Annotated in this window: 59 protein-coding genes and 4 tRNA genes (2 of these 63 only partly in view); 25 read left to right on the forward strand and 38 right to left on the reverse strand. The window is 72.7% G+C overall.

The genetic code is table 11. From position 1 onward, the window contains the following. Together BLT76_RS20045 and BLT76_RS25450 are read left to right on the forward strand one after the other, a co-directional pair. Positions 1-313: the 3' portion of a hypothetical protein gene (locus BLT76_RS20045; protein ID WP_090860082.1), read on the forward strand. 224 nt of this gene lie to the left of the window's left edge; 313 of the gene's 537 nt are visible here — the last part of the coding sequence; the start codon falls outside the window, past its left edge; the stop codon is at positions 311-313. Between the two features lie 266 nt (positions 314-579). Continuing rightward, the gene (locus BLT76_RS25450) at positions 580-1083 is read left to right on the forward strand and encodes a hypothetical protein (protein WP_139175714.1); all 504 of its coding nucleotides are present in this window, start codon (positions 580-582) and stop codon (positions 1081-1083) included. Positions 1084-1089: 6 nt separating this feature from the next. On the opposite strand, the gene BLT76_RS20050 is transcribed toward BLT76_RS25450, so the two are convergent. The 5 genes from BLT76_RS20050 to BLT76_RS20070 form a co-directional block, all read right to left on the reverse strand. After that, a complete protein-coding gene (locus BLT76_RS20050) occupies positions 1090-1920 on the reverse strand; it encodes a hypothetical protein (RefSeq protein ID WP_090860083.1) in 831 nt (276 codons plus the stop codon). A 152-nt stretch (positions 1921-2072) separates the two neighbouring features. After that, complete coding sequence (locus tag BLT76_RS20055) at positions 2073-2864, reverse strand: tyrosine-type recombinase/integrase (protein WP_090860084.1); 792 nt, start codon at positions 2862-2864, stop codon at positions 2073-2075. After that, entirely contained in the window at positions 2861-3223 is a 363-nt protein-coding gene (locus BLT76_RS20060; RefSeq protein ID WP_090860085.1) for a hypothetical protein, read from the reverse strand. Before BLT76_RS20060 ends, BLT76_RS20055 begins: the two co-directional genes overlap by 4 nt. A gap of 32 nt (positions 3224-3255) precedes the next feature. After that, entirely contained in the window at positions 3256-3606 is a 351-nt protein-coding gene (locus tag BLT76_RS20065; RefSeq protein ID WP_090860086.1) for a hypothetical protein, read from the reverse strand. 178 nt (positions 3607-3784) lie between these two features. After that, positions 3785-3859: transfer RNA gene (locus BLT76_RS20070), tRNA-Val, on the reverse strand. A gap of 107 nt (positions 3860-3966) precedes the next feature. Between BLT76_RS20070 and BLT76_RS20075 the strand changes: the two genes are divergently transcribed. Beyond that, positions 3967-4356, forward strand: coding sequence for an SsgA family sporulation/cell division regulator (locus tag BLT76_RS20075; RefSeq protein WP_170867168.1), 390 nt, complete (start codon positions 3967-3969; stop codon positions 4354-4356). On the opposite strand, the gene BLT76_RS20080 is transcribed toward BLT76_RS20075, so the two are convergent. Further along, positions 4342-5067: an aminotransferase class IV gene (locus tag BLT76_RS20080; RefSeq protein ID WP_244509502.1), complete on the reverse strand. Its 726-nt coding sequence runs from the start codon at positions 5065-5067 to the stop codon at positions 4342-4344. The two genes, BLT76_RS20075 and BLT76_RS20080, sit on opposite strands and share 15 nt — an antisense overlap. Positions 5068-5195: 128 nt before the next feature. Here BLT76_RS20080 and BLT76_RS20085 point away from each other — a divergent pair. From BLT76_RS20085 to BLT76_RS20095, 3 genes are all read left to right on the forward strand, one after another. After that, positions 5196-5268: transfer RNA gene (locus BLT76_RS20085), tRNA-Gly, on the forward strand. A gap of 34 nt (positions 5269-5302) precedes the next feature. Beyond that, a tRNA-Cys gene (locus BLT76_RS20090) sits at positions 5303-5373 on the forward strand. A gap of 1 nt (position 5374) precedes the next feature. Continuing rightward, positions 5375-5449: transfer RNA gene (locus BLT76_RS20095), tRNA-Val, on the forward strand. 649 nt (positions 5450-6098) lie between these two features. Here BLT76_RS20095 and BLT76_RS20105 read toward each other — a convergent pair. Together BLT76_RS20105 and BLT76_RS20110 are read right to left on the reverse strand one after the other, a co-directional pair. Continuing rightward, a complete protein-coding gene (locus BLT76_RS20105) occupies positions 6099-6965 on the reverse strand; it encodes a hypothetical protein (RefSeq protein ID WP_090860089.1) in 867 nt (288 codons plus the stop codon). Positions 6966-6985: 20 nt separating this feature from the next. Further along, positions 6986-9043, reverse strand: coding sequence for a hypothetical protein (locus BLT76_RS20110; protein ID WP_090860090.1), 2058 nt, complete (start codon positions 9041-9043; stop codon positions 6986-6988). 194 nt (positions 9044-9237) lie between these two features. Between BLT76_RS20110 and BLT76_RS20115 the strand changes: the two genes are divergently transcribed. Continuing rightward, entirely contained in the window at positions 9238-9654 is a 417-nt protein-coding gene (locus tag BLT76_RS20115) for a BLUF domain-containing protein (protein WP_170867169.1), read from the forward strand. A 232-nt stretch (positions 9655-9886) separates the two neighbouring features. Here the strand turns inward: BLT76_RS20115 and BLT76_RS20120 are convergent, their stop codons facing one another. The 4 genes from BLT76_RS20120 to BLT76_RS20135 form a co-directional block, all read right to left on the reverse strand. Then, on the reverse strand, positions 9887-10282 hold the full coding sequence (locus BLT76_RS20120; protein ID WP_211753101.1) for a pyridoxamine 5'-phosphate oxidase family protein: 396 nt from the start codon (positions 10280-10282) through the stop codon (positions 9887-9889). Next, entirely contained in the window at positions 10279-11241 is a 963-nt protein-coding gene (locus tag BLT76_RS20125) for a universal stress protein (RefSeq protein ID WP_170867170.1), read from the reverse strand. The genes BLT76_RS20120 and BLT76_RS20125 overlap by 4 nt, the downstream gene beginning before the upstream one ends. Positions 11242-11289: 48 nt before the next feature. Beyond that, complete coding sequence (locus tag BLT76_RS20130) at positions 11290-12138, reverse strand: universal stress protein (RefSeq protein WP_090860093.1); 849 nt, start codon at positions 12136-12138, stop codon at positions 11290-11292. A gap of 106 nt (positions 12139-12244) precedes the next feature. Further along, positions 12245-12808 carry a pyridoxamine 5'-phosphate oxidase family protein gene (locus BLT76_RS20135; protein WP_090860208.1) on the reverse strand — a complete coding sequence of 188 codons (564 nt, stop codon included), beginning with the start codon at positions 12806-12808 and terminating at the stop codon, positions 12245-12247. Between BLT76_RS20135 and BLT76_RS20140 the strand changes: the two genes are divergently transcribed. From BLT76_RS20140 to BLT76_RS20150, 3 genes are read left to right on the forward strand one after another with little or no spacing between them, the layout of a single operon-like run. Further along, positions 12799-13350, forward strand: a complete 552-nt coding sequence (locus BLT76_RS20140; protein ID WP_090860094.1) for a flavodoxin family protein — start codon at positions 12799-12801, stop codon at positions 13348-13350. The two genes, BLT76_RS20135 and BLT76_RS20140, sit on opposite strands and share 10 nt — an antisense overlap. Positions 13351-13360: 10 nt before the next feature. Next, the gene (locus BLT76_RS25890; protein ID WP_090860095.1) at positions 13361-14194 is read left to right on the forward strand and encodes a universal stress protein; all 834 of its coding nucleotides are present in this window, start codon (positions 13361-13363) and stop codon (positions 14192-14194) included. 34 nt (positions 14195-14228) lie between these two features. Beyond that, positions 14229-14816, forward strand: a complete 588-nt coding sequence (locus BLT76_RS20150; RefSeq protein WP_090860096.1) for a CBS domain-containing protein — start codon at positions 14229-14231, stop codon at positions 14814-14816. A gap of 175 nt (positions 14817-14991) precedes the next feature. On the opposite strand, the gene BLT76_RS20155 is transcribed toward BLT76_RS20150, so the two are convergent. Beyond that, a complete protein-coding gene (locus BLT76_RS20155) occupies positions 14992-15456 on the reverse strand; it encodes a hypothetical protein (protein ID WP_090860097.1) in 465 nt (154 codons plus the stop codon). 117 nt (positions 15457-15573) lie between these two features. On the opposite strand from BLT76_RS20155, the gene BLT76_RS25895 reads away from it, so the two are divergent. Together BLT76_RS25895 and BLT76_RS25900 are read left to right on the forward strand one after the other, a co-directional pair. Then, positions 15574-15798: a hypothetical protein gene (locus BLT76_RS25895; RefSeq protein WP_170867171.1), complete on the forward strand. Its 225-nt coding sequence runs from the start codon at positions 15574-15576 to the stop codon at positions 15796-15798. A 92-nt stretch (positions 15799-15890) separates the two neighbouring features. Continuing rightward, positions 15891-16226: an STAS domain-containing protein gene (locus BLT76_RS25900; RefSeq protein WP_170867172.1), complete on the forward strand. Its 336-nt coding sequence runs from the start codon at positions 15891-15893 to the stop codon at positions 16224-16226. A 3-nt stretch (positions 16227-16229) separates the two neighbouring features. Here the strand turns inward: BLT76_RS25900 and BLT76_RS20165 are convergent, their stop codons facing one another. Genes BLT76_RS20165 through BLT76_RS20175 form a run of 3 tightly spaced genes read right to left on the reverse strand, consistent with a single transcriptional unit; the run spans position 16230 to position 20295 of the window. Next, on the reverse strand, positions 16230-18176 hold the full coding sequence (locus tag BLT76_RS20165; protein WP_090860099.1) for an ATP-binding protein: 1947 nt from the start codon (positions 18174-18176) through the stop codon (positions 16230-16232). 57 nt (positions 18177-18233) lie between these two features. Next, entirely contained in the window at positions 18234-19325 is a 1092-nt protein-coding gene (locus BLT76_RS20170) for a potassium channel family protein (RefSeq protein WP_090860100.1), read from the reverse strand. A 10-nt stretch (positions 19326-19335) separates the two neighbouring features. Further along, positions 19336-20295, reverse strand: a complete 960-nt coding sequence (locus tag BLT76_RS20175; protein ID WP_090860101.1) for a YihY/virulence factor BrkB family protein — start codon at positions 20293-20295, stop codon at positions 19336-19338. An 18-nt stretch (positions 20296-20313) separates the two neighbouring features. Between BLT76_RS20175 and BLT76_RS20180 the strand changes: the two genes are divergently transcribed. Both BLT76_RS20180 and BLT76_RS20185 read left to right on the forward strand, forming a co-directional pair. Next, positions 20314-21978: an acyl-CoA dehydrogenase family protein gene (locus BLT76_RS20180; RefSeq protein WP_090860102.1), complete on the forward strand. Its 1665-nt coding sequence runs from the start codon at positions 20314-20316 to the stop codon at positions 21976-21978. Between the two features lie 153 nt (positions 21979-22131). Beyond that, the gene (locus tag BLT76_RS20185) at positions 22132-22863 is read left to right on the forward strand and encodes a class I SAM-dependent DNA methyltransferase (RefSeq protein WP_090860103.1); all 732 of its coding nucleotides are present in this window, start codon (positions 22132-22134) and stop codon (positions 22861-22863) included. A gap of 60 nt (positions 22864-22923) precedes the next feature. On the opposite strand, the gene BLT76_RS20190 is transcribed toward BLT76_RS20185, so the two are convergent. Further along, entirely contained in the window at positions 22924-24297 is a 1374-nt protein-coding gene (locus tag BLT76_RS20190) for a cation:dicarboxylate symporter family transporter (RefSeq protein ID WP_090860104.1), read from the reverse strand. A 130-nt stretch (positions 24298-24427) separates the two neighbouring features. Between BLT76_RS20190 and BLT76_RS20195 the strand changes: the two genes are divergently transcribed. The 3 genes from BLT76_RS20195 (at position 24428) to BLT76_RS20205 (ending at position 27030) form a co-directional block, all read left to right on the forward strand. Continuing rightward, positions 24428-26002 carry a sensor histidine kinase gene (locus BLT76_RS20195; protein WP_090860105.1) on the forward strand — a complete coding sequence of 525 codons (1575 nt, stop codon included), beginning with the start codon at positions 24428-24430 and terminating at the stop codon, positions 26000-26002. Next, positions 25999-26676, forward strand: coding sequence for a response regulator (locus BLT76_RS20200; RefSeq protein WP_090860106.1), 678 nt, complete (start codon positions 25999-26001; stop codon positions 26674-26676). The genes BLT76_RS20195 and BLT76_RS20200 overlap by 4 nt, the downstream gene beginning before the upstream one ends. A 123-nt stretch (positions 26677-26799) precedes the next feature. After that, positions 26800-27030 (forward strand): hypothetical protein, encoded by a 231-nt coding sequence (locus BLT76_RS20205; RefSeq protein ID WP_090860107.1) that lies wholly within the window; start codon positions 26800-26802, stop codon positions 27028-27030. A gap of 12 nt (positions 27031-27042) precedes the next feature. Here the strand turns inward: BLT76_RS20205 and BLT76_RS20210 are convergent, their stop codons facing one another. Next, a complete protein-coding gene (locus tag BLT76_RS20210) occupies positions 27043-28485 on the reverse strand; it encodes a glycine hydroxymethyltransferase (protein WP_090860108.1) in 1443 nt (480 codons plus the stop codon). A 349-nt stretch (positions 28486-28834) separates the two neighbouring features. On the opposite strand from BLT76_RS20210, the gene BLT76_RS20215 reads away from it, so the two are divergent. From BLT76_RS20215 to BLT76_RS20230, 3 genes are all read left to right on the forward strand, one after another. Then, complete coding sequence (locus tag BLT76_RS20215; protein WP_090860109.1) at positions 28835-30556, forward strand: nitrite/sulfite reductase; 1722 nt, start codon at positions 28835-28837, stop codon at positions 30554-30556. 236 nt (positions 30557-30792) lie between these two features. Continuing rightward, the gene (locus BLT76_RS20225) at positions 30793-31539 is read left to right on the forward strand and encodes a phosphoadenylyl-sulfate reductase (protein ID WP_090860111.1); all 747 of its coding nucleotides are present in this window, start codon (positions 30793-30795) and stop codon (positions 31537-31539) included. Between the two features lie 73 nt (positions 31540-31612). Continuing rightward, positions 31613-32356: a sirohydrochlorin chelatase gene (locus BLT76_RS20230; protein WP_090860112.1), complete on the forward strand. Its 744-nt coding sequence runs from the start codon at positions 31613-31615 to the stop codon at positions 32354-32356. Between the two features lie 66 nt (positions 32357-32422). Here BLT76_RS20230 and BLT76_RS20235 read toward each other — a convergent pair whose 3' ends face one another. Together BLT76_RS20235 and BLT76_RS20240 are read right to left on the reverse strand one after the other, a co-directional pair. Beyond that, positions 32423-32803, reverse strand: coding sequence for a DUF3037 domain-containing protein (locus BLT76_RS20235; protein WP_090860113.1), 381 nt, complete (start codon positions 32801-32803; stop codon positions 32423-32425). Continuing rightward, positions 32800-33576, reverse strand: a complete 777-nt coding sequence (locus BLT76_RS20240) for a HipA family kinase (RefSeq protein ID WP_090860114.1) — start codon at positions 33574-33576, stop codon at positions 32800-32802. The genes BLT76_RS20235 and BLT76_RS20240 overlap by 4 nt, the downstream gene beginning before the upstream one ends. A 151-nt stretch (positions 33577-33727) precedes the next feature. Here BLT76_RS20240 and BLT76_RS20245 point away from each other — a divergent pair, with 151 nt between their 5' ends. Beyond that, the gene (locus BLT76_RS20245) at positions 33728-34393 is read left to right on the forward strand and encodes a hypothetical protein (RefSeq protein WP_090860115.1); all 666 of its coding nucleotides are present in this window, start codon (positions 33728-33730) and stop codon (positions 34391-34393) included. Between the two features lie 29 nt (positions 34394-34422). On the opposite strand, the gene BLT76_RS20250 is transcribed toward BLT76_RS20245, so the two are convergent. The 7 genes from BLT76_RS20250 to BLT76_RS20280 all read right to left on the reverse strand — a co-directional run bounded on the left by BLT76_RS20250 (position 34423) and on the right by BLT76_RS20280 (position 39655). Beyond that, on the reverse strand, positions 34423-35280 hold the full coding sequence (locus BLT76_RS20250) for a polyphosphate kinase 2 family protein (protein WP_090860116.1): 858 nt from the start codon (positions 35278-35280) through the stop codon (positions 34423-34425). After that, on the reverse strand, positions 35280-35777 hold the full coding sequence (locus BLT76_RS20255; RefSeq protein ID WP_090860117.1) for a phosphoribosyltransferase: 498 nt from the start codon (positions 35775-35777) through the stop codon (positions 35280-35282). Before BLT76_RS20255 ends, BLT76_RS20250 begins: the two co-directional genes overlap by 1 nt. A gap of 26 nt (positions 35778-35803) precedes the next feature. After that, positions 35804-36421 (reverse strand): regulatory protein RecX, encoded by a 618-nt coding sequence (locus BLT76_RS20260; protein ID WP_090860118.1) that lies wholly within the window; start codon positions 36419-36421, stop codon positions 35804-35806. 207 nt (positions 36422-36628) lie between these two features. After that, on the reverse strand, positions 36629-37678 hold the full coding sequence (gene recA, locus BLT76_RS20265) for a recombinase RecA (protein WP_090860119.1): 1050 nt from the start codon (positions 37676-37678) through the stop codon (positions 36629-36631). 186 nt (positions 37679-37864) lie between these two features. Beyond that, positions 37865-38059 carry a DUF3046 domain-containing protein gene (locus BLT76_RS20270; RefSeq protein ID WP_090860120.1) on the reverse strand — a complete coding sequence of 65 codons (195 nt, stop codon included), beginning with the start codon at positions 38057-38059 and terminating at the stop codon, positions 37865-37867. Between the two features lie 29 nt (positions 38060-38088). After that, on the reverse strand, positions 38089-39225 hold the full coding sequence (locus tag BLT76_RS20275) for a DinB family protein (RefSeq protein WP_090860209.1): 1137 nt from the start codon (positions 39223-39225) through the stop codon (positions 38089-38091). Between the two features lie 73 nt (positions 39226-39298). Then, on the reverse strand, positions 39299-39655 hold the full coding sequence (locus BLT76_RS20280) for a hypothetical protein (RefSeq protein WP_139175716.1): 357 nt from the start codon (positions 39653-39655) through the stop codon (positions 39299-39301). Between the two features lie 59 nt (positions 39656-39714). On the opposite strand from BLT76_RS20280, the gene BLT76_RS20285 reads away from it, so the two are divergent. The 3 genes from BLT76_RS20285 (at position 39715) to BLT76_RS20295 (ending at position 41313) form a co-directional block, all read left to right on the forward strand. Next, entirely contained in the window at positions 39715-40203 is a 489-nt protein-coding gene (locus BLT76_RS20285; protein ID WP_090860122.1) for a GNAT family N-acetyltransferase, read from the forward strand. A gap of 10 nt (positions 40204-40213) precedes the next feature. Then, the gene (locus BLT76_RS20290; RefSeq protein WP_090860123.1) at positions 40214-40963 is read left to right on the forward strand and encodes a hypothetical protein; all 750 of its coding nucleotides are present in this window, start codon (positions 40214-40216) and stop codon (positions 40961-40963) included. A gap of 74 nt (positions 40964-41037) precedes the next feature. Then, positions 41038-41313 (forward strand): hypothetical protein, encoded by a 276-nt coding sequence (locus tag BLT76_RS20295; protein ID WP_139175718.1) that lies wholly within the window; start codon positions 41038-41040, stop codon positions 41311-41313. On the opposite strand, the gene BLT76_RS20300 is transcribed toward BLT76_RS20295, so the two are convergent. The 11 genes from BLT76_RS20300 to BLT76_RS20350 form a co-directional block, all read right to left on the reverse strand. Then, on the reverse strand, positions 41241-42026 hold the full coding sequence (locus BLT76_RS20300) for an ABC transporter permease (RefSeq protein WP_244509503.1): 786 nt from the start codon (positions 42024-42026) through the stop codon (positions 41241-41243). The genes BLT76_RS20295 and BLT76_RS20300 overlap by 73 nt on opposite strands. Then, positions 42023-42814 carry an ABC transporter permease gene (locus BLT76_RS20305; RefSeq protein ID WP_090860125.1) on the reverse strand — a complete coding sequence of 264 codons (792 nt, stop codon included), beginning with the start codon at positions 42812-42814 and terminating at the stop codon, positions 42023-42025. Before BLT76_RS20305 ends, BLT76_RS20300 begins: the two co-directional genes overlap by 4 nt. A 5-nt stretch (positions 42815-42819) precedes the next feature. Beyond that, positions 42820-43788 carry an ABC transporter ATP-binding protein gene (locus BLT76_RS20310; protein WP_425287100.1) on the reverse strand — a complete coding sequence of 323 codons (969 nt, stop codon included), beginning with the start codon at positions 43786-43788 and terminating at the stop codon, positions 42820-42822. A gap of 103 nt (positions 43789-43891) precedes the next feature. Beyond that, a complete protein-coding gene (locus BLT76_RS20315) occupies positions 43892-44467 on the reverse strand; it encodes a hypothetical protein (RefSeq protein ID WP_090860126.1) in 576 nt (191 codons plus the stop codon). 12 nt (positions 44468-44479) lie between these two features. After that, positions 44480-45478, reverse strand: coding sequence for an LLM class flavin-dependent oxidoreductase (locus BLT76_RS20320; RefSeq protein WP_090860127.1), 999 nt, complete (start codon positions 45476-45478; stop codon positions 44480-44482). Between the two features lie 63 nt (positions 45479-45541). Beyond that, the gene (gene mnhG, locus BLT76_RS20325) at positions 45542-45910 is read right to left on the reverse strand and encodes a monovalent cation/H(+) antiporter subunit G (RefSeq protein ID WP_090860128.1); all 369 of its coding nucleotides are present in this window, start codon (positions 45908-45910) and stop codon (positions 45542-45544) included. Continuing rightward, positions 45907-46209 carry an MrpF/PhaF family protein gene (locus tag BLT76_RS20330; protein ID WP_090860129.1) on the reverse strand — a complete coding sequence of 101 codons (303 nt, stop codon included), beginning with the start codon at positions 46207-46209 and terminating at the stop codon, positions 45907-45909. Before BLT76_RS20330 ends, mnhG begins: the two co-directional genes overlap by 4 nt. Further along, a complete protein-coding gene (locus BLT76_RS20335) occupies positions 46206-46772 on the reverse strand; it encodes a Na+/H+ antiporter subunit E (protein WP_139175720.1) in 567 nt (188 codons plus the stop codon). Before BLT76_RS20335 ends, BLT76_RS20330 begins: the two co-directional genes overlap by 4 nt. Further along, a complete protein-coding gene (locus BLT76_RS20340; RefSeq protein ID WP_170867180.1) occupies positions 46769-48454 on the reverse strand; it encodes a Na+/H+ antiporter subunit D in 1686 nt (561 codons plus the stop codon). The genes BLT76_RS20335 and BLT76_RS20340 overlap by 4 nt, the downstream gene beginning before the upstream one ends. Positions 48455-48456: 2 nt before the next feature. Continuing rightward, positions 48457-48999 carry a Na(+)/H(+) antiporter subunit C gene (locus BLT76_RS20345; RefSeq protein WP_090860132.1) on the reverse strand — a complete coding sequence of 181 codons (543 nt, stop codon included), beginning with the start codon at positions 48997-48999 and terminating at the stop codon, positions 48457-48459. Beyond that, complete coding sequence (locus BLT76_RS20350) at positions 48996-51875, reverse strand: Na+/H+ antiporter subunit A (protein ID WP_211753103.1); 2880 nt, start codon at positions 51873-51875, stop codon at positions 48996-48998. Before BLT76_RS20350 ends, BLT76_RS20345 begins: the two co-directional genes overlap by 4 nt. Positions 51876-52016: 141 nt before the next feature. Here BLT76_RS20350 and BLT76_RS20355 point away from each other — a divergent pair, with 141 nt between their 5' ends. Next, positions 52017-55689 carry the 5' portion of an ATP-dependent helicase gene (locus BLT76_RS20355; RefSeq protein ID WP_090860134.1) on the forward strand. The gene runs 863 nt beyond the window's last position, so only the first 3673 of its 4536 coding nucleotides appear in the window; it begins with the start codon at positions 52017-52019; its stop codon lies off the right edge, out of view.

Raw genomic sequence — 55689 nt, forward strand, 5'->3', positions numbered from 1 at the left:
GCGCATCCGCCCTCCCGAGCCCGAAGGCTGGATCCAAGCAACCGAAGCTGCCGAACGGCTCGGGTACGCGCACTCGGACCACGTCGTCTACCTCGCGCGGCAGGGCCGACTGGAGGCCCGCCAGGCGTCGCTCTCCCGGGCGTCGGTCGAGCGGTTTGGGCGGACCTTCGCCGCGCGACGCCGGTCTGGTACGGCCAGGAATGTCGGCGGGCTAGTGCACAGTTATGCCATCATCCCGATCGAGGAGGAGGTGTCCAAGAATGACGACGTGGCAACAGCCCATGGGTGGCGCGCAGAAGATGACCGCCGATGACGCCAAGGTAGCGCTCACGCGAGCAGTCTCCGGCTCCGGCTTCAGCTTGCAGGAGTTGCGACAGCAGGCGCGGAGCGGCCAGTTCGAGACGTTGCGCGCGCGACTGGCATGGATCGCCGTTAGGGCAATTGAGGGCAAATGAGGTACTCGGGGAGGCTCGCGGCTTCGCGGACATTCTCACGAGCGTTCTGAACTCCACAATCGCGACTGGCGTCCGGCTGTCTACGGTCGAAACAAGCCGCGGGGAGGTCCTGATTGGCTGTGGTGTGACCAAGCAGGACGTCACAGCTCGAGCCTTCCGCCTGAACCGCGGTGCGGACGGGCAAACGATCTGGATGCTTGTCTCCTATCGTCTTGCGCCAGACGAGGAACATGAATACCTCCAGGTCAACTCGTCGGTCATCGCGCTAACGGCGGATGAAGGCGGAGCCAGTGAGCTTCTGCACTTCGACTACGAGCGTGACAAGGCAGATAACTATCCCGAGGCACATCTCCAAGTCGTTGCGACGAGTCCCGCGTGGGAGGCCGTCTCTCCAAACCGCTCGCTTGGGCGCCTGCACTTGCCGGTGGGGGGCCGCCGCTTCCGGTTCACGCTGGAGGATGTCGCTGAGTTTCTCCTCCGAGAGGAGTTCGTGACCCCATCCTCGGGAGCATCAAGTGTCATTGACCAACATCGCGCTGAGTTCGAGCGGAACCAACTTTGTGCAGCTATCAGGAGGGATCCTGAGACTGCACGGGAGTTCCTCAACTCCCTCGAGTCTGGTGGCTAGGAGTCGTCATTTGGGCAGCGGGAAGTTCTCGTTAGTCAGCCCGCCGGCCGGCAGCTGCAGTTTCGCCCGCGCCTGCCCGGACCTGTGCGCGTTCCAGGCTCGGATGGTAAGCGCTAGCCCGACGGTCTCGTTGATCCGCCCGCCGCGCACGCGCAGACGGGTGATCCGGTCGCGCAGGTGCTTGATCGGGTCCTGAGCCCCGAGGTTCTCGCCGTCAGAGACGCGGGTGAGGAACCAGGTGGCCTGCTCGGCGTCGAGCTTCGCCATGAGGAAGTGGCAGAGCCCGTAGACCGACGCCGGCAGGGACTCACGTGACGCGAGACGGGCGGCGAGTTCAGCCGACGTCCTGACCTCGGGATGCCGCTCGATGAAGTCGGACATCTCCGTCGGGGTCGGCTTGATCGCGCCGGTGTTCGTCCGCATCCCGCGCTCCCACATCACAGCCCGACGGCACACGGCGGCCAGGGTCGAGGTGTTGTCCTCGCCGGCCAGCTTCAGCGCGTCCGAGTAGGACCGCTTCGCGCCAGCGTCGACCGTCGGCATCACGTCCGAGGACATGCCGCGCACGACGATCATCGGGACCGTGGCGTCTGCCTGGATGACCGCGGAGAGGCGGTGCTGGCCGTCGAGGAGCCGGCCATGGACGTCGAGCTTGATCGTCTCCCCGTTCAAGGCCCAATTGCCGCTCTCCATGTCTCGGGCGTAAGAGTCGACCACCGGCCGGCGGAGGTTCCGGTTGTTCGGGTTCTTCTGCAGCCAGGACTCGGCGAGGGCGGGCGAGACCTCGACGATCTCGACGGTCGGAGGAGTTGTTACATGTTGTTCACGGGCGGCCACGAGGGGCTCCTGTCGGGTGCGGGTAGCGGGGTGGGTAGACGCCCGCGCCGGGGTTGCTGCGTATCGCGGCGCGGGTGTCGGAACGTGGGGCCAGCCCGCCACGATGGGCGGGCTGCACGGTGGGGAGCGGCCAGGCGGGTAGATGACGTTCATCAGGCAGCCCCACCGAGCAGGTGGATCGCTGAGGTCTTCTCGTCCTCGTCGACTCCGAGGTAGTTCGCGGTCGTGGCGAGGTCCGCGTGCCGCATGAGCTCCTGCACGACGCGGAGGTTGACGCCCTGGCGCAGCAGCGAGGTGCCGAAGTAGTGCCGGGTGCGGTGGATCGACCCGGTCTCGATGCCGATCTCGCGGAAGTGACGGCGCACGGTGTTGCCGATCATGCTGGCCGAGACGTACTCGCGTCGCTGGAAAGGCGAGGGGAACCAGTAGTCACGTCGGGGGTAGGTCTCCGCGAGCTCCCACAGCAGGGGGTGCGTCGGGATGCTTGCCTGCACCCCACCCTTGCCGAGCACGCTGATCGAGGTACGGGTGACGTGCTCCCCGCGGATCTTCGCGATCTCGTGACACCTCAGCCCTGCGTAGGCGCCTAGCAGGAGCCATGCGCGCACGGTCGGGGTCGCCGACTCGATCGCCAGGTCCAGCTCGTCCGGTGTGAGCGGAGACGGCTTGGCGCGCGGTTGCGGTGCTCGGCGGATCCGTGTCATCGGGTTCTCGTCGACCGCCCCGATCTCGCTCAGCCAGGCATAGAGCGACCGCAGGTGGTTCTGGTACGTCTTGCGGCTCCAGCCCGTGTAGCCGGCCAGGAACTCCGCGACCACGTGACCCGGCACGACCCAGGTCCCCCAGAGGAGCAGGACTCGGGCGGCCAGGCACGTGCGGTCTCGGATGGTCTTCGCCGACTGGCCCTGCCCGAGGAGCCACAGGCGGTAGTCGTCGAGAGTCATCGCAGATCCTCGCGGTCTGCGAGGTGGATGAGCTGTGCGGCCAAGGACCGCGCCTCATCGGTCGTGAGGTCCAACCTGACCGAGTTGTGCTTGCGCTTCCCGGCGGGGATGTTCTTCCCGCGGGTGATCGTGCGGAGCTCGAGGACCAAGGTGGTCATGAGGGGGCCGGCCTCCAGCCAAACTCTCCAGCCGCCCTGCCCCGGACGGAACAGCCTGCCCGTGAGGTAGTTGCGGATGTCGTCGACCTGTCCGCCCAGGTCAACGCTGAGGTGCGTGCGTGCCTGGTCCGGCTCGCAGCCCTCGCGGAGCGCCTGCCGGTGGCCCTTGATGCCGCTCTCGCACCAGGGCGGGCAGTGCACGTCGACTCCAGCGACCTCGCCGCGTCGCTTCGTCATCGCGTGCCCAGGCGGAGGGTGGCCGACTCGGCGATGCCGGCGACCCACGTCGTGGCCGACGACACGTCCCGGGCGAGCTCCTGCAGCTGCGCGACCGTGGTCATCGCCTTGACCTCGTCCTCGTCGACGTAGAAGCGGACCTCGTACTCGCCGACGCGGCCGACCCGCTCGACGAGCGAGACGCAGACCGCGTTACCGAAGGTCCGCTCGTGCTGAACCTCGATCTCGCGGGTCTGAGGGTTGAGAAAAATCTCGTGCTCGATCGGCGCGGCGGCGTGCGTGCACCCCGTCGGGCACAGGGGCAGGGTGATGCCGGGGATGGTCTCGATCTGGGATGCTGTGGTCATGGCGTTCGGTGCCTCCTGAGCACTGGATGTCTAGGCCTCGGGCCAGCGCTGCGAACGCTGGATCGGGGCCGTTTCTGGTTCCAGGAGGACTTCGAGCCGTTGGACACATATTGGACACGCGGCCAAATGCAAGAAGGCTCCTGATCTGCGTTTCCGCAGGTCAGGAGCCTGTTGTTGCTGGTGGGCGATACTGGGTTCGAACCAGTGACCTCTTCGGTGTGAACGAAGCGCGCTACCACTGCGCCAATCGCCCCTGTGGTGCGGCGGGAACTCTAGCCCATCCCGACCCGGCGCTCCCAAACGGGGGCGAACCGATCGGCGCTCCCGTGCGTCACAGGGATCATGACTTCCGCTGTCTCTGTGAGCCACGACGTGCTGCTGCGCTGCGCGACCCCGTCCGGCCGTCGTACGACGCTCGCCGCCACGCTGGCCTACGCCGAGCTCGACCCTTACGCCGTGCGGGTCGTCTTCCACAGTCCCCACGACGACGTCGCCTGGCTGGTCGACCGCGAGCTGCTCATCGCGGGACTGGAGGTGGTGGCCGGGGACGGCGACGTCCGGGCGCGGCCCGTGGCGGCGGGGATGATCGAGCTCCGGTTCCGCTCCCCCGCGGGCAGCCTGGTGGCCCTGCTCCCCCGGACCGACCTGGACGTCTTCCTGGCCCGGACCCTCGACCTGGTCCCGCTCGGCGAGGAGCGGATCGACGCAGACGAGCTGCTGGTGGCGCTGCTCGCCTCAGAAGCCGAGTAGCTCCGGCTCCCGCGACGCCCAGACCTGCCTCACCTCGCGGGTGACCGGGCCGGGCGCGGGCAGCTCGCGGTCGTCCCAGCGGCTCACGCCCTGGACGTCGCGGACCGTGCCGGCGAGGAAGACCTCGCTGGCCCGCTCGCGCACGTGGTCGAGCGGCTCGTCGAGCTCGCGGGCGCCGTACCACTCGAGGACCAGGGCCCGGGTCACGCCCGGGAGGCAGCCGGTGGCGAGGGTCGGGGTGCGGAGCTCGCCGTCGACGACGTAGAAGACGTTGGCGGTGGTGCCCTCGCAGAGGTGGCCGGCCAGGTCGGCCAGCACCGCCTCCCCCGCGCCGCGCTCGCGGGCGTGGGCGAGCGCGAGGACGTTGTCGGCGTACGCCGTGGCCTTGAGCCCGGCCAGCGGGCTCCGCTGGTTGCGCGGCCACGGCGCGGTCACCACCGTCGTCGTGGCGGCCTGCTCCCCCATCGCTGCCGCGGTCACCGCCGTCTCGCCGGCCCCGGTGCAGGTGATCCGCAGCCGACCACGTTCCAGGTGCTCGGCGGCGAGGGCCGCGGCGACCTGGCGTCGTACGGCGTTCGCGTCGAGCGGGAGACCCACCGCGGCCGCCCCGCGGGCCAGCCGCTGCAGGTGGAGGTCGAGCGCGAACGGCCGTCCCCCGACGACCTTGACCGCCTCGAAGACCCCGTCGCCCGCCGCGACCTGCCTGTTCACACCCGTCACTCTAGGAGTCAGGACGCCCTCCCTTCGGCCTGTGGCAACACACCCGTAACCCGGATTTGGCACGCCCCAGAGCGTGGGCTACTGTTCTCACGCACTCAGGGCCACGGCCCAGGGGGCAAGCGGACATAGCTCAGTTGGTAGAGCGCAACCTTGCCAAGGTTGAGGTCGCGAGTTCGAGTCTCGTTGTCCGCTCGGAGAGGTCTCTCTCTTGGTTTGACCTCCTAACGGTGGAGTGGCCGAGAGGCGAGGCAACGGACTGCAAATCCGTCTACACGGGTTCAAATCCCGTCTCCACCTCGGGCGATTGGCGCAGTGGTAGCGCGCTTCCTTGACACGGAAGAGGTCACTGGTTCAAACCCAGTATCGCCCACCAGAGATCGAAGGCTCCTGAGCTGCGGAGACGCAGATCAGGAGCCTTGCGGTCCGAGTCATCGTCACCACTCGGTCGTCCCCGCGTCGGTACTCATGAGTCGTGCTCGTCGCGGTCCCTCGTCTGATCGATACCCGCACCGATGGCCACTCTGATCGCGACGCCTGCCCCCATAAACACGAGAGCGCCCGCGTCGGCCTCCCCTGCCGAAGCGGGCGCGCTCTCGCATTCCGGGTCAGAAGCGATCCGTGAGTGGCGCGCGATGCAGGCGGCGATCAGTGTCGCGGTCGTCGGACCGGGGTATACGAGCGCGGGTGACGCATAGCACTCTGGGAAGCGACCGGCTCGTTCTCCGCACTCCGCACAGCGAAGGCCTTCTCCTGCGGCACCTGCTGACGCGAGACGGGTTCGCGATCGAGGGCCCATCGCCGTCGCCCGCCAATCGCCTCTCCGTGCTTCACGTGGCGGTCGAGAGCGAGGGCCGGGCCGCCCGCGTGCGAGAGCTCGTCAGCCGTTGGGCCCCTGGGACCACCTACGTCGTCGAGGGCGTCGCTACGGGCGCCGCCTGACGGACGACCGACGCGTCCGGGTGGGCGGGGAGTCCGCCCCGCCCAGCTCGGACCGGGCCGAGGCGCCGCCGGCCCGAAGGACGCTAGGTCAGATCCTTGCGCAGGTGCACGTCCCGGACGCCCGCTCCTTCATCGAGGAAGGTACGACGGGCGCCGGCATCGTGGCCGTACACCCGCAGGTGCACGTCGCGGACCCCCAGCTCGTGCACGTGTCGCCGCAGCGCTCCGAGGAACGACGGCGTCAGCCGCTGGCCGCGGTGCTCGGGGAACAGGTCGAGGGTGTTGCCGTAGAAGTCCAACGCGCCGTCGCGCTCGACCAGCGTCGCCCAGGCCCGTCCCACGGCGACCCCGTCGACGGTGCCGGTGATCAGCAGCTCGCCCGGGGGCGGCGGCACGTCGCTCAACCGGACCAGGCGGGCCTCCATCTCGCCCAGGCGCGAGCTCTCTCGATCGACGACACCGGCGCGCGCCATCCCGGCCCGCAGCTGCTCGGCCACGTCCGCGACGAACACCGCCCGCTCGTCGTCGTCCATCGGGCGTACGGCGACCCGGCGGTCCTCCTGCAGCTCGACCGCGGAGGCGGGGTCGAGCCGCTTGCCCACGGTCGTCATCGTCGCCCGGAAGCCCGCGGCGCCGAACACGCTCGCCAGCTCGGGCGCGACCGCGGTCGTCAGCGTGGTGACGCCCCGGGCGCGCACGTGCGCCTCGAGGGCGGCGATCGCCGCCGCCCACGGTCCAGGGGCGTCGCGGAGAAGGGTCGTCTGCAGGACCCGGACCGCGCAGCGACGCCGACCTGCCTCGTCGGCGTACTCGAGCAGGGCACCGCCGACGGCGACCTCGTCGACCGTCAGCGTGACGGCCTCGAGCTCGGTCGGCCCGGACGGCTCCGGCAGGGGTGTGCCGGACGCCGCCCGGGACGCGCGCCACTCGTCCAGCTCGGTCCCGGGCATCGGATCAACCCGGGCGGTGCTCACCGGAGCCGGCGCGCGTTCGACTTCGAGGCCGTCACGCGCAGGCTGGAGAGCAGCTTCACGTAGTAGCGGGTCACCTGGCTGCCGTTGCGGTCGCGGACGCTCAGCGAGGTGTCGCCGTCGTCGTTGAGCCGGAGGGTCTTGACCGGGCGCCAGCTCCCGCCGCTGGACCGGGCGAAGACCCGGACCCGCTCGCCCGCCACCGACGGCGGGCCGCTGATGCGCAGCCGGTCGGCCCGGGCGCCGTTGCCCGACCCGGCGAGCCGGAGCTTTGCGGTGCCCTTGCCCGAGCCGAAGTCGGCGGTCGCGTCGACCCTGTCCGCGAGGCCACGAGCGGCGACGCGCAGCTGGCCGCCGGTCTCGGTGGGCCGGCCGCGCTCCGCGAGGTCGTCGACGGTCACGGCGAAGGTGCCGTCGGTGTCGGTCGTCACCGCACCGGAGAGCCTGCGCGCGCCGTCGAGGAGCAGCGCGGCGTCGGCCTGCGCGCCGGGGACGAGCTCGGTCCCGCGTGTATAGCCGAGGTCGACCGTGCGGCCGGCCAGCGGCTCGCCCTCGACGGACAGGGTGCCGGCGTACCTGATCTCGGTGCCGGAGGCGGCCCGGCCCTTCACGGGCGTGAGGCCGAGCACGGCGTCACCGGCCACGAAGGTCACCGGCTCGACGGGCTGGCCGCCCGCGCTGGCCGGGGTGGTGAAGGCGAGGGTGTACTCACCGTCGGTGCCGCTCGGGTCGAACGGTACGACGAGCCTGCCGTTCGCGTCCGTGCTGCCCTGGGCAAGGGCCGGCGGCTCCTGACCGGTCCGGAACAGGCGGTACTCCAACTCCTCGGCGGCCGCCATCGGGCTGCCCTCCTGGTCGAGGACCTGGAGCGCGATGTCCCCGGCGGCGTACTCCCGGTCGTCGAAGACGGGACCGTCGGCGAGCACCGCCCGCGTGCTGGTCGCGACCGGCTCGTACGCCGGGGTCTCGACCGGCGCCGAGACGACGTCGACCCCCTCCTCGAAGGCGTCGACGTCGGTGCTGTTGGCGTAGTAGGTGGCCGCCGAGCTGTTCGGCTGGGTGACGGTGACCTCGCCGGCGGCATCGGTGTAGCCGACCAGCGAGCCGTCGGAGCTGCGGCGCACCTCGGCGCCGGCGATCCGGTCCTCGTCCTGGTCGCCGACCGCCAGGGTGAACGTCGTGGCCTGCGAGGAGGTCGAGAACCCCGACGCGAGGAAGACCTGGCTGATGGTCTGCGCCCTCAGGACGACGGGCTTGACGTCGTCGCTGTCACGCTCGGCCCGCACGGCCAGCGTGTCGCCGGCCTCGGCGTCGAACGCGGTGATGTCGAGGACGCCGTCGAACTCGCCGCCCGGGAAGATCTGGTTGCCGGTCTCGGGGATCTTGACCGGGGTGGCCTCGACGGCGGCCGCGATCTGACCGCGGAAGGCGCCGTCCGCCGAGTGCCACACCGACAGCTCGACCGCTCCGTCGTTCGCCGACGTGGTGCCGTCAATGCGCAGCGTCGTCGGGAGCGGCGTCGACGTGGTGTACGGCGGCGCGAAGAAGTTCGCGTCGGTCGTGCTGCTGGAGCCGGTCTGGAGGCCGACGCTGTTGACCCCGGATCCGGGGCCGCTGAGCTCCACGGAGTTGCGGGTCGAGTACGTCACCGTCGGGCCGCCCGCGGTCTCCGTCGTCGCCACGGCGCGCAGCGCGATGACCTTGTCCACCTGCTCGGGAGCCGGGGCCCACAGCAGCGTCTCGTAGCCTGACTCGCTCGTCGCCGTGCCGGTGACCTGGACCCACCCGGGGTCGAGGTCGCCGGCCGCGGGGTCGGCGTTGTACTCGAACGTCACCGCGGCCTGCTGGTCGACCTTCTCGGCCGTGAGCGCGATGGTGCCGTCGGCGGCCCCGTCGGACCGGGTGGACGCGACCGCGTCGTACTGGCTGAGCAGCCGCACCCCGGGTCCGTCAGCGGCGAGGGCCGGCGGGGCCGTCACCGCGAGTCCCGTGATCGCGAGTGCGCTGACCGCGCTGATCGCCAGTCCCTGACCGAGCTTGCTGAGCTGCATCGTCACCCTCTGGTGCTCCGTGCCCGTGTCTCCGGTGACCGGGCAGCCCGGCCGACCCTAGGCGTCCGTCGACGGGCGCGCGGACGAATCGAAGAACCCCACCCCTTCGGGGCCGCCGGCCCGACGGGCTCGCGGAGGGTCTCGGTCGTCAGCGGAGCTCCCGACGAATGACCGGTGGGTCTGCCGGGCACCGATGTCGCATGCTCTCCCTCACCTACCTGAGCTCCTCGACCCACCTGATGTCGTCGGCGCAGCTCGTGGAGATGCTCGAGGCGATCCGCCCGCGCAACGTCGAGCGCGGCCTGACCGGAATGCTGCTCTACAGCGGCGGCAACATCATCCAGACCCTCGAGGGTCCGGACGAGACCGTCCTGAGGACGTACGACGCGATCAAGGCCGACCGGCGCCACTCGGGAATCCTCGAGGTGCTCCGCGACACGATCGACGAGCGGGCGTTCCCGGACTGGTCGATGGGCTTCACCGACCTGAGCGGGGTCGACGTGGCCGAGCTGGACGGGTTCAACGACTACCTGCAGCTGCCGACCGACCGGCCCGACGTCGGCGAGCGCCAGGTCGAGACGATGCTGCGGGTGTTCAAGCAGCACAACCGCTTCTGAAGGTCCTGGAGCGGGTGCTGCGGTCCCAACTCGGGCCCCACGGGGAGAGAACCGTCCGGGACCGCAGCTGGCCCCGACCTGGAGCACCGGGAAGTCGCCCGGGCGCGACGCTCCTCCGGGCGCGCGCCCACTCCCCCTGCTCCGGAACCGGTCCGGGCCGACGCTGATCCTAGACAGCGCCTGGGAAGAGCCCCTCGCCGACGCCGGTCGTCCACGCCGCGGGACGACACCGTCAGACCCAGGTGAACCGGCGGCCCTCGACCGCGTCCGGGACCAGCTCGACCACCTCGGAGGCCACCTCCAACACCCACGGCCGCGCCTCGGGTACGTCGGGCGGCCGCTCGGCCGGCTCCAGCCAGCGCAGGTGGCCGCGCGCCACCACCGACCAGGCCTCGTGCTCGCCGCGCCAGTCGATCTCGAGCGCGACGTCGGAGCCCAGGGCCGCGGCCAGCAGCTTGTTCCCGGATTGAGTGCGCACGTGGACGACCCGACCGGACGTCGCGTAGTCGATCGGGACGATGTGCACCTCGTCGACCAGCCGGTAGGCGAGCCGCCCGAACGACTCGTCCTCCAGCAGCGCCCAGCACTCCTCGGCCGTCATCGTCCCGGCCTCGCCCAGGACATTCACGTCCGCACCCCGCCCGCGCCCTCCAGCACCAGCCCCGGGACGACGGCCGACCGACCGGGCGGCACCACCCGGACCGGGCAGGCGGACTCGCGCAGCACGGTGCGAGCCGTCGAGCCCAGGTGCACCGCGGCCGGGAACCCGTGCGCGCGCCGGACCAGGACCAGCTCGTCGACCTCCTGGGACGCGGCCACCAAAGCGTGGGCCGGCTGGTCGTGGACCACCCGCAGCTCGACCACGACGTCCGGGTACGACGTCCGCCACTCGGCGACGGCGACCTCCAGCTCGCGGCGGGCCCGGGCGTCCCACCCGTCGACCGCGGGACGGCCGGCGACGCCGTCGTCGTCGTACTCACTGGGGAGCCGCCAGGCATGCAGCACCAGGAGGCGGCTGCCCCGGGCCTGCGCCACGGAGAACGCCTCGCCGAGCAGGTCGAGCGCCTGCGCGGGCTTCTTGACCGCGGCCAGCACCACCCTGTGCCCGGCGCCGGACCAGCCCTCGGGCACGGAGACGACCGGCGTGGCCGCGGCGGCCGCGACCCCGGTCGAGGTGTTGCCCGTGAGCAGCCGGCCGAGCAGCGGGCGCCGGTCGGCGCCGACGACCAGCAGCCGGGCGCCGCGGGCATCGGCGACCAGGGACGCGACCCGGGTGCCGTGCCGCAGCACGGTCCGCACCGGACCCTCGTCGACCCCTGCCTGCGTCAGCGCCGAGCGGAGCACCGCCCGGCCGCCGTCGGCGATCTCCTGCAGGGGCAGCGGGTACGCCGCGGCCGCGTAGTCCGGCAGCACGTGCACCACCCGCAGCGTGCCCTCCGTGCGCCGGGCCTCGGACCGCGCGTAGCGCAGCGCGTCGATGCTGGCCGCCGAGCCGTCGACGCCGACCACGACGTCCGCGCTCCCGACCTTGGTGTCCGCCTTGCCCGCGATCATGTTCGTGGTCATGTCGACCTCCCGGATCAGCACGAGGAGGGTTCCTCGTATCTCCATCGTCCGGCGCTCGGACCGTCCGGGTCAGGGCCGGACGCCACCGGTCGGCAGGCCCTTGGACCCGGTCCGGCGGGGGCCCGGGACGTGCACCCGGTGGGCGTCGACCGGCGTGCTGAGCAACACCGGGCAGCGGGCGTCGCGTAGCACCGCCCGCGCCACCGGACCGAGGCGCGATCCGCCGGGGAGCAGCGGCTCGTGGCGACCGAGGACCACCAGGTCGGCGTCCGTGGACGCCTCGATCAGGGCCTCCCCCGCGGGCCCGTGCACCACCCGCACGTCCACGGGGACGTCGGGGTGCCATGCGCGCAGGCTGGCCGTGGCGCGCTCGACCTCGGCCGCCACCTCCTCCGGGTCGCGAGCCGGACGCCACCACGACGCCAGCAGGGTCAGGGCCGCGCCCCCCGCCCGGGCCGCGGCGAACGCCTCCACGAGCGCCTCGCCCCCGTTGGCGCCCTCGTCGACCCCGACGACCACCCGAGGCCCGGCGGTACGCCGTACCCAGTCGTCCGGGACGGCCAGCACGGGCGCGGGCACCCGCGCGGCGGCGACACCCGTCAGCGTGCGCACGTAGGGGTGCCCGGCGTACGACGACCGCCCGACGACCAGCAGTGCGGCGTCGACGGCCGGTCCGGTCAGGACCGCGGTCGGGGAGCCCGGCACCGTGCCGGCGGTGACCGGCACCAGGCCGGCGACCGCCGCGTCCGCGTACCGACGGGCGGCGGTGAGGACGTCGTCCGGCGCGGGGTCCGTCGTGGCGTGCAGCAGGTGCAGGCGGCGGTCCCGCCGGACGGCCTCGCCGGCGGCGTGGGCGACGGCGGCCCGCGAGCCGCTGCGGCCGACCGCGACGACGACGGGCGGGGACAGGACGGTCATGGCGTGCTCCGATCTCTCGCGTCACCACGCTCACCTCCCCGCGGCCGACGGGGCCAGGGACGAACGGCCCGGGTCAGCAGGCCGCCGGTCCCGATCACGCCCTCGACTAGTCGACCCTCCGGTACGCCGGCCGCTGTAGCGGGTCCCATCCGGTCCCGAGCCGGCGCCCGGTGAGCTCCCGCCACCCCAGCCGTACGACGACCTCGCGCTCCCCCGGCGCCCACGGCCGGACCGGCCGCCCCTGGTCGGCCGTCGCCGCCGACCCGGCGGCGACGACCTCGAGCGGACCGCAGGCCTGGACGCTCCACCCGACCTGGTCGGCGTGGTCCAGCCCGTCCACCTCGAACGCCGCCGGCTCGCCGGACCGACCGTCGAGCAGCTCCGCGAGCGCCGAACCCACCCGGGTCCGCATCAGGACCGCGTCGCCGACGACCGTGTAGTTCATCGGCTGGATGCGCGGGCCGTCGTACGCCCAGAACGCGAGACGGCCGACTACGCCGCTGGCGAGCAGCGTCCGGCAGTCCTCCGGGTCCAGGACGATCTCGGCTCTCTCGACCCCAGCGTGGCGTCGGCTGCGGCCGGACGGACAGGGCCCTTCGTCCCCCTGCTTGGGGGCGATCGGCCGTGGGCGGGGCCCGGCGACCGGAGAAGGCTGGCCGCATGAGCACACCTGCCGGTCGCGCCCTGGTGGCGCGCGAGTCCCTGTTCGGCAACACCGCCCGCCTGGCCACCGCGGTGGCCTGCGGCCTGACCCGCTCCGGTCTCGAGGTCGACACCGTCGACGTCGGCGCCGAGTCCGAGGGCCGGCCGCCGATGCCGGTGGCGTCGTACGACCTGCTGGTGGTCGGGTCGCCGACCCACGCGTTCACCCTGAGCCGGGCCAGCACCCGGGCGGAGGCCGTCGAGCAGGGCGCCCCCGCCGAGCGGGCCGGGCGCGGGATGCGCGAGTGGCTCGCCGAGCTGCCCGCCGAGGTGAGCGGGCAGCGGGCGGCGGCGTTCGACACGCGGCTGGCCCACCTCCAGCACCTGCCCGGGTCGGCGTCCGCCAAGGCGACCCGGGTGCTGCGCCGACACGGCTACCGGACCGACGAGCCGATCTCGTTCTATGTCACCGACGGGGTCGGGCCGCTGCTCGAGGACGAGCTGGCCCGCGCCGAGACCTGGGGCGCCTACCTCGGCATCCGCCTGCGCTCCGACGCCGTCGCGAGCTGAGGACGGGACCGTGACCACCGCGTCGCTGCACCGGGCCGAGGCCCACCGGGACCCGGGCCGGCCGCACCGGCGGGTCACCGTCGGCGTGCACGACCGCTGCGGCTGCCCGGGAGCGGTCGCCTGGGCCGCCGCCGAGGCGCACCGCACCGCCGCCGACCTGGCGCTGCTGGAGTGCGTGCCGGTGCACGACCCGGCCTGGGACGACCAGCCATTGGCCGTGCAGCGCGCGGTGCTGCGCCGGCTGCTGCTCCACGCGCCCCTCGGCGAGGCGCCGATCCTGGAGCGCGCCGTCGGGCCGGTGGTCGAGGGCCTGCTCACCGCCTCCCGGCGCAGTGAGCTGCTGGTGCTGGGCCGCGGGCGCGACCTCAGTCCGGTCGTGCTCCAGGTCGCGCTGCGGGCGCCCCGGCCGGTGGCCGCGGTCCCCACCACCTGGATGCCGTACGACGTCCCCGCCACCGCTCCGGTCCTGCTCGGCCTCCCGGGGCTGCAGCCGGACGGCCAGGGACTCGCCGCGCGGGCGCTGTCGTACGCCCTGGTGGCTGCGCGGCGTCGCGGCGTCGGCGTGCACCTGGTCGCGGGCTGGGAGCCGTTCGCGACCGGCACCGGCCGGGACCGGGCACTCCGCGTCTTCCGCCGGCGCGAGCAGCTGGTCGCCGACGCGGTCCGGGCGGTGACCCAGGTCTACCCCGAGGTGCCCGTGCGCGTGTCGGTCCCGGTGGGCGACCTGGCCGCGGAGCTGGTCCGGCTCTCGGCGCACGCCCGCGCGGTGGTGCTGCCCCCGGTCGCGCCGCTGGTCGCGACCTGCCTGCCCCGCACGGCCGGCCCGCTGGTGGTCGTGCCGTGACCCGACCCCCGAGCCGATCCCCCAGGAGGACGACATGCTGGTGACCGACGTGATGACGCGCGAGGTGGTGACGGTGCGGCGTGACGCCACCGTCAAGGAGACGCTGGGCCTGCTGGCGTCGTACCGCGTGACGGCGCTGCCGGTCGTCGACGACGACGGGCGGCTGGTCGGGGTGGTGAGCGAGGCCGACCTGATCCGCGAGTCGGTGCCGAGCGACCCGCGCACGCACCTCGGCCCGCTCCCCGCCGCCCCACACCCGCCGCGCCGCGTCGACGAGGTGTTCACCCCGCGCCCCGTCACCGTGCGCCCGTACGACGACCTCGCCGTGGCCGTCGAACTGATGACGACCACCAGCGTGAAGAGCCTGCCGGTGGTCGACGAGCTCGGCCGGGTGGCAGGGGTGGTGGCGCGCAGCGACGTCGTCCGGATGCTCGCCCGCGCCGACGGCGTGATCGAGGCCGAGCTCGACGACACCTACCGCTCGCTGGGTCACCCCGACTGGCTGGTCACCGTCACCGACGGGTCGGTGGAGGTGGTCGGGCCGATGGGCGGCGGCGAGCGGTCGCTGGCCGAGGTGGTCGCCCGCACCGTTCCGGGGGTGGTGGAGGTACGGGTCGGGTGAGGCTCAGGAGATGACGGCGTCGATCGTCTTCTTCAGCGCACTCGGCTGGGCCGGGCTGCGCGGCGCCTTCTCGCGCGCGGCCGCCATCTCCGCCCCGATGCGGCCTCCTGGGTAGACCTGTGGGTACCCGGAGGGGTCGCGCCCCGACGCCACCCCGACGGGTGACGGCGCGCCTCTAACGGGTGAGGACGGCCTCCCGGAGCCGACCCGTGGGGTAGCGCCGCAGCCCGGGCACCTGACGGCGAACCGGGTCGAACGGCAGCGGCTCGGCGTCGCGGGCCCCGTCGAGGCGGAGTACGGCGAAGGCGTGCCAGGAGCCGGCGGGCCGACGCCAGGACAGCACGTGCGTGTTCGGGCCGAGCGGCTCGGCCCCGAGCACGACCGGCCCGGTGTCGGTCTCGTAGGGCACCGGCGTGGCCAGCACCCTCGACCGGCGGGTGGAGACCAGGACCAGGTCGCCGTCGCCCGCGGGGGCGTGCACCCGCACCCCCAGGACCCGACGGAGCAGTCGGCTCCGGAACACCCGCGCGTCGGCGACGTCCTCACCCTCCTCGTCGAGCCACGCCACTCCGGTCGGCTCAGCCGAGCCGCCTCGGATGAGCCGGGCCTTCCGGGTCCGGTCGGTGGTGCGGGGGTCCATGACTGCCTCCTGGGTCGCGAGCGGGGCTGCCGGGGTACCCCGGTCGCGCTGGATCGACCCTCCTCCCTGGGGAGGAACCGGACGACCCAGTTCGAACACATGTTCTATCGTTCGTCCATGCGGGACCGCGTCACGGGCACCAGGGGCTACACCGTGCCCCAGCACGTCTGGGTGTGCGTGACCGGTCGCTGGGCCGAGCGGTCCCCCGGCCTGCTGCTGGAGTGGCGTCGCCGAGGCCACGACTGGGAGGCGCTGGCGGTCTGGGTCAGCGGTGGCGGCGTCCGCGCCTGGGACGTCCGACAGGGCTGGGTCTCCTCCGCCCACGTACGGCGGCGCGAGTGACGATCCCCCCGGGGGGTGATACGTCGGGCCGAGGTCCGGCGTACCGTCGACGACATCGGCGCGTCCAGCGCCGCACGTGGCCGGAGGTCACATTGCTCCTCGTCCAATCCCCCGACGTCCCACCCGTCGCCCACTTCTCCCTCAGCGGTGACCTGGACGTCTTCGGCGCCCTGGCCCTGCGTCGCAGCCTGAACCGGGCCGCCCACCTGACCTGCACCGACCTGCGTGTCGACCTGAGCGGGGTCGAGTTCGTCGACGCCTCCGCCCTGGGGGTCATGGCCCGCACCTGGCACGACCTGGAGTCGGAGCCCGGCACGACCGTCAGCCTGGTCCGCACCAACCGCCAGGTTCGCGAACTGCGGGCCGCGACCGGTCTCGGCGGTCGGCTGCCCGACGTCGCGCGGAGCGCGCTGCCGCAGCACGCCTGAGCCTCACGCCCCAGGCAGGGTCATCTCGAAGACCGTGCCTCGGCCGGCTGGGTTGTCGTAGGCCCGGATGGTGCCGCCGTGCCGGGTGACGATCCGGCGGCAGATGGCCAGGCCGAGCCCACTGCCGTCGTACTCGCGGTGGTGGGCTCGGTGGAACTCGGTGAAGACCAGCTCGTGCTCCCCGGCCGGCAGGCCGATGCCGTTGTCGGCGACCGCGACCCGGACCAGGTCGCCCTCCCGCTCGCCCGACACCTCGATCGCGGGAACGGTGCCGGGGGCGACGTACTTCAGGGCGTTGCCCAGCAGGTTGTCGAGGAGCTGGCGGACCAGGACCGGGTCGACGCACACGCTCGGCACCGCCCCCCGGCAGGAGATCTGCTCGTCGGCGCCACGCGCACGGGCGACCTCGCCGACGACCGCGGCCAGGTCGACCGGGACCACCTTCAGCTCGCGGTCGCGCGACTCGGCATGGGCGAGCAGGTCGTCGATCAGGTCGCGCATCCGCGCCGAGGAGGAGCGCACCCGGGCCACGAACTGCCGGCTCAGGTCGAGCTCGAGCTCGTCGCGCTCGAGGTGCTCGTCGATCAGGTCGGTCCAGCCCTCGATCGCGGCCAGCGGGTTGCGGAGGTCGTGGGCCACGACCCCGGCGAAGGCCAGCAGCTCGACCCGCTGGTCGTGCTCGGTCGTGGCGTCCCGGAACAGCACCAGGACCCGCCCCCGGTCGCGACGGCCGTCGCGCGGCAGCGGCGTCGCGGAGACCTCGAGGATCTGCTCGCCGTCCGTGCCGACCACGAGCTCGAGCCCGCGGACCAGGTCGCCCCCGAGGGCGCGCCGCACCGCGTCGCGCAGCCGCGAGGCGACCTCGCCCTCCGACCCGAGGGCCGGTCCGTCGCCGATCACCGCGGCGGCCGCCTCGTTGCGGAACCGGATCTCGCCCACGTCGTCGACCACCGCGATGCCGGAGTCGATGGTGGCGACCACCGCGTCGAGGAGCCGCGCCTGGTAGACCGCGTCGGCCTCGGCCGTCCGCAGCTCGTCGGTGAGCCGCCGGCTCTCGTCCCGCCCGGTGGCCAGGGCCAGGCCGATCACGATCGTCGAGACGACGTACAGCTGGGCGAGCAGCGCGGGGACACCCGGCTCGTCGACCGCCACGAACGGGCCGATGTCGTCGAGGGTCGCCACCACGACCACGATCCCGGTCAGACCCGTCTGGACCGCGAGGACCAGGGTCGGGAACCGGGTGCCGAACCAGACCGTGGCGGCCACCAGCACGAAGGCCAACGACAGCTCGCCGAAGCCGAAGGTCACGGCGTGCACGACGATCGTGAAGATCGAGGCGACCACCAGCTCGGCCGGACCGCCGGAGCCACCCGCCAGCACGGGCGGGCGCGGCCGCGGGCGGGCCAGCCGCTCGGCCACGAGCAGGCCCGGGGCGGTCACCACCAGCGCTCCGCACAGGTTGCGCCCGAACCACAGCGCCAGCGTCACCGGCTCCGGGTCACGCCCCAGGACGGCCAGGCCGAGCGTCCCCACCCCTGCGCCGGCGGCCATCGCGAGCGCGATCGCCGCGACCAGGAGGGCGAGCATCCGCGGGTTGTCGAGCGGCCGGGTCCCGCCCGCGCCGTACAGGTCGGGGCACCAGCGGCGCAGCAGCGCGGCCGCCAGCAGGGTCTGCCCGACGGTCGTCGCCGTCACGAGCGCCGTCTCGGGTCCGCCCGTGCCGGTGAGCGCGAGCACGGTCGCCGCGGCCACCGCGAGCAGCGGTACGTCGATGCTCCGCACGCGGACCCGGCGGAGCAGGAACCACAGCAGCGGCAGTCCCGCCGCCGGCCAGACCAGCGACAGCGACGTCCCCTCGACGAGGAGAGCCCGGCCGAGGAGCCCGGCGGCGACGTACAGCACCGCGCAGCCGACGGCCACGGCGGACGATCGCACCCGGCCCGACGTCATGCTCCCCCTGAGATCCTCCCGAGACCCCAACGCCGTACGAGCTGCTGCGAGACGACCCTAGCCGTCGTCGGCGGCGAGGTCCTCGCCGTGGGTGCCCGGGCGGGGCGCCCAGGGCAGCTCCTTCGCCGGGCGTACGACGACCAGCCGGTCGCCGCGCGCGAGCAGGGTGACCACCGGGTCGAAGTAGCGGTAGACCTTCTCGTCGCGCACCACGGCGATGACCTGGTCGGGCAGCGACTGCGGCTGCTTGCCGACCTCGGAGACCAGCAGGTCGCGCTCGGCGACCTCGAGCCCCTCGCCGTAGGTCAGCAGGTCCTCCATGACCGACCCCAGGGTCGGCGAGAGCGAGGAGAGGCCGAGCAGCCGGCCGACCGCGTCCGAGGAGGTGATCACCGAGTTGGCGCCGGACTGCTTCATCAGCGGCGCGTTCTCCTGCTCGCGGACCGCGGCCACGATCCAGGCGTCCGGGTTGAGCTGGCGCACGGTCAGCGTGGCGAGCACGTTGGAGGCGTCGCTGTCGGTGGTGATGATCACCTGGTCGGAATCGGCGACGCCGGCGCGGCGCAACACCTCGCGGCGGGTGGCGTCGCCGGTGACCACGGCCAGCCCGTCGGCGTGGGCCTCCTGCAGCGCGACCCCGCTCGGGTCGACGATGACGACCGACTCGCGCTCGAGACCGTTGTTGACCAGCGTCTCGACGGCGCTGCGGCCCTTGGTGCCGTAGCCGATGACGACGACGTGGTGACCCATCTTCTTCCTCCAACGAGCGACGCGGAACATCTCCCGTCCCTGCGAGGCGAGGACCTCCAGGGTGGTCCCGATCAGGAGGACCAGGAAGGCGATGCGGGCAGGGGTGACGATGAACGCGTTGATCAGCCGGGCGCGGTCGCTGACGGGCGCGATGTCGCCGTACCCGGTCGTGCTGAGCGTGACGGTCGTGTAGTAGATCGAGTCGATCAGGTTGACCGAGCCGTCGGCGTTGTCGCCGTACCCGTCGCGGTCGAAGTAGACCAGCAGCACGGTGCCGACCAGGATCGCCAGCGCGGCGAGCAGCCGGCGGCCGAGCTCCCACCACGGCGACCGGGCCCGGTCCGGGAGGGCGACGAGGCCGACGCGCCCGGTCGGGGCTTCGGCGGAGACGGAGGGCACGCTGCGCAACCTACCGGTCGCGCGTCGTCAGGTGACGCAGGCGCTGCACCAGCTCCAGGCGCGCCTTCGTCGTGGAGCTCTGCGGGAAGACCGTGTCGAAGGCGGCGTTGACCGCGGCGCCGATGAGGACGGACAGCGAGACGATGTAGAGCCACAGCAGGACGGCGATCGGTGCGGCCAGCGGGCCGTAGATCGATCGGGAGTCGGCGGCGGTCGCCTGGAGCACCCAGCGCAGCACGTAGGACCCGACCACCCAGGCCACCAGCGAGAAGGTCGCGCCGGGCAGGTTGAACGACCAGTTGGTCCGGACCGGCACGGACACGTGGTAGAGCGTGGCGAGGAAGCAGATGCACAGCACCACCACGACCGGCCAGTAGAAGAACAGCACCGCGTCGGCCCGGTCGGGCACCCAGTGCTCCAGCAGCGAGGGGCCGATGACCATCAGCGGGATGGCCACGATGCCGGTCACCAGGGCCAGGACGTAGAGCACGAACGACAGCGCCCGGGTCCGGATGATCCCGCGCTCGCCACCCAGGCCGTGCATGATCGTGATGGTGTCGACGAAGACGTTGAGCGCCCGCGAGCCCGACCACAGGGCCAGCACGAAGCCCAGCGAGATCACGTCGAAGCGGCCGCCGCGCAGCACGTCGTTGAGCGTCGGCCGGATGACCTCCTGGACGGCCCGCTCGGTCAGCGCCCGGGACGAGAGGTCGAGCACGGCCTGCCGGATGTTCTCGATCTCGGTCGGGCTGAACTGCTGGGTGACGTAGCCGATCGCTCCGGCCAGCGCGAAGACCAGCGGCGGCACCGACAGCACCGCGAAGAACGCCCCCTCGGCCGCCAGCCCGGTCACCCGGTAGCGCAGGCAGGACCCCACCGTCGCCACAACGAGGCGCCACAGGGTCTGCCCGAACCGGTGCCACCAGGTCCTCCCGGTCGCCGGCGGCGCCGTGCTGTCGGGGGTGGCCATGCCGCTTACGGTAGTTCCATGGCTACGTCGAACCTCGGCTCGCGCGCCGCGATCCGCACCGTCACCAACCAGGCCCCGCCGCTGGTCGGGCACAACGTGGTCACCGCCGACCGGGCCCTCACCGAGGCGGTCGTGCGGCACGGGTCGGCCGAGGTGGTCGACGACCTGGTCGGGCTGGGCGCGGAGGCCGGCTCGGCGGAGGCCCGCGAGCACGGTCGGCTGGCCAACGAGCACCACCCGCGGCTGACGCCGTACGACCGGTTCGGGAACCGGATCGACGAGGTCGAGTTCCACCCGTCGTGGCACTGGCTGATGGGCCGGTCGGTGGGTCACGGCCTCGCCGCGGCGCCGTGGGAGGACGACTCGCCGCACGCCCACGTACGACGCGCCGCCGGCTTCATGGCCTGGTCGCACACCGAGCCGGGGCACGGCTGCCCGGTCTCGATGACCTACGCCGCGGTCCCCGCGCTGCGCGCCGACGACGCGATCGCCAAGGAGTGGACCCCGCTGCTGGCGTCGCGCAGCTACGACCCGGGCGTGCGGCCCGTGTCGGAGAAGCTCGGCGCGCTGGCCGGCATGGGGATGACCGAGAAGCAGGGCGGCTCGGACGTGCGGGCCAACATCACGCTCGCCCGGCCCACCTCGACCGACGGCGAGTACACGCTGCACGGGCACAAGTGGTTCACCTCCGCGCCGATGAACGACGTGTTCCTGGTGCTGGCCCAGGCGGCCGGCGGGGTGACCTGCTTCGTCGTCCCGCGGGTGCTGCCCGACGGGACCCGCAACCAGCTCGACGTCGTACGCCTGAAGGACAAGCTGGGCAACCGCTCGAACGCCTCCTCCGAGCTGGAGCTCGACGGCACGGTCGCCGTCCGCCTCGGCGACGAGGGGCGCGGCGTGCGGACGATCATCGAGATGGTGGCCGCCACCCGGCTGGACTGCGTGCTCGGCTCGACGTCGCTGATGCGGCGCGCGGTCTCGGAGGCCTCCTGGCACGCGGCGCACCGCTCGGCCTTCGGGTCGACGCTGGCCGACAAGCCGCTGATGCAGAACGTGCTGGCCGACCTGGCCGTCGAGACCGAGGCGGCCACGGCGCTCGCCGTACGACTGGCGGGCGCGGTCGACCGCCGGAACGACCCGCACGAGGCGGCGCTGCGCCGGATCGCCCTGCCGCTGGCCAAGTTCTGGGTCTGCAAGCGCACGCCCGCGATGGTCGGCGAGGCGCTGGAGTGCCTCGGCGGGAACGGGTACGTCGAGGAGTCGGTCATGCCGCTCCTCTACCGCGAGGCGCCGCTCAACTCGGTCTGGGAGGGCTCCGGCAACGTCAACGCCCTCGACGTGCTGCGCGCGCTCGGTCGCGAGCCCGAGGCCCTCGACGCCTGGATCACCGAGGTCGGCCAGGCCCGCGGCGGCGACGCCCGCCTCGACCGCGCGGTCGACGACACCCTGGCCCTGCTCGGCTCGCTGCTCGGCGACCCGGCCCAGCTGGAGACCCAGGCCCGCCGGCTGGCCGGCCGGATGGCCGCCGTCCTCCAGGCCTCGCTGCTCGTCCGCTTCGCCCCCGCCGAGGTCGCCGACGTCTTCTGCGCCTCGCGGCTCGGCTCGTCGTACGACGGCACCTACGGCGCGCTCGACGGCGGCGATCTGCGCGCGATCGTGGAGCGGACGACGCCGGTCGTCTGAGGGTCGGCGCGCGGCTCCCGAAACAGCGCAATTGCGCCGGTTACGGGCGAGTAGGTGGCCCGCGCTCCCGCGGACAGCGCACGTGCGCCGTTCGTGGGACGCGCCGCTGATAACCGGTCGCGCCCGACCGGCCCGCCCGGGCAGGGTCGACGCATGACCAGCAGCGAGGTGTGGGACGAGGAGTCCGCCCGGACGTACGACGACGACTGCGCGGGGATGTTCGCGCCCGAGGTGCTCGGACCCACGGTGGACCTACTGGCCGAGCTGGCGAGTGGGGGCCGCGCCCTGGAGCTCGCGCCGGGCACCGGGCGGGTCGCCGTACCGCTGAGCGAGCGGGGCGTACCCCTGAGCGGCATCGAGCTGTCCGAGCCGATGGCGGCTCGGCTGCGCGCGAAGACCGACGCCGTACCGGTCGTGGTCGGCGACATGGCGACGACCCGGGTGCCGGGGACCTTCGCGCTCGTCTACCTGGTCTTCAACACCATCTCCAACCTGCGCACCCAGGACGAGCAGGTCACCTGCTTCGAGAACGCGGCGGCGCACCTGGAGCCCGGCGGGCGGTTCGTGGTCGAGCTGGGCGTCCCGCCGCTGCGCCGACTGCCGCCAGGCCAGCTCGCCGCGCCGTTCGACGTGTCCGACGGCCATCTGGGCTTAGACACCTTCGACCTGGTGACCCAGGAGTGCGTGTCGCACCACTACACGCGCGACGGCGACACGGTCCGGTACGGCGCGGGCCGGTTCCGCTACGCCTGGCCGGCCGAGCTCGACCTGATGGCGCGGATCGCCGGCCTCCGCCTGGAGGCGCGGTACGCCGACTGGCGGCGCTCGCCGTACACCTCCGACAGCGAGACGCACGTCTCGGTCTGGCGCAAGCCCGTCGAGTGACGCGAGATGGCTCCTCCCGGGGTCCGGAAGGAGCCATCTGGCGTCTCTCGACGACGGTCGCTAGGCGCGCACCTGCTCCCGCTCGGCCTCCTGGTACGGCGTCTCGTCCGGATCGTCGTCGATCATCGTGGTCTCGTCGAACGGGTCGTCGCCGGCGAGCACCCGGTCGAGCTGGGGCCGGTCGAGGCCCTTCGTGAGGTGACCGATCAGGACGGTGGCGATCGCGTTGCCGGCGAAGTTGGTGACCGCGCGGGCCTCCGACATGAAGCGGTCGATGCCGACGATCAGACCGACGCCGTCCAGCAGCTCCGGACGGTGCGAGGACAGGCCGCCGGCCAGGGTGGCGAGGCCGGCACCGGTGACGCCGGCAGCCCCCTTGGAGGCGATCATCATGAAGACCAGCAGCGAGACCTGCTCGCCGATGGACAGCGGGTCGCCGAGCGCCTCGGCGATGAAGATCGAGGCCATCGTGAGGTAGATGGCGGTGCCGTCGAGGTTGAACGAGTAGCCGGTCGGGACGACGATGCCCACGGTCGGCTTGTCGACGCCGGCGTGCTCCATCTTGGCGATCAGGCGGGGCAGCGCGGACTCGGACGACGAGGTCGAGACGATGAGCAGGAACTCCCGGCCGAGGTACTTCAGCAGCTTGAAGACGTTGACCCCGGTGACGGCCTTCAGCAGCGTGCCGAGGACCAGGAAGACGAACAGGGCGCAGGTGATGTAGAAGCCGAGCATCAGGATGGCCAGGCTCTTCAGCGCCTCCCAGCCGGTCTCGCCGACGACGGCAGCGATGGCGCCGAACGCGCCGATCGGGGCGACCCACATGATCATCGCGAGCACCCGGAAGACCAGCTTCTGCGCCTGCTCGACGACCTTCAGGATCGGCTTGCCGCTCGGGCCCATCGCCTGCAGCGCGAAGCCGATGAGCAGGGCGACCAGCAGCGTCTGCAGCACCTCGCCCGAGGTCAGGCTGGAGAAGAACGAGTCGGGGATGATCCCGAGCAGGAAGTCGGTGGTGCTGCCGTGCCCCTCGGCGGCGGCCTTCTCGGCGGCCGCCGAGCCGGACTCGGAGATGTTGAGCCCGTCGCCCGGGTGCAGCAGGTTGCCGACCACCATGCCGATCGCGAGGGCGAAGGTCGACATGCCGACGAAGTAGGCCAGCGCCAGGCCGCCGACCGCCCCGACCCGGGCCGCGCTGGCCACCGAGCCGACGCCGACCACGATCGTGCAGAAGATGACCGGCTGGATCATCATCTTGATCAGGGCCACGAAGCCCTCGCCGAGCGGCTTGAGGTCCATCGCGAAGCTCGGCCAGATGATGCCGACCGCGATGCCGAGCGCGACGGCCACGATCACCGCGATGTAGAGGTAGTGGCTGCGGTTGGGCGGCGGGGTCGCCGGCTTCACCGGATCCACGGTTGTCGTGCTGCTCATCAGGTTCCTCCGCTACGTGGCCGGGTGGCGCCCGGCGGTCGGGGCTCACTCTGGAACGACCTGTGACGCGGGTCACCGTTCTGGTCGTTGTGTTCGCGAAGTACCCCTCGCGGTGGGGCACAATCCGTCCATGCGCAGGCTGGGCGGGCTCTCGGTCGCCCGTCAGGTGCTGGCGCTGCAGGTGCTCGTGGTCCTGGTGCTGGTCGTCGCCGCACTCGCGATGGCGGCGTACGACGCCCGCCGCGACGCCCGGGCGACCGCGACCGAGCGGGCCGTGGCCGTCGCCCGCACCCTCGCCGACTCCCCCGCGCTGGCCGACGCCGTCGACGACCCCGACCCCAGCCGGACGATCCAGCCGCTGGCCGAGGAGGTCCGCGCCGACGCCGAGGTCGACTTCATCACGGTGATGTCGCTGGACCGGATCCGCTTCAGCCACCCCGATCCCGCCGAGATCGGCAAGCGGTTCGTCGGCGAGGTCGGCGACGCCCCGCAGGGCGGCACCTTCACCCAGCAGTACGCCGGCACCCTCGGCCCGTCGATGCGCGCGGTCGTGCCGGTGCGCGACCCCGACGGCGCGGTGGTCGCGCTGGTGTCGGTCGGCATCACCATCGACCGGATCGACCGCCAGGTGCGCGACGACCTGCTCCCGCTGGCGATCGCCGCGGGCGTCGTGCTCCTGGTCGGGCTGGGCGGGACCGTGCTGGTCGGGCGCCGCCTGCGCCGGCAGACCCACGGGCTGGGCGAGCGGGAGATCACCCGGATGTACGAGTACTACTCCGCCGTCCTGCACGCCGTCCGCGAGGGACTGCTGCTGGTCGACCCCGACGGCCGGGTCCAGCTCGCCAACGACGAGGCCCGGCGCCTGCTCGACCTGCCCGAGGACGTCGTGGGCCGCTCGCTCGGCGACATCGGCCTCGCCCCCGGGCTGGTGGCGGCCGCCCGGGCCGGGACCGCCGCCGACGACGACGTCTACCTCGCCGGCGACCGGGTGCTGGTCGTCAGCTCGGCCCCCGCGGCCTGGGAGGGCCGCGACGTCGGTGCCGTGGTGACCCTGCGCGACCAGTCCGAGCTGCGCGCGGTCACCGGCGAGCTCGACGTCGTCCGCGGGCTCACCGAGTCGCTGCGCGCCCAGAACCACGAAGCCGCCAACCGGCTGCACACCATCGTGTCCCTCATCGAGATGGGCCGCACCGAGGAGGCCGTCGACTTCGCGACCGAGGAGCTCCAGGTCGCCCAGCTGCTGACCGACCGCGTCGTGCACGCCGTCGGAGACCCGATCGTCGCCGCGCTGCTGCTCGGCAAGAGCACCGAGGCCGCCGAGCGCGGCGTCGACCTCCGGATCAGCGGTGAGGTCCCGCCCGGCTCCGCCGTACCGCCTCGGGACCTGGTGACCGTCCTCGGCAACCTGGTCGACAACGCCCTCGACGCCGTCGCGGACGCGCCCGTACGGCGGGTCGCGGTGACCCTCGACGGCGGGGCCGGCCGGCTCCGGGTGGTCGTCGGCGACAGCGGGCCGGGGCTCACCGGGGAAGCGGCCGCGCACGTCCTCGAGCGCGGGTGGACGACCAAGGCCACCGACGGCGGCCGCGGGGTCGGCCTGGCGCTGGTCGGCCAGGTGGCGCGCCGGCACGGCGGCACCGTGACGATCGGCCGCTCCGAGCTGGGCGGCGCGGAGTTCGCGGTGGACCTGGGGGCGGCCCCGTGACGGTCCGGGTGCTCGTCGTGGAGGACGAGGAGGTCGCCGCCGCCGCGCACGCGTCGTACGTCGGCCGCGTCGAGGGGTTCGAGGTCGCCGGGGTCGCCCGCTCGGCCGGGGAGGCGATGCGTCTGCTCGACCGCGACCGCTCCGTCGACCTGCTGCTCCTCGACATGCACCTGCCCGACGGCCACGGCCTCGGCCTGTTGCAGCGGCTCCGCGCCGCCGGCCACCTCTGCGACGTCGTCGCCGTCACCTCGGCCCGCGACCCCGACGTGGTCCGGCACGCGGTCGCCCAGGGCGTGGTGCTCTACCTCCTCAAGCCGTTCACCTTCGCGACCTTCCGCGACAAGCTCGGCCAGTACGCCGCCTACCGCGAGCGGCTGGCCGCCGCGCCCGCCGAGGTCGTGCAGGACGAGGTCGACCGGCTCTTCGGCACCCTGCGCCCCGCCGGTCCCGCGGCCCTGCCGAAGGGCATGAGCCCCGAGACCCTGCGCGACGTCACCGCCGCCCTGCGCGACGCCGGTGCCGGCCTGTCCGCCACCGAGGTCGCCGCCCTCGTCGGCGCGTCCCGCGTCACCGTGCGCCGCTACCTCGAGCACCTCGCCGACAGCGGCCTCGCCGAGCGGCACCCGCGATACGGCGGGTCCGGGCGCCCCGAGGTCGAGTACCGCTGGCGCTGACGACGCCCCCGGTCACCCCTGCGGGTATTGACCGCCGACGAACGGGCGCGCACAGTCAGCAGACCGGGATGTGATCTCGACACCTACGTGCGCCGAGCTCCGCGTCCCTGCATGGGGGGCCACATGTCACAGCCATTCGATCGCCAGCAGATCCTGGGCGACATCACGCAGCGCGCCGCGCACCTGCTGATCCTGCTCGAGACCTACCGTCGTTCGGGAGACCCCCGGCTGCGGGAGGCGTACGACGACGCGCACGACCTGATCTCCGACCTGGCCGGGCTGGCCGCGGTGGTCCTGCTGGAGCGCCCGGCCACCGAGGACGACCCCGGCCCGCCGCTGACCGCCGCCTGCTGACGTCGGGGGCGGTCAGGCGAGGTCGAGACCCGGGTAGAGCGGGTGCTTGTCGAGCATCTCGGCCGAGGAGTCCTTGACCTTGTCGGCCACCCCGTCGGCGAGGACGTACGACGCCTTCGACGGCGCGCCCGCCTTCGTGGTGCCGGGCTGGGTGTTCTGCAGGACGTGCACGATCAGCTCGGCGACGTTGTCGAACTCGTCGTGTCCGAAGCCGCGAGTGGTCAGCGCGGGGGTCCCGAGCCGGACGCCGGAGGTGTACCAGGCGCCGTTCGGGTCGGAGGGCACCGAGTTGCGGTTGGTGACCACGCCGGCGTCGAGCAGCGCCGACTCGGCCTGGCGGCCGGTGAGGCCGAACGACGACACGTCGAGCAGGACCAGGTGGTTGTCGGTGCCGTCCGTGACCAGCTTGGCGCCGCGGCTCTTGAAGCCCTCGGCCAGCGACTGGGCGTTGTCGGCGACCTGCTGGGCGTAGGTCCGGAACGCCGGCTGCCGGGCCTCGGCGAGCGCGACGGCCTTGGCCGCCATCACGTGCGACAGCGGACCACCGAGCACCATCGGGCAGCCGCGATCGACGCTCGGGGCGTACTCCTCGGTGGCCAGCACCATGCCGCCGCGCGGGCCGCGCAGCGACTTGTGGGTGGTGGTGGTGACGACGTGGGCGTGCGGGACCGGGTCCTCGTCGCCGGTGAAGACCTTGCCGGCGACCAGACCGGCGAAGTGGGCCATGTCGACCATCAGGGTCGCGCCGACCTCGTCGGCGATCTCGCGCATCTTGGCGAAGTTCACGCGGCGCGGGTACGCCGAGTAGCCCGCGACCAGGATCAGCGGCTTGAACTCCTTCGCCTTGGCCCGCACGACGTCGTAGTCGAGCAGCCCGGTCTCGGGGTCGGTGCCGTACTGCTGCTGGTGGAACATCTTCCCGCTGATGTTCGGGCGGAAGCCGTGGGTGAGGTGGCCGCCGGCGTCCAGGCTCATCCCGAGCAGGCGCTGGTTGCCGAGCTCCTTGCGCAGCGACTCCCAGTCGGCGTCGGTGAGCTCGTTGACGTTCTTCTTCTCCGCCTTCTCCAGCCACGGACCCTCGACCCGGTGGGCGAGGATCGACCAGAAGGCGACCAGGTTGGCGTCGATGCCGGAGTGCGGCTGCGCGTAGGCGTACTCGGCGCCGAACAGCTCGCGGGCGTGCTCGGCGGCGAGCGTCTCCACGGTGTCGACGTTCTGGCAGCCCGCGTAGAAACGGTGGCCGACGGTGCCCTCGGCGTACTTGTCGCTGAACCAGGTCCCCATCGTCAGCAGCACGGCCGGCGACGCGTAGTTCTCGCTGGCGATCAGCTTCAGCGAGCCCCGCTGGTCGGCCAGCTCCTTGCGGGTCGCGTCGGCGATCCGGGGCTCCACCGAGGCGATGACCTCGAGAGCTTGGGAGTAGGCGCTGCTGGTGAGGGCGTCGAGGTCACTCATGGCGCTCAGCCTACGGCTCCCGGCGGGGGCGCCCGCATCACGGACGACACCGTCCCGGTGTGACCTGGGCCGCACTGACGCCCGTTTGCAGGCGGGACCGCCGTACGGCGTCTCACATGGTGGAGTCCGGTCTCACATCATGAGAAGTGCGCTTGTGGGCAGGCGGTCCGGGGACTGAGACTCCTTGACATGGTCTCCGCTGCTACCCATGCGTTCCTCGTGGTCCGACGCCACGTGGACCTCGGTCGCACGCGCAGCTCGATGTGTTGGCGCTGAGCCAGGCCCCGTCTCCACGACCCGCCCCGCGCGCCGACCTCGCGCGCCTCCTCAGCGAAGGACGCACTTCTTCATGCCCGACCTCCGGTTCAAGCCCCAGCCGCCGCAGCACACCGAGATCCCCCGCCCCAAGAAGGGCGAGGGCCAGTGGGCGCTCGGCTACACGGAGCCGCTGAACAAGAACGAGCAGTCCAAGAAGGACGACGACCCGCTGAACGTGCAGGCGCGGATCCTGCACATCTACTCCAAGCGCGGCTTCGACTCCATCGACCCGGCCGACCTGCGCGGCCGCTTCCGCTGGATGGGTCTCTACACCCAGCGCGCCCCGGGCTTCGACGGCGGCAAGACCGCGATGCTCGAGGAGGAGGAGCTGGACGACCGCTACTTCATGATGCGGGTCCGCTCCGACGGCAAGCTCCTGGACGCAGCCACCGTGCGGGCCCTCGGCACCATCGGGCGCGACTACGCGCGCGACACCGCCGACGTCACCGACCGCGAGAACATCCAGTACCACTGGATCCGCATCGAGGACGTGCCCGCGATCTGGGAGGTCCTGGAGAGTGCCGGTCTGAGCACCCTCGAGGCCTGCGGCGACTCGCCGCGCCCCTTCCTCGGCTCCCCCGTCGCGGGCGTCGCCAAGGACGAGATCATCGACGGCTCCTCGGCGCTCGACGAGATCTACCGCCGCTTCATCGGCAGCCCCGAGTTCTCGAACTTCCCCCGGAAGTTCAAGACCGCGCTGACCGGCCACCCCGGCCACGACGTGTCGCCGGAGACCAACGACATCTCCTTCGTCGGCACCGTCCACCCCGAGCACGGCCCGGGCTTCGACCTGTGGGTCGGCGGCGGCCTGTCGACCAACCCGATGCTGGCCAAGAAGCTCGGCGTCTGGATCCCGCTGGACGAGGTCGCCGACGCCTGGGAGGGCGTGGCCGGCATCTTCCGCGACTACGGCTACCGCCGGCTGCGCTCGCGCGCCCGGCTGAAGTTCCTGGTCCAGGACTGGGGCGTCGAGAAGTTCCGCGAGGTCCTCGAGAAGGAGTACCTCGGGCGCGAGCTCGTCTCCTGCGAGTCCCCCGCCTCCCCCGTCGGCCACCGCGACCACATCGGCGTCCACGAGCAGCAGGACGGCAAGCGGTACGTCGGCGTCGCGCCGACCGCGGGCCGCGTCTCCGGCACCCTGCTGCTACAGCTCGCCGACCTGATCGAGGAGTACGGCGTCGCCGGCGCGCGACTCACGCCGTACCAGAAGATCGTGCTGATCGGCGTCGACCCCGAGAAGGTCGAGGAGCTGGTCGTCCGGCTCGACGAGATCGGCCTCTCGGCCCGCCCGTCGAACTGGCGCCGCAACACGATGGCCTGCACCGGCATCGAGTTCTGCAAGCTGGCCATCGTCGACACCAAGAATCGCGCCCGCGACCTGGTCGCCGAGCTCGAGCGCCGCTTCCCCGACCTCGATGTCCCGATCACGGTCAACGTCAACGGCTGCCCCAACGCCTGCGCCCGCACCCAGGTCGCCGACATCGGCCTCAAGGGCCAGCTGGTGATGGCCGACGGCGAGCAGGTCGAGGGCTTCCAGGTGCATCTGGGCGGCGCGACCGGCCTGCAGGCCAACTTCGGCCGCAAGCTGCGCGCCCACAAGGTCACCAGCGCGGGCCTCGACGACTACGTCACCAACGTGGTCACCGCGTTCCTCGCCGACCGCACCGACGGCGAGTCGTTCACCGAGTGGGTCCAGCGCGCCGACGAGGACCTGCTGCGCGGCGAGAAGTCGCTGGAGTCGATCCCGTCATGAGAACTCCCCACGAGGACACTCGCTTCGCTCGATTCCCGCTGGGGCCCCGACATGACTGAGCGCGCCGTCCCGTTCCACTGCCCGTTCTGCGGCGAGGAGGACCTGCGCCCGCACGAGGTCGTCTCGGATGCTGGCGAGGTCAGCTCCCCCCACGGTTCCTGGGAATGCCGCGGCTGCCTGCGCGCCTTCCACCTGAAGATGCTCGGCTTGATCCGACCTTCCCAGGGAGTGAACCGATGACCGCCGCGACCACCACGACCGCACGCAACGCCCGCGGGGTGCAGACCGAGGGCCGCTCGCCCGAGGAGCTGCGCGAGCTGGTGTCCCACTGGGGCGCCGAGCTGGAGCTGGCGCCGGCCGAGGTCATCGTCGAGTGGGCGGCCGCGACCTTCGGGGAGCGGTTCTGCGTGACGTCGTCGATGGGTGACGCTGCGCTGGCGCACCTGGTCTCGAAGGTGGTGCCCGGGGTCGACGTGCTGTTCCTCGACACCGGCTACCACTTCATCGAGACCGTCGGCACCCGCGACGCCGTCGAGGCCACCATGAACCTCAACCTGATCTCGATCACCCCGGTGCAGAGCGTGGCCGAGCAGGACGCGGCGTACGGCAAGGACCTCTACAAGACCGACCCCGACCTGTGCTGCAAGCTCCGCAAGGTGCAGCCCCTGGCCGAGCGGCTCGAGAACTACGACGCCTGGGCGACCGGGCTGCGCCGTGCCGAGACCCACAACCGGGTCATCGCGCCGGTCATCGGCTGGGACGCCAAGAAGGGCAAGGTCAAGGTCTCGCCCCTGGCGCGCTGGTCCGACGAGCAGATGGAGAGCTACATCGCCGAGAACGGCGTGCTCGTCAACCCGCTCGTCTACGACGGCTACCCGTCGATCGGCTGCGCCCCGTGCACCCGACGCGTCGCCCCCGGCGAGGACCCGCGCTCGGGCCGCTGGGCCGGCACCAACAAGACCGAGTGCGGGATCCACTCGTGACCCGCGCCCTGCCATCCCCCATCGCGGACAACGTGGTCCGTCGTACCCCTGCACACCCGAGGAGGCTGCCCTGATGGCTGCTCCCGCCCTGGTGGCCCTGGCTCACGGCTCCCGTGACCCGCGGTCCGCCCGCACCATCACCGCCCTGGTCGACGAGGTCCGCGCGATGCGCCCGGACCTGCGCGTCGAGCAGGCGTTCCTGGAGCTGTCGAAGCCGTCGTTCCAGACGGTCGTCGACCGGCTCGTGAAGGCCGGGCACGACGAGATCGTCGTCGTGCCGCTGCTGCTCACGGAGGCCTACCACGCCAAGGTCGACGTCCCGTCCGCCGTCGCCGCCGCCGGCGCCCGGCACCCGGGACTGCGCATTCGCGCGACGTCGATCCTCGGCCTGGAGGCCTGCTTCCTGGAGGTCCTCGACGTCCGGCTGCGCGAGGCGCTGCGGGTCGCCCGGGTCCGCGAGCTCGACGCCCTGGTGCTGGCCGCCGCCGGCTCCAGCGACGCGCTCGCCAACCAGGCCGTCGCCCGGCTCGCCCGCGTCTGGGGCTCCCACCACAAGCTCCCGGTGACCGCGGCGTTCGCGTCCAGCTCCCCGCCCGCCACGGGTGAGGCCGTGCGCGCCTTCCGGGCCGAGGGCCGTCGCCACATCGCGGTCGCCTCGCTGTTCCTGGCGCCCGGCTTCCTGCCGGACCGGGCCGCCGAGCTCGCCGTCGAGGCGGGCGCGATCGCCGTGTCGGAGCCGCTCGGCGCGCACCCCGAGGTCGCCCGCACCATCCTGGCCCGCTACGCCGTCGGCGCCGTCGAGCTCGTCCCCGTCTGACCCGCTCCTTCCCGCCGAGTCAGCACCAGTGGTAGGCCGAGTCAGCACCACTGGTGCTGACTCGGCCTATCCGACCAGGTGGTCGCGGAGGCGGGTGAGGTCGGCGGCGGGATCCGCGGTGATGCCCCCGTGCACCGGGCCGGGCTGCAGGACGGTGCTCTTGGGCGCCTTCAGGAAGCCGAAGCGCTGGCTGATGGGCTTCCCCGCCGCGGCTCCCCCACGCCGGTCGCCCGCGCAGACGCCCGCGACGAAGTCGAGCGCGTCGCAGACCCGGTCGAGGTCCAGCCCCGGGGCGAAGGCCGCGAGCCGGTCGCGGTCGACCTCCCACGCGACGTCGAGGAAGTCGCTCGCCTGGCAGTAGAGCACCACGCCGACATTGAGGAACTCCTCGCGGTCGACGCGCGGGACGCAGCGCAGCACGACGTACTGATAGGACAGCGAGGTCACGCGACGACCTCCGGCAGCCACTGGCGGGTGGCGAGGCGAGCGGTCAGGAACTCGACGTACGACGCCCGCACGGCGTCCGGGGTCTCCGCCCCCGGGACCGGCTCCAGCCACTCGTCCGGGACGAGGGACAGCACCTCCGGGAGGTCGTCGGCCGAGAGCCGCTCCCGCACCTCGGCATCGGCCGCGGGCAGGCCGCCGGCGTACCGCTCGAGGACGTGGTCGGTGAGGTCCCACGGCTGCGCGGCGAAGCGCGCCGCGGCGCCCTCCTTGGTCAACGACCCGCCCGGCCACGCGTGGTGGAAGTAGAGCGAGGCGCCGTGGTCGATCACCCAGAGGTCGCCGTGCCACACCAGCAGGTTCGGGTTGCGCCAGGACCGGTCGACGTTCGCGCAGAAGGCGTCGAGCCACAGGACCCGGGCCGCGACGTCCGGGCCCGTCGGGACCTCTCCGTCGTACCCGAAGGAGCCCGGGAGGAAGTCCACCCCGAGGTTGAGGCCGATGCTCGCCCGGAGGAGGTCCTGGACCTCCTCGTCGGCCTCGTAGCGCGCGATCTCGGCGCCCAGCTCCAGCGCCACCAGGCGCGGGGTCCGCAGCCCGATGCGCCGGGCGAGCTCGGCCACGATCGTCTCGGCGACCAGGACCCGGAGCCCCTGGCCGGCCCCCCGGAACTTGCAGACGTAGGTTCCGAGGTCGGCCGCCTCGACGATGCCCGGGAGGCTGCCGCCCTCGCGCAGCGGGGTGACGTAGCGGGTCACTGGCACGGTCGGAATCACGGCGCAACCCTAGGTGAGTGTCGAACTGCGTAAGAAGTCCGTTTAGCGGGCGTCTTCTGGAGGTAAAGACCTGTCGGCGGCTCGGGACGCCGCCTCCTCCCAGACTCGTAGAACGGACACACCCTTGCGCGTACGTCGTCTTCTCGCCGCCGTGGTCACGACCGGCCTGATCGCCCCCACCGCTGTGATCGTCGCCTCCACGGCGCCCGCTTCCGCAGCCACCGCCACCTCGATCGTCAGCGGCAGCCAGGGCCGCGGCTGGATCAAGGTCAACGACTACTCCTCCCAGGCCGGCGCGCCCGTGGCCGGCACCGACCAGGTGTCGTTCTCGATCAACGTGAAGGGTGCCGACGGCAAGCAGGTCTACGACGGCAGCCTCGTCGTGCAGCAGCTGGCGGCCGGTTCCCGCTCGTGGCAGACGATCGCCACGTCGTCGAGCGCCTACCTGTACAAGTCGGTCGACATCAAGATCTCGGCGCAGTACCGCGTCTTCTACTCCGGCACGGCCGAGTACGCCCCGACCGGTGCGTCCGTCGGCACCGTGAAGGCCCAGCGCAAGCTGACCATCAACGGAATGAGCGGCAAGCGGGCCGGCTTCAAGGGCAAGGTCGCCCCGAAGGCGAAGATCAAGATCATCGTCCAGAAGAAGGTCGGCAAGAAGTTCAAGAAGTACAAGACCGTCCGCAGCAACCGGAAGGGCCGCTTCACCGTCGTCCTCCCCGCTCCGAGCCGCGGCAAGTTCGTCTGGAAGATCACCTTCAAGGGCAGCAAGGGCTACACGAGCAGCGTGATCAAGGGCTCGACGTACCGTCGCTGACCTCGCTCAGCACTGACTGACCGAACGGGTCAGGCGACCGGCTCCTCGCCGGTCAGCCTGGCCCGTTCGTGCGTCACGTCGAAGTCGGCCGCCGGCCACTGCGGGTCCAGGCCGCGCAGCGCCTCGAGGAGCAAGCGGCCGACGGCCAGGTCGCGGTACCACTTCCGGTCGGCCGGGACGACGTACCACGGCGCCGCCTCGGTGCTGGTGCGCTCCAGGGCGATCTCGTAGGCCTCCCGGTAGGCGGGCCAGTGCGCGCGCTCGTCGATGTCGCCGGGGTTGAACTTCCAGTGCTTGGCCGGGTCGTCGAGCCGGGCCAGCAGCCGCTCCTTCTGCTCGTCGGCCGAGATGTGCAGCATCACCTTCACCAGCGTGGTGCCCGACTCGACCAGCCGGCGCTCGAAGTCGATGATGGCGTCGTAGCGGCGCTCCAGCTCCTCCGCCGGTGCGAGACCACGCACCCGCGCGATCAGCACGTCCTCGTAGTGGGAGCGGTCGAAGACCCCGAGGTAGCCCGCTCCGGGCAGCGCCCGCTCGATGCGCCACAGGAAGTCGTGGGCCCGCTCCTCCTCGGTCGGGGCCTTGAACGAGGTGATCCGGACGCCCTGGGGGTCGACCAGCCCCACGGTGCGCCGCAGGGTGCCGCCCTTGCCGGAGGTGTCCATGCCCTGCAGCACCAGCAGCACCCGTCGCGACCCGCCCGAGCGGCCCTCGGCGAAGAGCCGCTCCTGCAGGTCCGCCAGCTCCTCGCCGAGCTCGGCCAGCGCCGCCCGTCCGGCGGACTTGCCGTGCCCGAAGCCCGGCGTCGCGTCGGTCGCGACCGCGGACAGGTCGACGACACCCGCCGGGACGCGCAGCAGGTCGCCGGTCGTCGGCGTGCCGGCCATCAGTGAGCCTGCCCGCCGCGTCGGTCGACGAGCGGTGGCTCGGACGACCAGGGGAAGTTGATCCACCGGTCGGTACGGCGCCAGACGTAGTCGGCGCTCACGACGGTCCACGGCTTCTCGTAGATGACGGCGGTCCGCGCCTCGGCGACGTGGTCGGCGCAGAACTCCTGCACGATCTCCAGGGTCTTGCCTGAGTCGGCGACGTCGTCGGCGATCAGCACCTGGAGCCCCGAGAGGTCCACGGCCTGCGGCGTCGGCGGCAGCATGATCGGAACGTCGAGGCGCTGGTCGACGCCGGTGTAGAACTCCACGTTGACCGCGGAGAGGTTCTTCACGTCCAGTGCGTAGCCGAGGCCCATGCCCAGGCCCAGTCCCCCTCGCGCGATCGAGAGCACCAGGTCGGGCTCGTAGCCGGAGTCGACGACCTGGTGGGCCAGGTCGCGGACGGCCGTGCCGAACAGCTCGTAGGTCAGGATCTCGCGCTCGTCGTCAGCCACGAGAGCATTCTGGCCCCCGACAGCGGTCAGTCGTCCAGCGCATCCCGTCCCGCTTGGGCCAGTTCGTCCCTGACCACCGCGAACGCGAGCCCTGAGCCGTAGCCCTTGCGGGCCAGCATCCCGACCAGCCGACGGGTGGCGACGACGTCGTCGACGCGGGTGAGCGTGCGCAGCTTCTTGCGCACCAGCGCCCGCGCGGCCTGCTCCTCGTCGTCGGGGTCGATCTCGTCGAGGGCCTCGCGGGCCACCTCGTCGTCGATGCCCTTGCGGCGCAGCTCCTGGGCGAGGGCCCGCTTGGCGAGCGCCCGACCGCCGCCGGCGCCCCGGCTGGCCACCCAGGAACGGGCGAAGGCCCCGTCGTCGACCAGGCCGACCTCCTCGAAGCGGTCGAGGAGGCGGGTCGCCACGTCGGTCGGGACGTTCTTGGCCGCCAGCTTGTCACTGAGCTGCTGGCGGCTGCGGGCCTGGCCGGTGAGCTGGTCGAGCAGGATCTTGCGGGCCACCGACTCGGGGTCGGCGTCCGGGCCGGCCGCCACCGGGTCGGGCGGCGGAGGTGACGCCGGGGCGGACGCGCGGCGGGTCCACGCGTCCACCCCGACGGAGACGTCTCCGGCCCACGAGGGGGCGGGTCGGTCGTCGTGCATCGGAGCACCTCCCGTGCGTCGGGTCTCGATACGCTCGCTGGCGCTCGCTACTCGACCAACGAGACCGGTGGTCGAGTGCCGTCGTGAGGGACGAACGACGGTGTCTCGAGACCGGTGGTCGAGTGCCGTCGTGAGGGACGAACGACGGTGTCTCGGGATCGGTGGTCGAGTGCCGTCGTGAGGGACGAACGACGGTGTATCGAGACCTCAGAAGTCGTCGACGCCGACCGGCTCGTCGGACAGGGCCTCGGCGGGCGCGTCGGCCTGGGGGCCGACGCCGAGCTTCTCGAGGATCTTCTTCTCCAGCTCGTTGGCCAGGTCGGGGTTGTCCTTGAGGAACTTGCGGGAGTTCTCCTTGCCCTGGCCGAGCTGGTCGCCGTCGTAGGTGTACCAGGCGCCGGCCTTGCGGACGATGCCCGCCTCGACGCCGACGTCGATCAGGCCGCCCTCGCGGCTGATGCCCTTGCCGTACATGATGTCGAACTCGGCCTGCTTGAACGGCGGCGCGACCTTGTTCTTGACGACCTTGACCCGGGTCCGGTTGCCGACCATGTCGGTGCCGTCCTTGAGCGTCTCGATGCGGCGCACGTCGAGGCGGACCGAGGAGTAGAACTTCAGCGCCCGGCCACCGGTCGTGGTCTCCGGCGAGCCGAACATCACGCCGATCTTCTCGCGCAGCTGGTTGATGAAGATCGCGGTGGTCTTGGAGTTGTTGAGCGCACCGGTCATCTTGCGCAGCGCCTGGCTCATCAGCCGGGCCTGGAGGCCGACGTGGCTGTCGCCCATCTCGCCCTCGATCTCGGCCCGGGGCACCAGCGCCGCGACGGAGTCGATGACGATCAGGTCGAGCGCACCCGAGCGGATCAGCATGTCGGCGATCTCGAGCGCCTGCTCACCGGAGTCGGGCTGCGAGACCAGCAGCGCGTCGGTGTCGACGCCGAGGGCCTTGGCGTAGTCGGGGTCGAGCGCGTGCTCGGCGTCGATGAAGGCCACGATGCCGCCGGCGGCCTGGGCGTTGGCCACCGCGTGCAGCGCGACCGTCGTCTTGCCGGAGGACTCCGGACCGTAGACCTCGACCACCCGGCCGCGGGGCAGGCCACCGAGGCCCAGCGCGACGTCGAGCGCGATCGATCCGGTCGGGATGACCTCCAGGGGGGCGCGCGTCTCGTCGCCGAGGCGCATCACCGAGCCCTTGCCGAACGACTTCTCGATGTTCAGCAGGGCGGCGTCGAGGGCCTTGTCGCGATCTCCAGCCATGGCCGGACCTTCTTTCCTAGCTCGTCGGGTGTCAGGCACGTCGGCGACGCTAGAGCGGTCCACCGACAACGCCTGATCAGCGCTGCCGAGGCTGTGGAGAACCCGTTCCGGCGTCATGCCTGTGGACACAACCTAGCCCGAACACGTGTTCGATCGCGACATCGACACGCGCGTGTCGCCCGGGGTTCAGCGATCGCGCTCCGGCAGCCCGAGCGCCGCCCAGACCGCGGCCCAGACCTCCTTGGGCGGCACCCCGGCATCGAGCGCCTCCTGCGCGGTGCGGCCACCGAGGGCGCCCATGACGAACTGGCTCGCCCACGAGCGGGCGTACGACGCGCCCAGCGCGTCCTCCATCCGGGACCAGAACTCCGTGTGCCTCACGCCGGTGAAGCGTACGGCGCCCCGCCGACTCAGCGACGCCGGGCCAGCAGGTCCAGCCAGCGCTCGCCGCGCGAGCCGGTGCCGTACCCGCGCTGCTCGACGTGCCAGCCCGCTGCCTCGACGACGGCCATGAGCCCGTTCTCGGACCAGTAGGTGAACCGGCGCGGAGCCGTGACGCTGCCGTGGGTCGACCAGCCCTCCCCCGTGCCCTCCTTGACCGCCAGGTGCAGCACGCCGCCGTCCCGGGTCGCCTCCGCCAGCCGACGCAGCACCAGCGGCAGGTCCCCCCGCGCGACGTGCAGGAGCGAGGCGCTCGCCCACACCCCGTCGTACGGCGTGCCGGGACGGAGCGGGTCATCGAGCCCGTCGGTCAGCGGGTCCAGGACGTCGGCCTCGTGGCCCTCGGCGCGCAGCAGCTCGACGAAGCCGGTGCTGACGTCGGTGCGCCGCACGCTCAGCCCGACCGCCTCCAGCGCCGCGGCGTCGCGACCCGGCCCGCTGCCGATCGCGAGCACCCGCGCGCCTGTGCCGACGGCAGCCACGAACCGCTCGCGGAGGTGGGCCACCGCGTCGTCGAGGTGGGCGGTGGCCGCGCCGTAGGCGGCCGCGTGGGCGTCGTACGCCTCCCGGGTCGCCCGGGCGGCCGCGTCCCGGACGTCGTGCGCGTGGTGCACGAGGTCGTGCAGGTGGTAGCGCCCGAGGGTCTCGACGGTGAAGACCGCGCCGTTGCTGCGTCGCCCGGAGCGGGTCCAGGCGTCGGCGGGCACGGCGTCGTACTGGGCCGCGACGGTCTCGGCGGCCGCGACCAGCTCGTCGGCGACGACAGCGGGGGCCTGGAGGTCGTAGCGCTCGGCGACGGCGGTCTCGTCCTGGTCCCAGTTGGCGAAGAGCGGGTCGTCCTGGTCGAGCATCAGCGCGAGGCGCTCGCTGAAGACACGCTGCACGTCGCGCACGTGGCAGGCGTACTCCAGCACCGACCAGACGTCCGGGCCGGGCCGGGCCGCCGCGTCCGGCGCGGCCAGGAGCACCGGCCAGAGCGCGGCGTTGCCCCGGACCAGGTCGCCCAGCGCCGTGCGGTCGGGGTCCTCGGCGACGTAGCCGCACTCCGGGCAGGGGTGCTGCAGGACCCAGGTCCAGTCCTTGGTGTCGGGCTCGATCGCGCTCATGGGGAGATCCTCGCGGGCCTCGAGGAGGAGGACCACGGACTTCCTGCCAACCTCCGTCGGGAAGCCGCCAGGATCAGGCGCCCGCCTCGTCGTCCTCGGCGTGCTCACGCCAGCGCCGTCGTACGGCGACCTCGCGCGCGACCTGCTCGACGAGCTCGGCGGCTCGCTCGTCGGCGGCGCGCGGCAGCTTCAGGGCGTACGGGTCCTCCCGGAGCGGCAGGCCCGCGCGGGCGCCGACGACCAGCACCCGGAACACCGGACGGCCCTTGCGGGTGTGGACCAGCTCGGCCCCGACCAGGTCGTCCCAGAGGACCTCCTGGACCGGCTCGACCCCGCGCCGGGCGGCGCCGGCCACCGAGCGGGTGAAGGTGAGGCCCTCGAGCGTCACGTCGATGCGGGCGCTACGACCCGCGAGGTGAGTGACCGGCACGACCTGAGTCCAGCACATCCAGGTGAACGACTCGTCCGACGACGTCGGAGAATGGGCCCATGCCTGTGCGCTCCGCCACTGCCGCCGACCTGCCCGCGATCAAGGCGATCTACGACGGGCAGGTCGCCGGCGGCATCGCGACCTTCGACCTGGAGCCGCCGCCGGTGTCGTACTGGGAGCACCGCCTGGCCAGCACCGACCGCGGCGACCACCTGCTGGTGGCCGACGAGGACGGCGTCGTGGGCTACGCCTACTCGTCCGCCTACCGCCCGCGGCCGGCGTACCGCCACACCCGCGAGACCTCCGTGTACGTCGACCCGGCCGCCCACGGCCGCGGCCTCGGCCGGGCGCTGTACGACGAGCTGCTGCGCCGCCTGCGCACGGACGGGATGCGCACCGCCGTGGCCGTGGTCGCGCTGCCCAACCCGGGCAGCCGGGCGCTGCACCGGGCGTGCGGGTTCGAGCCGGTGGGGGTGCTGCGCGAGGTCGGGCACAAGTTCGACCGCTGGATCGACACGGAGTGGTGGCAGATCGCCCTGGCGGGGTAGACCTCCCTCCGTGCCGATCCCCCGCCGTCCTCTCCCGATCGCCGCTCCCCTCGTCGCGCTCCTGCTCGCCGCCTGCGCCGTCCGCGGGGGCGCCCAGACCGTCACGGACTTCGAGGACTGGCTCGCCGAGCACCCCTTCGAGGGCATGGCGGTGGCGGACGCGACGAGCGCGGAGGCGCTGCCGTTCGCGGGCAGCGCCGACATCACCGTGACCGTGGCGGGCACCGACGTCGGCGCGGCCGCAGCGCACGTCTGCGACTTCGACCCGCCGGGAGCGGCCACCCTGGCGCTGTCGGTGTCCGCCGACGGGCTCGCCGTGCCCGTCGACTGCGACGATCCGGCGGCCAGCGCGACCACCTGGGAGGTAGTGGCCGGGATCGACGGCCTCACCGACGTCGCGATCGCGTCGCCCGAGACCGTCGCGGTCTTCGACGACACCGAGGCCGCCCTCGCCGGCTGGGACGCGCTGCGTCGGCTGCCGTCCGCGTCGTACACGGTCGAGGGGCCGACCTGGGTGCTCACCGACCGGCCGGGCACCAGTGCGGCCGCCCGGGCCGTCGCACGCGACGCGCTGTCCTCGATCTACATCGTCGAGCGGGTGAGCGTCCTCCCCGCCACCGAGTCCGGGCCCGAGCACGTCGACGTCGAGGTGGCCTTCGACGCCCCGCTGCTGGAGCGCGAGCTGCTGACCGGGCACCCGGAGCGACGCGACCTCGTCACGGTCCGGGAGTCCGTCCGGGTGAGCGGCGGGGCGCCATAGCCCGTCCGGGCCTGGTTCCCGCTGGGGTCCCGGCCCAGGCTGGACGTCCGAGACGGGAGAGGGACGAGGTGGTCGTGATGCACCCGAGCGTGGTGGAGCGCCTGCGGCACGGCGTCGACGAGGCGGCGACGCTCGCCTGCCGGGCCCTGCTGGAGCTGCAGGAGCACCGGCGGTCGCCGGACCCGCGGATGCGCGCGGCGTACCACGCCGTGCACGAGCTGATCGGCGACCTCGGCAGCCTCCGGATCGGGCTCGCCGTCCTGGACGACGACCCGGCTCAGGTGAGCAGCAGCGCGTCCAGCCGCCGTCGTACGACGAGCAGCCCGACCAGGCCCATCACCAGCAGGTAGACCACCGAGATCGCCGAGTCCCACGAGAGCGCGCCGGTGGTGAGCTCGCGGCAGAGCACCACCCCGCGGTAGAGCGGCGTGCACTCGACCACCCAGCGCAGCCAGCCGTCGAAGGCGGTGACCGGGAAGAAGGTCGCGGAGAAGAGGAACAGCGGGACCTGGACGAGGGTGACCTTGTCGAAGTCCTGCCACGAGGTCATGTAGGTGGTCAGCGCCATGCACACCGCGCTGAACGCGAAGCCGATCAGCAGCGCGGCCGGGAAGGCCAGCACCGCCCACCACGAGTCGATCAGCCCCATCGCCAGCATGACCAGCAGGAAGGCCAGCGAGTAGCTCCCGCCGCGCAGCTGGCCCCACAGGATCTCCGAGCGCGCGATGTCGCCGGTGGTGAGCGGGGTGGCGAGCAGCTGGTCGTAGAGCTTGATGAACTTCAGCTTGAAGAACACGTTGAAAGTCGAGTCGAGCAGCGCGCCGTTGAACGCCGAGGCCGCGAGCATCGCGGGGGCGACGAACTCGGCGTACGGCACCTGGCGGCCGTTGAACTCGAAGGTGTCGATGAGCTGCCCGACGCCGATGCCGATGGACAGCAGGTAGAGGACGGGCTCCAGGAAGCCGGTCAGGAAGAGCTTCCAGGCGTCCCTGTAGACGAGGTAGTTGCGCAGCACCAGCAGGCGCATCGCCTGGGTGCTCGACAACGGCTGGACGGCGCTCACGAGACCAGCCGCTTCCGCAGCCCGGCCAGCGCCCAGAACCAGCCGGCGACCAGCAGCACCACCAGCACCGTCACGTTGACCGCGGCCGTCGACCAGTCGACGGTGTCGAGGCAGAACATCCGCGACAGGTTCACGCCGTGCCACAGCGGCGTGAGGCGCGCGGCCCAGGCACCGACGTGGCCGAGGTTCTCGACCGGGAAGAACGCGCCCGAGAACAGGAACAGCGGGAACACCCCGATCCGGAACAGCACCCCGAAGGCCTGCTCGTCCTCGAGCCGGGCGGTGAACCCGTAGACCCACACCGCGAAGGCCATCCCGACCAGCACCTGCGAGGCGAACGCGACGAACGGGCCCCACCACGACTCGAAGACGCCGAACGGCGCCAGCACCAGCATGTAGACGCCGCAGGTGGTGACCAGCCGGAACAGCACGAAGGTCATCGTCGCGCCGGCGAGGTGCTGGACCTGCAGCGGCGTCGCGAGCATCGAGTCGTAGACGCGCTGCCACTTGATCAGCCCCATGACCGGGTACGTCGTCTCCCCCACCGCCGTCTGCATGGCGTGCGCGGCGACCAGGCCCGGCACCACGAAGGCGAGGTACGACGTCGCGCCCTCCAGCTGGTCGGGGTCGCCCTCGATGAAGCCTCCGAGGAGGACGCCCATCGCCACGACGTAGAACAGCGGGGCGACGAAGGAGCTGATGACCGACGCGCGCCAGGTGCGCTTGTAGACGGTGAGCCAGTAGTCGGCCTGGCGGCGGACGCCGTCGGCGAGGGCGAGATCGGGCATGGACGTCAGTCCACGAGGGTGCGGCCGGTGAGGCGGAGGAAGACGTCCTCCAGCGAGGAGCGTCGTACGAGCGTGGCGACGGGTGTCAGGCCGCGCTCGTGGACCTTGGCCACCACCTCGTCGCCGTCCTCGCTGTAGACGAGCAGCCGGTCGGGCAGCACCTCGACCCGGTCGCCCAGGTCGGCGACCTTCTCGGCCAGCGCCTCGTGACTGTCGCCCTCGTCGGCGACGCCGAAGCGCAGCTCGGCGACCTCGCGGGTGGAGTGCTCGCGGATCAGCTGCAGCGGCGAGCCCTCGGCCACGATCAGGCCCTTGTCCATGACGACCAGGCGGTCGCAGAGCTGCTCGGCCTCGTCCATGTAGTGGGTGGTGATGACCAGCGTGACGCCGGCCTGCTTGAGCCGGAACAGGCGGTCCCAGAGCACGTGACGGGCCTGCGGGTCGAGACCGGTGGTGGGCTCGTCGAGAAGCAGCAGGTCGGGGCGGTTGACCAGGCTGCGGGCGATGGTCAGCCGGCGCTTCATGCCGCCGGAGAGGTCCTCGACCTTCGCCTTGGCCTTCTCCGTCAGCTGCACGAACTCCAGCAGCTCGTCGACCCGGTCGTTCACCTCGCCCTTCGGGATCCCGAAGTAGCGGCCGTAGATGTAGAGGTTGTCGCGCACGTTCAGCTCGACGTCGAGGGTGTCCTCCTGCGGGCACACGCCGAGCCGACCGCGGATCGCCGGGCCGTCGACCGCGGGGTCCATCCCGAGGATGCGCAGCTCACCCCCGCTGACCGGCGAGACCGCGGCGACCATCCGCATCGTCGAGGACTTGCCGGCGCCGTTGGGGCCGAGGAAGCCGAAGGCCTCGCCCCGTCGTACGTCGACGTCGATGCCCTTGACGGCCTCGAACTCCGCGCCGGGCTTGCCGAAGGTCTTGCGCAGGCCGCGCGCCAGGACCATGGAGTCCGGATCCACCGAGATGTCGGGCACGGGCAGCACCCTAAGCCCGGGTGAGCGCCTGACGGTGAACCTCGTCCGCGCGACCGCACCGGAAGCACGGTCGGGACGCACCACGCCGCTGGGTGGGCGGGGCTCATCCCTCGGGCAGGCCGAGCCGCAGCACGATCTCCTCGGCCGCCTCCGCGGCGGACAGGTCGGTGTTGTCGATCCGCAGGTGCGGGTGGTCGAGCGGGAACGGCAGGTCCGGCCCCGTCGAGAGCCGGTAGCGCCGGCCCCAGTCGACGAGGTGCTCCCGGGACCAGGCGACGTCCCGCTTCGAGGGCTTGGCCGCGAGCCGCAGCTCGGTGCCCTCACGTGCGAGCCGGGTCGCCTCGTCGGCGTACAGCTCGACGAAGTCGACGCGACCGCCGGCCGCGACGACCTGGTCGGCGAGGCCCGCGACGTACGCCGTGTCCTCGGGGACGTCGAGGCCCCACACGTAGGTGAAGACGAGGCCCGGCAGTCCGCTGGCCAGCGCCTCCTCCAGGACGCGGCGCCGGAACTCCTCCTTCAGCGTCTCGAAGGCCGGCGTGCCCCAGTCGAAGACCTCCAGCAGCGGCTCGATGGTCGCGTGGTTGTGGAGGAGCCGGTACGGCGTCCGCGCGGCGACCTCCCGGCCGACGGCGAGCTTGCCGACGGCCTGCGGGCCGAAGAGGAGGACCAGGTGCACGCCTCCAGCGTGTCAGGCCGTCGCCACCGATTTCCCGCTGAGCGCCTCGGCGGTGAGCTCGATCGAGCGCAGCCGGCTCTCCGTGTCGGGCGCCTGGTGGGCGGTGATCAGCTCGTCGGCGTCGACCAGGTCGCGGAAGCCGTGCAGGTACTCGGCGACCTCGGGCGGGGTGCCGAGGGCGACGTAGGCGAACATCTGGTCGACCTGCTGGCCGGCACCCCGGCGCAGCAGCACGTCGGCCTCGACGTCGGAGACCTCGCGGCCGCCGGCGAAGAGGGCGACCGCGAACGACCGGCGCATCGCCTCGTGGCTGGCCCGGGCCTGCTCCGCGGTGTCGGCGGCGATGACGTTGACCGCCGCGATGACGTGGGGCGCGTCCAGCTGGGCCGAGGGGCGGAACTCACGCCGGTACGCCGCCACGGCGGCCTCGAGGGCCTGCGGCGCGAAGTGGCTGGCGAAGGCGTACGGCAGGCCGAGCTGCGCGGCCAGGTGAGCGCCGAACATCGACGAGCCGAGGATGTAGAGCGGCACGTGGGTGCCCTTGCCCGGGGTGGCCTCGACGCCCGGCACTCGCGACTCCCCCGCCAGGTAGGCCTGGAGCTCGAGGACGTCCTCGGGGAACCGGTCCGACGAGCTCGGATCGCGGCGCAGCGCGTACATGGTGTTCTGGTCCGAGCCGGGCGCCCGCCCGAGACCGAGGTCGATCCGGCCGGGGTACATCGCCTCGAGGGTGCCGAACTGCTCCGCGATGGTCAGCGGCGCGTGGTTCGGCAGCATCACGCCGCCGGCCCCCAGGCGGATCGTGCTGGTGTGCGCACCGACGTGCGAGATCAGCACGCTGGTCGCCGAGGACGCGATGCGCGGCATGTTGTGGTGCTCGGCGTACCAGACCCGCTCGTAGCCGTGGGCCTCAGCACGCTGCGCGAGCGCGACGCTGGCGGCGATGCTGCTGCCGACGCTCTCCCCCTTGGCGACGGGAGCGAGGTCGAGCACGGACAGCGGGATCTGCATGAGGAGCCTTCCGGTCGGGGTCTGCTCCAGGGACAACAACCGTGGGTCCCACACCCTTCCCGGCTACGGCGCGCCGCGCGGCTCCTGCCAGTCCGCGGCCTCGTCGCCGAGCTCGTCGACCACCAGCAGGTCGTGGCGGACCTGGCCGGCCCGGAACGCCGCGCGCCCGACCATGTGGCTGGCCACGACGCTGGTCGACATCTGCAGCACCACCACGAGCGCCAGGATGCCCAGCGCGGACGGCTCGCGCAGCCGCAGCGCCACCCCGGCGAGGACGAGCACCAGACCGATCACCTGGGGCTTGGTGGCGGCGTGCATCCGGCTCAGCAGGTCGGGCAGCCGCAGCACCCCGATCGCGGCGACCAGCGCGAAGCCCGCGCCCGCGAGCAGGCAGGCCGCGGCGAGGACGTCGGCGACGTCGGTCCAGCTCATCGCTCGGCCCCCCGCTGGTCGTCGTCGTCCTCGGCGGCGACGTCGTCGCTGCCGCTGGCGTACCGGGCGATGCTCACCGCGCCGACGAAGCCGACCATGCTCAGCGCGAGCAGCAGCGGCAGGGCGACGCTGGAGTCGCTGCTCGCAGCGTGCAGCCCCACTCCGCAGATGGTCACCGCCATCAGCACGTCCAGCGCGACGCTGCGGTCGAGGATCGTGGGGCCGACGGTCATCCGGACCAGGAGCAGGACCCCGGCCACGCCCAGCATGGCCGCGGCCAGCGTGATGACGACGCTCATGCGGTCCTCCCGGAGTGGTGGTCGTCGCGCGGCACGAACGCCGCCAGGAAGCGCTGCTCGACCGCGAGGGCCTCGGCGCGGAACCGCTCCGCGCGCGCCCGGTCGGGGGTGTCGAGCACGTGCAGGTAGAGCGTGTGGGTCGAGCGCCGGGCCTCCACGACCACCGAGCCGGGGACCAGCGAGAGGATCGTGGCGACCCCGGTGAGGACGAAGTCCGAGGAGCTCTCGAGATCGACGGCGACCACCGCGTTGCGCACCGGGCGGCGCCGCAGCACCACCGCCGACACCTGGAGGCTGGCCCGGACGACGTCGACCAGGAACCCGCCCGCCAACACCGCGAGCGGCCACGGGCGGACCCGCGCGAAGAGGGCGATCGGCGGCAGCGGGAAGACCAGGCAGACACCGACCGCGACCAGGACGCCGGACCCAACCACCAGCAGGCTGAGGTCGCGCCAGAGGATCGACCAGACCACGGTCAGCCAGACCACCGACAGGGGCTGGACGGCCCGGTGCCGGGTCGGCCGGGTCGTGCCGTCGCGGCGGGTGCGCATGCGCGGGCTCACGGCTGTTCCCCCACCGGACCGTCCGGCAGCACGACCTCGACGTACGACGAGGGGTCGAGCAGGTCCTGCGCGGCCCGGTCGGAGTAGGCGAAGAGCGGGCCGGCCACCACCGTCAGCGCCACGCTCAGCGCCACCAGCGAGGCCGCGGGGACGACCATGCTGGCGGGCAGGTGGCGGATGTCCTCCCCGGCCTGGATCAGCTGGTGGAAGTCGCGGTCGGAGCGCTCGTCGCCGTCGCCGCCGAGCCGCCGGGCGTCCTCGATGTCGCCGGTCGAGACCACCCCGCTCGCGGTGTGGACGTGACCCCGGTGCCGGGTTCCCTCGACGGCGTCCTCCTGGTGCCCGAGGGTGACCAGCGCCTCGTGCGCCTCCTCCGGGGTGCGCCAGAAGGCGACCGCCCAGGTCTTGGCGACGGCGTACAGCGTCAGGAGGCTGGTCAGCACGCCGCCGACGACGAGCACCCAGGCCAGGCCGCCCCCGTGCTGCTGGGCGGCCTGCAGCAGGCCGACCTTGCCGATGAAGCCCGAGAACGGCGGGATGCCGGCCAGGTTCATCGCCGGGACGAAGAAGAGGATCGCCAGGAACGGCGCGACCCGGGCGAGACCACCCATGCGCAGCAGCGAGGTGGTGCCCGTACGGCGCTCGACCAGTCCGACGATCAGGAACAGCGCGGTCTGCACCGTGATGTGGTGGACGATGTAGAAGATCGTCCCGGAGACGCCGGCCCGGTTGGCCAGCGCGATCCCCAGGACCAGGTAGCCGATGTGGCTGACCAGGGTGAAGGACAGCATCCGCTTGACGTCCGACTGGGCGATCGCGCCGAGGATGCCGATCACCATCGTCAGCAGGGACGCCCAGAGCAACAGGTCCGTCAGCGGGCTGTCGGGGAACAGCAGGGTCTGCACGCGCAGGATCGCGTAGACGCCCACCTTGGTCAGCAGGCCCGCGAAGACGGCGGTCACCGGCGCCGGCGCCGTCGGGTAGCTGTCGGGCAGCCAGAACGAGAGCGGGAAGACCGCCGCCTTGATGGCGAAGGTGGTGAGCAGCAGCAGCTGGAGCATCATCGCGACGTGGTCGGGCAGGTCGGCGATCCGCCCGGCCAGGTGCGCGAGGGTGAGGGTGCCGGTGGCGGCGTACACGACGGCGATCGAGATCAGGAACAGCGTCGAGGACAGCAGGTTCACCAGCACGTAGATGGTGCCGGCCCGGATCCGGGTGGCGGTGCCGCCCAGGGTCAGCAGCACGTAGCTGGCGAAGAGCAGCATCTCGAAGCTGACGAACAGGTTGAACAGGTCGCCGGCCAGGAAGGCGTTCGCGACACCTGCGACCAGGACCAGGAACGTCGGGTGGTAGATCGAGAGCGGCGCCCCCTCCTCGTCCTCGGTCATGCCCTGGCCGATGGAGTAGCCGAGGACGGCGAGGGTCACCAGCGCGCTGACCAGCAGCATCAGCGCGGCGAGCCGGTCCGCCACGAGGACGATGCCGAGGGTCTCCGGCCAGCCGCCGACCCACTGCGTCTGGGGGCCGGACGTGTCGGCCTGCACCAGCAGCACCGCTGCGACGGCGACGATGCCGACCAGGACCACGATGCTGACCCAGCGTTGGACCCGGGGGTGGTGGCCGAGGACCAGCGAGACGCCGACGCCCAGCAGCGGCAGCGCGACCGGGAGCGGCACGAGCATGTTCACGGGTGCTCCTCTCGGTCGTCGGGGTGATCGGCGTGATCGGTGTGTTCGGCGTGGTCGGGGTCGAGCGGCTCGTCCGGCTCCTTCGGGGGGCCGAGCTCGTCGGGCCCCGGCTCCTCGCGCGGGTCGTCGGACCCGTCCGAGTCCGTGACGGCGGCGTACGCCTCCGACGTCACGTCGGCCGTGGCCAGCCGCCGGATGGTGGCGTCCTCGACGTCGTCCTGCACGTCGTCGTGACCGTTGAGCTGCCAGCTGCGGTAGGCCATCGCCAGCACGAACGACACCGTCGCGAGGGTGATCACGATCGCCGTCAGCACCATGGCCTGCGGGAGCGGGTCCGCCATCGGCTCGCCGCCGCCCTCCCCCACGATCGGCGGCGATCCCGCCGGTCCGCCGGCGACCAGGAAGGCGATGCTGACGCCGTTGCCCATCAGGACCAGCCCGACGAGCACGCGCGAGAGACTGCGCTCGAGCAGCAGGTAGACCCCGCAGCCCAGCAGCGCCGCCGAGATCAGGATCAGGGTCAGGTTGGCGTCGTTCACGCGGACACCTCCGAGGTGGCGGCGTCGACCGCGCGCCGCTCGCGCAGCACCTGCCGGTCCACGTGCGAGCCGAGGGCCCGGAGCAGGTCGAGGACCAGGCCCACCACCACCAGGTAGACGCCGACGTCGAAGATCGCCGAGCTGACCAGGTGCAGGTCGCCCAGCAGCGGCACGTGCAGGTCGACGACGGCGCTCTGCAGGACCGAGCCGCCGAACGCGAGCGGGGCGAGCGCCGAGACCGCGGCCAGGGCGAGCCCGCTGCCGATCAGCCGGCCGGCGTCGACCGGCGCGGCCTCGTCGAGCTCGTAGCGGCCGCCGGCCAGGTAGCGGATCACCAGCGCGAGCCCGGCGACCATGCCACCGGCGAACCCGCCGCCCGGGTCGTTGTGCCCGGCGATCAGCAGGTAGACGGAGAAGACGATCACGGTGTGGAAGACCATCCGGGTGATGACCTCGAAGATGATCGACCGCTTCTCCGGGGGCAGGGTCCGCGGGGCGGGGAGCCACGCACGCCGGCCCGGTCGGGTCGTCTGCTTGCGCACCCCCGCCGGGAACGGGATCTGGCTGACCCGGCGGATGCCGGCGCCGCGGGTGTCGATGAAGACGAGGCTGGCGACGCCGGTCGCGGCCGCGACCAGGACGGAGATCTCGCCCAGGGTGTCCCAGGCCCGGACGTCGACCAGGATGACGTTGACGATGTTGTAGCCGCCGCCGTACTCCACCGCCTCGGCGGGCAGGGCGGTCGACACCGGCTCCGCCGTACGGGCGGCGACGCTGACGAGCATGAACCCCGCGGAGGCCACGGCGACGCCGAGGCCGAGGGCCATCCGCCAGTAGCGCTGCCGACTCAGCGGGCGGTCGGTGAAGTACTGAGGCATCCGGCGCAGCGCGAGCACGAAGACGACGACCGTGAGGGTCTCGACGAGGACCTGGGTGAGCGCGAGGTCGGGTGCCCCGTGCAGCACGAAGATCAGGGCGGTGCCGTAGCCGGTCGCCCCGGCGAGCAGGACGGCGCGCAACCGCCGCCGCGACCGGACCGCCAGCAACGCCGCGGCCACGACCACGACCCCGATCACCGCCTGCACCGGAGTGTCCCAGGCCCGCACCGAGACGCCGTCCCAGGCGCCGAGCAGCGTCGAGCCGGGGAGCAGGACCACGACCAGCAGGATGATCCCGAGGTACGCCGAGGCCGAGCCGCGCTGGACGACCGCCGTCACCTCGACGGCGGTGCGGTCGAGCAGCCGTACGCCGCCCCGGTAGGCGTTCTCGAGCGAGTAGCCGTGGGTCAGGCCCGCCTGCAGCCGCTCGACCGGCGTACGCGCCAGGACGAGCAGCGCGCCCAGGGCCAGCGTCACCAGCGTGGCTCCCAGCGGCAGCCCGACGCCGTGCCACAGCTCGAGCGCCGGGTGGTGGTCGCCCGCCGGCACCGTGTCGGCGTACGACGCGATCGCGCCGGTCAGCGGGCCGCCGGCGAACCCCAGCGCCAGGGAGCCGACCGCCAGCACGACGGGTCCGATCGCGAAGCCCGCCCGGACCGGCCGGACGACGGGCTCCTCCTCCACCGGCCGGTCGCCGAAGGCACCCCAGACGAAGCGGACGGAGTACGCGACGGTGAGGGCCGAGCCGAGCACGACCCCGGCGAGGAGCAGCCACCCGGCCGCCCCCGCCAGCCCGGTGCCGTCCCCGGTCCGCGCGACGTCGACGAGCGCGACGAATACGCTCTCCTTGGCGAGGAAGCCCAGGGTCGGGGGCAGGCCGGCCATCGAGGCGGCGGCGATCGTCGCCGCGACCGCGACCACCGGCATCCGACGCCGCAACCCGGTCAGGCGGCGCAGGTCGCGCGTGCCGGCGCACCGGTCGACGACGCCGACGACCAGGAACAGGGTCGCCTTGAACAGCGCGTGGGCCAGCAGCAGGCCGAGCCCGGCGACCAGGGCGCTGCGCGACCCGAGGCCGAGCACCAGGATCAGAAACCCGAGCTGGCTGACGGTGCCGTAGGCGAGCAGCAGCTTCAGGTCGTGCTGGCGGAGCGCGCGGATCCCCCCGAGGAGCATGGTGCTGAGCCCGAGGATCAGCAGGACGGCGCGCCAGCCCGCGACGTCGGCGAACGCCGGCGCCAGCAGGGCGACCAGGTAGACGCCGGCCTTCACCATCGAGGCGGCGTGCAGGTAGGCGCTCACGGGGGTCGGCGCGGCCATCGCGGCGGGCAGCCAGAAGTGGAACGGCACCAGCGCCGACTTGCTGACGGCACCGACGAGGAGCAGGTGGACGGCGACCACCACGGCGGTGCCGCCCGGCGGGTCCGCCAGGATCGCGCTGATCCGGTGGGTGCCCGCCTCGTGGCCGAGCACCAGGGCGCCCACCAGCATCGCCAGCCCGCCGAGCGTCGTGACGACGAGGGCCTGGATCGCCGCCTGCCGGTTGGCCCGGCGCGCAGGGTCGTGACCGATCAGCAGGAAGGAGAAGACGGTCGTCAGCTCCCAGAAGACGTAGAGGAGCAGCAGGTCGTCCGAGAGGACCAGCCCGAGCATCGCCGCCACGAAGGCGGTCAGCACGCCGGCGAAGCGCCCGACGCCGAGGCTGTCCTCGTGGAAGTACCAACCGCAGTACGCCAGCACCACCGCGCCGACCCCGAGCACGACCAGGGCCATCAGCCACTGCAGCGGACCGAGCCGGAGGGCCAGCTCCATCCCGACGGTCCCGACCCACGGGTGCACCTCGACGAGCGGGTCGCCGTCGAGCACGGCGGGCCCCTGCGCGGCCACCCAGACGGTGCCGGCGAGCGGGGCGAGGGACAGCAGCGAGAACGCCCGGCGCCCCATCCGGAGCACCAACCACGGCGCGACCGCCGCGAGGACGAACAACGCGACGACCACGAACAACAACAGGGTGGGGCCTCTCGGGGACGCGGGGTGGCGGGTGGTCTCCTCCATTCTGTCGACCGGGGGCAAGAACGGCCATGGGGTCCACCACCCATCCCCTGGGTCCTGTCGGTGGCGTCGGACACACTGGGCGACATGCCCGACGCGCTCGCCCGGTTCAGCGCCCCGACCCGCACCTGGTTCGGGGCGGCGTTCGCCGAGCCCACGCCCGCCCAAGCCGGGGCGTGGGAGGCGATCGGGGCGGGCCGGCACGCGCTGGTGGTGGCCCCGACCGGCTCCGGCAAGACCCTGAGCGCGTTCCTGTGGAGCCTCGACCGACTGCTCTCCGGCACGCCGCCGGAGGACAAGCAGCGGCGCTGCCGGGTGCTCTACATCTCGCCGCTCAAGGCGCTGGCGGTCGACGTGGAGCGCAACCTGCGTGCCCCCCTGACCGGCATCCGCCACACCGCCGACCGGCTGGGCGAGCCGGTCTCCGAGGTCCGGGTGGGCGTCCGCTCCGGCGACACCCCGGCCGCCGAGCGACGCAAGCTCGTCTCCGCGCCGCCCGACATCATGATCACCACCCCCGAGTCGCTCTTCCTGATGCTGACCTCGCAGGCCCGCGAGTCGCTGCGCGGTGTCGAGACGGTCATCCTCGACGAGGTGCACGCGGTCGCCGGCACCAAGCGCGGCGCCCACCTCGCGGTCACCCTCGAGCGCCTCGACGCGCTGCTCGACCGGCCGGCGCAGCGGATCGGGCTCTCCGCCACCGTCCGCCCGCTGGAGGAGGTCGCCCGGTTCCTCGGCGGCACCACCCCGGTCGACATCGTCGCCCCGCCCTCGGCCAAGGAGTGGGACCTGAAGGTCGTGGTCCCGGTCGAGGACATGACCGCCCCCGAGCAGTACGACGAGGACAGCGACGAGCCGACCCGTGCCCAGTCGATCTGGCCCCACGTCGAGGAGCGGGTCGTCGACCTGATCGAGCAGCACCGATCGACCATCGTCTTCGCCAACTCCCGACGGCTGGCCGAGCGCCTGACGGCCCGGCTCAACGAGATCGCCACCGAGCGGGCGGGCGGCGAGCTGGAGGACGGAGCGGTCCCGGCGCAGGTGATGGCCCAGTCCGGCCAGTCCCAGGGCGCCGAGACGGTCGTCGCCAAGGCCCACCACGGCTCGGTCTCCAAGGAGCAGCGGGCCCTGATCGAGGACGACCTCAAGCGGGGTCGGCTGCCCGCCGTGGTCGCCACCAGCAGCCTCGAGCTCGGCATCGACATGGGCGCGGTCGACCTGGTCGTCCAGATCGAGTCACCGCCCAGCGTGGCCAGCGCACTGCAGCGGGTCGGCCGGGCCGGCCACCAGGTCGGCGAGGTGTCGCGCGGGGTGCTCTTCCCCAAGCATCGCGGCGACCTGGCCCAGACCGCGGTGGCCGTGGAGCGGATGCGCAGCGGCGCCATCGAGTCCCTGCGGGTGCCGGCCAACCCGCTCGACGTGCTCGCCCAGCAGGTCGTCGCGGCCACGGCGCTCGACGCCTGGGACGTCGACGAGCTCTTCGCCCTGGTCAAGCGGGCCGCCCCGTTCACCCAGCTGCCGCGCTCGGCGTACGACGCGACCCTCGACCTGCTGAGCGGCCGCTACCCCTCCGACGAGTTCGCCGAGCTCCGCCCGCGGATCGTCTGGGACCGGGTGGGCGGTGTGCTGACCGGACGGCCGGGCGCGCAGCGGCTCGCGGTGACCAGTGGCGGCACCATCCCCGACCGCGGCCTGTTCGGCGTGTTCCTGGTCGGCGACGGCAGCGGCCGCCGGGTCGGTGAGCTCGACGAGGAGATGGTCTACGAGTCCCGGGTCGGCGACATCTTCGCCCTGGGCGCGACCAGCTGGCGGATCGAGGACATCACCCACGACCGGGTGATGGTGACGCCCGCGCCGGGCATCCCGGGCCGACTGCCCTTCTGGAAGGGCGACGCCCTGGGCCGGCCCGCCGAGCTGGGCGCGGCCATCGGCGCATTCACCCGCGAGCTGGCCGGGATGTCGAAGGAGAAGGCGGTCGTCCGGGCTCGCGAGAACGGCCTGGACGCGTGGGCCGCCGACAACCTGGTGGCCTACCTCCACGAGCAGCTCGAGGCGACCAACGTGCTGCCCAGCGACACCACCCTGCTGGTCGAGCGGTTCCGCGACGAGCTGGGCGACTGGCGGCTGGTCGTCCACTCGCCGTACGGCACGCCGGTCCACGCGCCCTGGGCGCTGGCCATCAACGCCCGGCTGCGCGAGCGCTTCGGTGTCGACGGCCAGGCGGTCGCCTCCGACGACGGCATCGTGATCCGGGTCCCCGACACCGACGCGGAGCCGCCCGGCGGCGAGCTGCTGGTCTTCGAGGCCGACGAGATCGAGCAGCTGGTCACCCAGGAGGTCGGCGGCTCGGCCCTGTTCGCGTCCCGCTTCCGCGAGTGCGCGGCCCGGGCCCTGCTGCTCCCCCGGCGCGACCCGGGCCGGCGCTCCCCGCTGTGGCAGCAGCGCCAGCGCGCGGCCGCGCTGCTCGAGGTCGCCTCGCGCTACCCGTCGTTCCCGATCGTGCTGGAGGCGGTGCGCGAGTGCCTGCAGGACGTCTACGACCTGCCGGCCCTGGTGGCTCTCATGCGCCGGGTCGACCGGCGCGAGGTGCAGGTCTCCGACGTCGCGACGCACGCCCCGTCCCCGTTCGCGCGGAGCCTGCTCTTCGGCTACGTCGCCCAGTTCATGTACGAGGGCGACTCCCCCGTCGCCGAGCGCCGGGCCGCCGCGCTCTCCCTCGACCAGGGGCTGCTGGCCGAGCTGCTGGGCCGTGCCGAGCTCCGCGAGCTGCTCGACCCCGAGGTGCTGGCCGAGGTCGAGGCCGAGCTGCAGCGCCTCGCCCCCGACCGGCGGGCCCGTGACGCCGAGGGCCTGGTCGACACGCTGCGACTGCTCGGCCCGCTCACCACCGAGGAGGCCGCGCTCCGCTCCGTCGAGGGCGCCGCCGCCGGGGCGTGGCTGGCCGACCTCACCGCCAGCCGCCGCGTCGTCGAGGTGCGGATGGGCGGCGAGGAGCGCTGGTCGGTCGTCGAGGACGTGGGCCGGCTGCGCGACGGCCTCGGTGTCCCGGTGCCGCCCGGCACGCCCGACGCGTTCACGGATCCCGTCGAGGACCCCCTCGGCGACCTCGTCGCCCGCTTCGCCCGCACCCACGGCCCGTTCACCACCGACCAGGTCGCGACCCGGCTCGGGCTCGGCGCGGCGGTCGTCCGGCACACGCTGCAGCGGCTGGCCGCCCAGGGCCGGGTCCTCGACGGGGAGTTCCGGCCCTCCGGCTCGGGCTCGGAGTGGTGCGACGCGGAGGTGCTGCGCAAGCTGCGGCGCCGCTCGCTGGCCCGGCTCCGCAAGGAGGTCGAGCCGGTCGAGCCCGCCGCCCTCGGCCGGTTCCTGTCCGCCTGGCAGCACGTCGACACCGGTGGCCGCGGCGGTCCGCGCGGGGTCGAGGGCGTGCTCAACGTCATCGACCAGCTGGCCGGCTGCCCCGTGCCCGCCAGCGCCCTCGAGCCGCTGGTGCTGGGCTCCCGGGTGCGCGACTACGAGCCGTCGTACCTCGACGAGCTGACGGCCTCCGGCGAGGTGATCTGGGCCGGCCATGCCTCGCTCCCCGGCTCCGACGGCTGGGTCAGCCTCCACCTCGCCGACCAGGCCTCGCTGACGCTGCCCGAGCCGACCACCTTCGAGCACACCGAGCTGGCGCAGGCGGTGCTCGACGCCCTCGCGCCCGGTGGCGCCTGGTTCTTCCGCCAGCTGGCCACCAGCGTCGGTTCGACCGACGACCAGG

Source organism: Nocardioides lianchengensis, from assembly GCF_900101465.1.
Lineage (GTDB): Bacteria > Actinomycetota > Actinomycetes > Propionibacteriales > Nocardioidaceae > Nocardioides > Nocardioides lianchengensis.

Bases quoted from the DNA above. Each gene is read 5' to 3' on its own strand.
- BLT76_RS20055 (WP_090860084.1), bottom strand. From the start codon at position 2,864: ATGACTCTCGACGACTACCGCCTGTGGCTCCTCGGGCAGGGCCAGTCG.
- BLT76_RS20065 (WP_090860086.1), bottom strand. From the start codon at position 3,606: ATGACCACAGCATCCCAGATCGAGACCATCCCCGGCATCACCCTGCCC.
- BLT76_RS20105 (WP_090860089.1), bottom strand. From the start codon at position 6,965: ATGCCCGGGACCGAGCTGGACGAGTGGCGCGCGTCCCGGGCGGCGTCC.
- BLT76_RS20115 (WP_170867169.1), top strand. From the start codon at position 9,238: ATGCTCTCCCTCACCTACCTGAGCTCCTCGACCCACCTGATGTCGTCG.
- BLT76_RS20130 (WP_090860093.1), bottom strand. From the start codon at position 12,138: ATGACCGTCCTGTCCCCGCCCGTCGTCGTCGCGGTCGGCCGCAGCGGC.
- BLT76_RS20140 (WP_090860094.1), top strand. From the start codon at position 12,799: ATGAGCACACCTGCCGGTCGCGCCCTGGTGGCGCGCGAGTCCCTGTTC.
- BLT76_RS20150 (WP_090860096.1), top strand. From the start codon at position 14,229: ATGCTGGTGACCGACGTGATGACGCGCGAGGTGGTGACGGTGCGGCGT.
- BLT76_RS20155 (WP_090860097.1), bottom strand. From the start codon at position 15,456: ATGGACCCCCGCACCACCGACCGGACCCGGAAGGCCCGGCTCATCCGA.
- BLT76_RS25895 (WP_170867171.1), top strand. From the start codon at position 15,574: ATGCGGGACCGCGTCACGGGCACCAGGGGCTACACCGTGCCCCAGCAC.
- BLT76_RS20165 (WP_090860099.1), bottom strand. From the start codon at position 18,176: ATGACGTCGGGCCGGGTGCGATCGTCCGCCGTGGCCGTCGGCTGCGCG.
- BLT76_RS20175 (WP_090860101.1), bottom strand. From the start codon at position 20,295: ATGGCCACCCCCGACAGCACGGCGCCGCCGGCGACCGGGAGGACCTGG.
- BLT76_RS20180 (WP_090860102.1), top strand. From the start codon at position 20,314: ATGGCTACGTCGAACCTCGGCTCGCGCGCCGCGATCCGCACCGTCACC.
- BLT76_RS20185 (WP_090860103.1), top strand. From the start codon at position 22,132: ATGACCAGCAGCGAGGTGTGGGACGAGGAGTCCGCCCGGACGTACGAC.
- BLT76_RS20190 (WP_090860104.1), bottom strand. From the start codon at position 24,297: ATGAGCAGCACGACAACCGTGGATCCGGTGAAGCCGGCGACCCCGCCG.
- BLT76_RS20195 (WP_090860105.1), top strand. From the start codon at position 24,428: ATGCGCAGGCTGGGCGGGCTCTCGGTCGCCCGTCAGGTGCTGGCGCTG.
- BLT76_RS20205 (WP_090860107.1), top strand. From the start codon at position 26,800: ATGTCACAGCCATTCGATCGCCAGCAGATCCTGGGCGACATCACGCAG.
- BLT76_RS20210 (WP_090860108.1), bottom strand. From the start codon at position 28,485: ATGAGTGACCTCGACGCCCTCACCAGCAGCGCCTACTCCCAAGCTCTC.
- BLT76_RS20215 (WP_090860109.1), top strand. From the start codon at position 28,835: ATGCCCGACCTCCGGTTCAAGCCCCAGCCGCCGCAGCACACCGAGATC.
- BLT76_RS20225 (WP_090860111.1), top strand. From the start codon at position 30,793: ATGACCGCCGCGACCACCACGACCGCACGCAACGCCCGCGGGGTGCAG.
- BLT76_RS20230 (WP_090860112.1), top strand. From the start codon at position 31,613: ATGGCTGCTCCCGCCCTGGTGGCCCTGGCTCACGGCTCCCGTGACCCG.
- BLT76_RS20250 (WP_090860116.1), bottom strand. From the start codon at position 35,280: ATGGCCGGCACGCCGACGACCGGCGACCTGCTGCGCGTCCCGGCGGGT.
- BLT76_RS20260 (WP_090860118.1), bottom strand. From the start codon at position 36,421: ATGCACGACGACCGACCCGCCCCCTCGTGGGCCGGAGACGTCTCCGTC.
- recA (WP_090860119.1), bottom strand. From the start codon at position 37,678: ATGGCTGGAGATCGCGACAAGGCCCTCGACGCCGCCCTGCTGAACATC.
- BLT76_RS20275 (WP_090860209.1), bottom strand. From the start codon at position 39,225: ATGAGCGCGATCGAGCCCGACACCAAGGACTGGACCTGGGTCCTGCAG.
- BLT76_RS20285 (WP_090860122.1), top strand. From the start codon at position 39,715: ATGCCTGTGCGCTCCGCCACTGCCGCCGACCTGCCCGCGATCAAGGCG.
- BLT76_RS20305 (WP_090860125.1), bottom strand. From the start codon at position 42,814: ATGCCCGATCTCGCCCTCGCCGACGGCGTCCGCCGCCAGGCCGACTAC.
- BLT76_RS20320 (WP_090860127.1), bottom strand. From the start codon at position 45,478: ATGCAGATCCCGCTGTCCGTGCTCGACCTCGCTCCCGTCGCCAAGGGG.
- mnhG (WP_090860128.1), bottom strand. From the start codon at position 45,910: ATGAGCTGGACCGACGTCGCCGACGTCCTCGCCGCGGCCTGCCTGCTC.
- BLT76_RS20330 (WP_090860129.1), bottom strand. From the start codon at position 46,209: ATGAGCGTCGTCATCACGCTGGCCGCGGCCATGCTGGGCGTGGCCGGG.
- BLT76_RS20340 (WP_170867180.1), bottom strand. From the start codon at position 48,454: ATGCTCGTGCCGCTCCCGGTCGCGCTGCCGCTGCTGGGCGTCGGCGTC.